The sequence below is a fragment of the Streptomyces sp. NPDC002754 genome, assembly GCF_053592315.1.
This window is the reverse complement of sequence record NZ_JBSFVM010000013.1, coordinates 55,350-110,376: the sequence shown is the minus strand read 5'-3', so window position 1 is coordinate 110,376 and position 55,027 is coordinate 55,350. Positions and strand designations below refer to the sequence as shown.

General features: G+C 70.7%; 57 protein-coding genes, 1 tRNA gene and 1 pseudogene (2 of these 59 only partly in view). 19 read left to right on the top strand and 40 right to left on the bottom strand.

All coding sequences use genetic code 11. The annotated features are described in order from the left end of the window. On the top strand, positions 1-547 hold the 3' portion of the coding sequence (locus tag ACWD2L_RS24915) for a M23 family metallopeptidase (RefSeq protein WP_351332127.1). Its footprint begins 500 nt before the window's first position; the window shows 547 of its 1,047 coding nt (coding positions 501-1,047); the start codon falls outside the window, past its left edge; the stop codon is at positions 545-547. Positions 548-558: 11 nt separating this feature from the next. Here ACWD2L_RS24915 and ACWD2L_RS24910 read toward each other — a convergent pair whose 3' ends face one another. From ACWD2L_RS24910 to ACWD2L_RS24890, 5 genes are all read right to left on the bottom strand, one after another. Beyond that, positions 559-1,458 carry an HAD-IIB family hydrolase gene (locus ACWD2L_RS24910; RefSeq protein WP_351332124.1) on the bottom strand — a complete coding sequence of 300 codons (900 nt, stop codon included), beginning with the start codon at positions 1,456-1,458 and terminating at the stop codon, positions 559-561. 89 nt (positions 1,459-1,547) lie between these two features. After that, complete coding sequence (locus ACWD2L_RS24905) at positions 1,548-2,501, bottom strand: LLM class flavin-dependent oxidoreductase (protein ID WP_351332121.1); 954 nt, start codon at positions 2,499-2,501, stop codon at positions 1,548-1,550. 210 nt (positions 2,502-2,711) lie between these two features. After that, positions 2,712-3,674 (bottom strand): MerR family transcriptional regulator, encoded by a 963-nt coding sequence (locus ACWD2L_RS24900; RefSeq protein ID WP_351332118.1) that lies wholly within the window; start codon positions 3,672-3,674, stop codon positions 2,712-2,714. After that, positions 3,671-5,449, bottom strand: coding sequence for an SDR family oxidoreductase (locus tag ACWD2L_RS24895; protein WP_351332286.1), 1,779 nt, complete (start codon positions 5,447-5,449; stop codon positions 3,671-3,673). Before ACWD2L_RS24895 ends, ACWD2L_RS24900 begins: the two co-directional genes overlap by 4 nt. A gap of 11 nt (positions 5,450-5,460) precedes the next feature. Beyond that, a complete protein-coding gene (locus ACWD2L_RS24890) occupies positions 5,461-6,303 on the bottom strand; it encodes a M24 family metallopeptidase (protein ID WP_351332116.1) in 843 nt (280 codons plus the stop codon). 244 nt (positions 6,304-6,547) lie between these two features. On the opposite strand from ACWD2L_RS24890, the gene ACWD2L_RS24885 reads away from it, so the two are divergent. From ACWD2L_RS24885 to ACWD2L_RS24870, 4 genes are read left to right on the top strand one after another with little or no spacing between them, the layout of a single operon-like run. After that, positions 6,548-7,573: an ABC transporter ATP-binding protein gene (locus tag ACWD2L_RS24885; protein ID WP_451191448.1), complete on the top strand. Its 1,026-nt coding sequence runs from the start codon at positions 6,548-6,550 to the stop codon at positions 7,571-7,573. After that, positions 7,570-8,472 (top strand): ABC transporter permease, encoded by a 903-nt coding sequence (locus ACWD2L_RS24880; protein WP_351332113.1) that lies wholly within the window; start codon positions 7,570-7,572, stop codon positions 8,470-8,472. Before ACWD2L_RS24885 ends, ACWD2L_RS24880 begins: the two co-directional genes overlap by 4 nt. After that, positions 8,469-9,380: an ABC transporter ATP-binding protein gene (locus tag ACWD2L_RS24875; RefSeq protein WP_351332110.1), complete on the top strand. Its 912-nt coding sequence runs from the start codon at positions 8,469-8,471 to the stop codon at positions 9,378-9,380. Before ACWD2L_RS24880 ends, ACWD2L_RS24875 begins: the two co-directional genes overlap by 4 nt. 9 nt (positions 9,381-9,389) lie before the next feature. Beyond that, entirely contained in the window at positions 9,390-10,109 is a 720-nt protein-coding gene (locus tag ACWD2L_RS24870; RefSeq protein WP_351332107.1) for an ABC transporter permease, read from the top strand. Between the two features lie 203 nt (positions 10,110-10,312). On the opposite strand, the gene ACWD2L_RS24865 is transcribed toward ACWD2L_RS24870, so the two are convergent. The 9 genes from ACWD2L_RS24865 to ACWD2L_RS24825 form a co-directional block, all read right to left on the bottom strand. Then, the gene (locus ACWD2L_RS24865) at positions 10,313-11,137 is read right to left on the bottom strand and encodes an HAD family hydrolase (RefSeq protein WP_351332105.1); all 825 of its coding nucleotides are present in this window, start codon (positions 11,135-11,137) and stop codon (positions 10,313-10,315) included. A 58-nt stretch (positions 11,138-11,195) separates the two neighbouring features. Then, entirely contained in the window at positions 11,196-12,467 is a 1,272-nt protein-coding gene (serS, locus tag ACWD2L_RS24860) for a serine--tRNA ligase (protein ID WP_351332102.1), read from the bottom strand. A gap of 652 nt (positions 12,468-13,119) precedes the next feature. Beyond that, the gene (gene pheA, locus ACWD2L_RS24855; protein ID WP_351332099.1) at positions 13,120-14,055 is read right to left on the bottom strand and encodes a prephenate dehydratase; all 936 of its coding nucleotides are present in this window, start codon (positions 14,053-14,055) and stop codon (positions 13,120-13,122) included. 130 nt (positions 14,056-14,185) lie between these two features. Then, positions 14,186-15,496: an iron uptake transporter deferrochelatase/peroxidase subunit gene (efeB, locus tag ACWD2L_RS24850; protein ID WP_351332096.1), complete on the bottom strand. Its 1,311-nt coding sequence runs from the start codon at positions 15,494-15,496 to the stop codon at positions 14,186-14,188. A gap of 8 nt (positions 15,497-15,504) precedes the next feature. Next, the gene (locus ACWD2L_RS24845; RefSeq protein WP_351332094.1) at positions 15,505-17,424 is read right to left on the bottom strand and encodes a copper resistance CopC/CopD family protein; all 1,920 of its coding nucleotides are present in this window, start codon (positions 17,422-17,424) and stop codon (positions 15,505-15,507) included. Positions 17,425-17,440: 16 nt separating this feature from the next. Next, positions 17,441-17,905: a copper chaperone PCu(A)C gene (locus ACWD2L_RS24840; protein ID WP_351332091.1), complete on the bottom strand. Its 465-nt coding sequence runs from the start codon at positions 17,903-17,905 to the stop codon at positions 17,441-17,443. Beyond that, positions 17,902-18,585 (bottom strand): SCO family protein, encoded by a 684-nt coding sequence (locus ACWD2L_RS24835; protein WP_351332088.1) that lies wholly within the window; start codon positions 18,583-18,585, stop codon positions 17,902-17,904. Before ACWD2L_RS24835 ends, ACWD2L_RS24840 begins: the two co-directional genes overlap by 4 nt. A 78-nt stretch (positions 18,586-18,663) precedes the next feature. After that, positions 18,664-19,404, bottom strand: a complete 741-nt coding sequence (locus ACWD2L_RS24830; RefSeq protein WP_351332086.1) for a YcnI family copper-binding membrane protein — start codon at positions 19,402-19,404, stop codon at positions 18,664-18,666. Between the two features lie 154 nt (positions 19,405-19,558). Beyond that, on the bottom strand, positions 19,559-20,341 hold the full coding sequence (locus ACWD2L_RS24825; RefSeq protein WP_351332084.1) for a hypothetical protein: 783 nt from the start codon (positions 20,339-20,341) through the stop codon (positions 19,559-19,561). A 191-nt stretch (positions 20,342-20,532) separates the two neighbouring features. On the opposite strand from ACWD2L_RS24825, the gene ACWD2L_RS24820 reads away from it, so the two are divergent. Further along, positions 20,533-20,991 carry an ATP-binding protein gene (locus ACWD2L_RS24820; protein WP_351332081.1) on the top strand — a complete coding sequence of 153 codons (459 nt, stop codon included), beginning with the start codon at positions 20,533-20,535 and terminating at the stop codon, positions 20,989-20,991. Between the two features lie 51 nt (positions 20,992-21,042). On the opposite strand, the gene ACWD2L_RS24815 is transcribed toward ACWD2L_RS24820, so the two are convergent. Both ACWD2L_RS24815 and ACWD2L_RS24810 read right to left on the bottom strand, forming a co-directional pair. Continuing rightward, positions 21,043-22,533, bottom strand: a complete 1,491-nt coding sequence (locus ACWD2L_RS24815; protein ID WP_351332078.1) for an aminopeptidase P family protein — start codon at positions 22,531-22,533, stop codon at positions 21,043-21,045. A gap of 125 nt (positions 22,534-22,658) precedes the next feature. After that, positions 22,659-24,167: a PP2C family protein-serine/threonine phosphatase gene (locus ACWD2L_RS24810; protein ID WP_351332075.1), complete on the bottom strand. Its 1,509-nt coding sequence runs from the start codon at positions 24,165-24,167 to the stop codon at positions 22,659-22,661. A 533-nt stretch (positions 24,168-24,700) separates the two neighbouring features. Here ACWD2L_RS24810 and ACWD2L_RS24805 point away from each other — a divergent pair. Then, positions 24,701-25,396, top strand: a complete 696-nt coding sequence (locus tag ACWD2L_RS24805; protein ID WP_351332072.1) for a bifunctional DNA primase/polymerase — start codon at positions 24,701-24,703, stop codon at positions 25,394-25,396. Between the two features lie 56 nt (positions 25,397-25,452). Further along, positions 25,453-26,118, top strand: a complete 666-nt coding sequence (locus ACWD2L_RS24800) for a hypothetical protein (RefSeq protein WP_351332069.1) — start codon at positions 25,453-25,455, stop codon at positions 26,116-26,118. Positions 26,119-26,374: 256 nt separating this feature from the next. Here ACWD2L_RS24800 and ACWD2L_RS24795 read toward each other — a convergent pair whose 3' ends face one another. The 3 genes from ACWD2L_RS24795 to ACWD2L_RS24785 all read right to left on the bottom strand — a co-directional run bounded on the left by ACWD2L_RS24795 (position 26,375) and on the right by ACWD2L_RS24785 (position 28,987). Continuing rightward, positions 26,375-27,361 carry a DUF5926 family protein gene (locus ACWD2L_RS24795; RefSeq protein ID WP_351332067.1) on the bottom strand — a complete coding sequence of 329 codons (987 nt, stop codon included), beginning with the start codon at positions 27,359-27,361 and terminating at the stop codon, positions 26,375-26,377. Between the two features lie 102 nt (positions 27,362-27,463). After that, positions 27,464-28,102 carry an ATP-binding protein gene (locus tag ACWD2L_RS24790; protein WP_351332065.1) on the bottom strand — a complete coding sequence of 213 codons (639 nt, stop codon included), beginning with the start codon at positions 28,100-28,102 and terminating at the stop codon, positions 27,464-27,466. A 72-nt stretch (positions 28,103-28,174) separates the two neighbouring features. After that, the gene (locus ACWD2L_RS24785; RefSeq protein ID WP_351332064.1) at positions 28,175-28,987 is read right to left on the bottom strand and encodes a glycerophosphodiester phosphodiesterase; all 813 of its coding nucleotides are present in this window, start codon (positions 28,985-28,987) and stop codon (positions 28,175-28,177) included. A 272-nt stretch (positions 28,988-29,259) separates the two neighbouring features. Here ACWD2L_RS24785 and ACWD2L_RS24780 point away from each other — a divergent pair, with 272 nt between their 5' ends. Together ACWD2L_RS24780 and ACWD2L_RS24775 are read left to right on the top strand one after the other, a co-directional pair. Then, positions 29,260-30,708 (top strand): S1C family serine protease, encoded by a 1,449-nt coding sequence (locus ACWD2L_RS24780; protein ID WP_351332061.1) that lies wholly within the window; start codon positions 29,260-29,262, stop codon positions 30,706-30,708. A gap of 69 nt (positions 30,709-30,777) precedes the next feature. Continuing rightward, positions 30,778-30,862, top strand: a tRNA-Ser gene (locus tag ACWD2L_RS24775). A 97-nt stretch (positions 30,863-30,959) separates the two neighbouring features. Here ACWD2L_RS24775 and ACWD2L_RS24770 read toward each other — a convergent pair. Next, positions 30,960-31,853: a bifunctional DNA primase/polymerase gene (locus ACWD2L_RS24770; protein ID WP_351332059.1), complete on the bottom strand. Its 894-nt coding sequence runs from the start codon at positions 31,851-31,853 to the stop codon at positions 30,960-30,962. Between the two features lie 372 nt (positions 31,854-32,225). Here ACWD2L_RS24770 and ACWD2L_RS24765 point away from each other — a divergent pair, with 372 nt between their 5' ends. From ACWD2L_RS24765 to ACWD2L_RS24730, 8 genes and pseudogenes are all read left to right on the top strand, one after another. Beyond that, entirely contained in the window at positions 32,226-32,531 is a 306-nt protein-coding gene (locus ACWD2L_RS24765; protein ID WP_351332056.1) for a hypothetical protein, read from the top strand. A gap of 187 nt (positions 32,532-32,718) precedes the next feature. Next, a complete protein-coding gene (locus tag ACWD2L_RS24760; RefSeq protein WP_351332053.1) occupies positions 32,719-33,918 on the top strand; it encodes an acyl-CoA dehydrogenase family protein in 1,200 nt (399 codons plus the stop codon). A 26-nt stretch (positions 33,919-33,944) separates the two neighbouring features. After that, entirely contained in the window at positions 33,945-34,883 is a 939-nt protein-coding gene (locus tag ACWD2L_RS24755; protein ID WP_351332280.1) for a bifunctional MaoC family dehydratase N-terminal/OB-fold nucleic acid binding domain-containing protein, read from the top strand. A gap of 1 nt (position 34,884) precedes the next feature. Next, positions 34,885-35,964 carry an acyl-CoA dehydrogenase family protein gene (locus tag ACWD2L_RS24750; protein ID WP_351332050.1) on the top strand — a complete coding sequence of 360 codons (1,080 nt, stop codon included), beginning with the start codon at positions 34,885-34,887 and terminating at the stop codon, positions 35,962-35,964. A 20-nt stretch (positions 35,965-35,984) separates the two neighbouring features. Then, positions 35,985-36,380, top strand: coding sequence for a MaoC family dehydratase (locus ACWD2L_RS24745; protein WP_351332277.1), 396 nt, complete (start codon positions 35,985-35,987; stop codon positions 36,378-36,380). After that, positions 36,377-37,543, top strand: a complete 1,167-nt coding sequence (locus ACWD2L_RS24740) for a lipid-transfer protein (RefSeq protein WP_351332048.1) — start codon at positions 36,377-36,379, stop codon at positions 37,541-37,543. Before ACWD2L_RS24745 ends, ACWD2L_RS24740 begins: the two co-directional genes overlap by 4 nt. A 222-nt stretch (positions 37,544-37,765) precedes the next feature. Then, complete coding sequence (locus ACWD2L_RS24735) at positions 37,766-38,353, top strand: SigE family RNA polymerase sigma factor (RefSeq protein ID WP_351332045.1); 588 nt, start codon at positions 37,766-37,768, stop codon at positions 38,351-38,353. A 121-nt stretch (positions 38,354-38,474) separates the two neighbouring features. Continuing rightward, positions 38,475-38,741: pseudogene (locus ACWD2L_RS24730) on the top strand (AMP-binding protein); the annotation flags it as partial. Between the two features lie 174 nt (positions 38,742-38,915). Here the strand turns inward: ACWD2L_RS24730 and ACWD2L_RS24725 are convergent. The 3 genes from ACWD2L_RS24725 to ACWD2L_RS24715 are packed head-to-tail and all read right to left on the bottom strand — an operon-like array spanning position 38,916 to position 40,146. Beyond that, entirely contained in the window at positions 38,916-39,230 is a 315-nt protein-coding gene (locus ACWD2L_RS24725; protein ID WP_451191431.1) for a hypothetical protein, read from the bottom strand. Then, positions 39,230-39,715, bottom strand: a complete 486-nt coding sequence (locus ACWD2L_RS24720) for a hypothetical protein (RefSeq protein ID WP_451191428.1) — start codon at positions 39,713-39,715, stop codon at positions 39,230-39,232. The genes ACWD2L_RS24725 and ACWD2L_RS24720 overlap by 1 nt, the downstream gene beginning before the upstream one ends. Then, positions 39,712-40,146 (bottom strand): ATP-binding protein, encoded by a 435-nt coding sequence (locus ACWD2L_RS24715; RefSeq protein WP_451191426.1) that lies wholly within the window; start codon positions 40,144-40,146, stop codon positions 39,712-39,714. Before ACWD2L_RS24715 ends, ACWD2L_RS24720 begins: the two co-directional genes overlap by 4 nt. Positions 40,147-40,284: 138 nt before the next feature. Here ACWD2L_RS24715 and ACWD2L_RS24710 point away from each other — a divergent pair, with 138 nt between their 5' ends. After that, positions 40,285-41,637 carry a transcriptional regulator gene (locus ACWD2L_RS24710; RefSeq protein ID WP_451191424.1) on the top strand — a complete coding sequence of 451 codons (1,353 nt, stop codon included), beginning with the start codon at positions 40,285-40,287 and terminating at the stop codon, positions 41,635-41,637. Positions 41,638-41,696: 59 nt separating this feature from the next. Here the strand turns inward: ACWD2L_RS24710 and ACWD2L_RS24705 are convergent, their stop codons facing one another. The 17 genes from ACWD2L_RS24705 to ACWD2L_RS24625 form a co-directional block, all read right to left on the bottom strand. Further along, positions 41,697-42,041 (bottom strand): hypothetical protein, encoded by a 345-nt coding sequence (locus tag ACWD2L_RS24705; RefSeq protein WP_451191421.1) that lies wholly within the window; start codon positions 42,039-42,041, stop codon positions 41,697-41,699. Further along, positions 42,038-42,301: a hypothetical protein gene (locus ACWD2L_RS24700; protein WP_451191419.1), complete on the bottom strand. Its 264-nt coding sequence runs from the start codon at positions 42,299-42,301 to the stop codon at positions 42,038-42,040. Before ACWD2L_RS24700 ends, ACWD2L_RS24705 begins: the two co-directional genes overlap by 4 nt. A 65-nt stretch (positions 42,302-42,366) precedes the next feature. Beyond that, on the bottom strand, positions 42,367-43,425 hold the full coding sequence (locus ACWD2L_RS24695; protein WP_451191417.1) for a peptidoglycan-binding protein: 1,059 nt from the start codon (positions 43,423-43,425) through the stop codon (positions 42,367-42,369). 64 nt (positions 43,426-43,489) lie between these two features. Beyond that, positions 43,490-45,295, bottom strand: coding sequence for a hypothetical protein (locus ACWD2L_RS24690; RefSeq protein WP_451191414.1), 1,806 nt, complete (start codon positions 45,293-45,295; stop codon positions 43,490-43,492). Then, positions 45,295-46,119, bottom strand: coding sequence for a hypothetical protein (locus ACWD2L_RS24685; RefSeq protein WP_451191412.1), 825 nt, complete (start codon positions 46,117-46,119; stop codon positions 45,295-45,297). Before ACWD2L_RS24685 ends, ACWD2L_RS24690 begins: the two co-directional genes overlap by 1 nt. Next, complete coding sequence (locus ACWD2L_RS24680; RefSeq protein WP_451191410.1) at positions 46,119-47,216, bottom strand: hypothetical protein; 1,098 nt, start codon at positions 47,214-47,216, stop codon at positions 46,119-46,121. Before ACWD2L_RS24680 ends, ACWD2L_RS24685 begins: the two co-directional genes overlap by 1 nt. 10 nt (positions 47,217-47,226) lie before the next feature. Then, positions 47,227-48,225, bottom strand: a complete 999-nt coding sequence (locus tag ACWD2L_RS24675; protein ID WP_451191408.1) for a hypothetical protein — start codon at positions 48,223-48,225, stop codon at positions 47,227-47,229. Positions 48,226-48,237: 12 nt separating this feature from the next. After that, a complete protein-coding gene (locus ACWD2L_RS24670; protein WP_451191406.1) occupies positions 48,238-49,572 on the bottom strand; it encodes a phage distal tail protein in 1,335 nt (444 codons plus the stop codon). Between the two features lie 2 nt (positions 49,573-49,574). After that, positions 49,575-51,623: a phage tail protein gene (locus ACWD2L_RS24665; RefSeq protein WP_451191403.1), complete on the bottom strand. Its 2,049-nt coding sequence runs from the start codon at positions 51,621-51,623 to the stop codon at positions 49,575-49,577. A 256-nt stretch (positions 51,624-51,879) separates the two neighbouring features. Continuing rightward, positions 51,880-52,350 carry a hypothetical protein gene (locus ACWD2L_RS24660; protein WP_451191402.1) on the bottom strand — a complete coding sequence of 157 codons (471 nt, stop codon included), beginning with the start codon at positions 52,348-52,350 and terminating at the stop codon, positions 51,880-51,882. Between the two features lie 2 nt (positions 52,351-52,352). After that, a complete protein-coding gene (locus tag ACWD2L_RS24655; protein ID WP_451191398.1) occupies positions 52,353-52,823 on the bottom strand; it encodes a phage tail tube protein in 471 nt (156 codons plus the stop codon). An 11-nt stretch (positions 52,824-52,834) separates the two neighbouring features. Next, positions 52,835-53,257 (bottom strand): minor capsid protein, encoded by a 423-nt coding sequence (locus tag ACWD2L_RS24650; RefSeq protein ID WP_451191396.1) that lies wholly within the window; start codon positions 53,255-53,257, stop codon positions 52,835-52,837. Further along, complete coding sequence (locus ACWD2L_RS24645; protein ID WP_114528225.1) at positions 53,250-53,603, bottom strand: minor capsid protein; 354 nt, start codon at positions 53,601-53,603, stop codon at positions 53,250-53,252. The genes ACWD2L_RS24650 and ACWD2L_RS24645 overlap by 8 nt, the downstream gene beginning before the upstream one ends. After that, complete coding sequence (locus tag ACWD2L_RS24640; RefSeq protein ID WP_257133630.1) at positions 53,600-53,893, bottom strand: hypothetical protein; 294 nt, start codon at positions 53,891-53,893, stop codon at positions 53,600-53,602. Before ACWD2L_RS24640 ends, ACWD2L_RS24645 begins: the two co-directional genes overlap by 4 nt. A gap of 17 nt (positions 53,894-53,910) precedes the next feature. Beyond that, the gene (locus tag ACWD2L_RS24635) at positions 53,911-54,300 is read right to left on the bottom strand and encodes a hypothetical protein (RefSeq protein ID WP_451191393.1); all 390 of its coding nucleotides are present in this window, start codon (positions 54,298-54,300) and stop codon (positions 53,911-53,913) included. A 4-nt stretch (positions 54,301-54,304) separates the two neighbouring features. Next, positions 54,305-54,493, bottom strand: a complete 189-nt coding sequence (locus ACWD2L_RS24630) for a hypothetical protein (protein WP_451191390.1) — start codon at positions 54,491-54,493, stop codon at positions 54,305-54,307. Between the two features lie 4 nt (positions 54,494-54,497). Beyond that, positions 54,498-55,027, bottom strand: partial view of a major capsid protein gene (locus ACWD2L_RS24625; protein ID WP_451191387.1) — the 3' portion only. The gene runs 478 nt beyond the window's last position; only the last 530 of its 1,008 coding nucleotides appear in the window; its start codon lies beyond the right edge, outside the window; the stop codon is at positions 54,498-54,500.

The following is a 55,027-nucleotide window of genomic DNA, read 5'->3' as shown; positions in this document are numbered from 1 at the left end:
GCGGCTCGCCATCCTTAAGAAGAGCATCGAAAGCAAGCTCGAAGCGGCGCGTTGGCAGCTCCAGGGCCAGGCGGACTCGTCGGTCGCCGCGGGGAAGTGCCGGGGCGCCGTGCGCCTCAAGGAGCCGAAAAACTCAACCACGCGTGCGTGGCTGCCTCCTGTGGAGAAGTACCAGCTGTCCGCGGGCTTCGACAGCGCGGGCGAGCGCTGGTCGCACCGGCACACCGGGCAGGACTTCGCGGTCGACATCGGGACGCCGGTACGGGCGGCGGGCGCGGGCCGCGTGGTGAGCGTGTCCTGCGGCGGCGCCTTCGGCATCGAGGTCATCGTGCGCCATCCCGGCGGCTACTGCACGCAGTACGCGCACCTCGCCGCGGTCACCGTCGACCAGGGGCAGAAGCTCCGCGCGGGGCAGTGGGTCGGCCAGTCGGGCACCACCGGCAACTCGACGGGGCCGCACCTCCACTTCGAGGTGCGGCTCACGCCGTATCTGGGCTCCGGGGTGGATCCGGTGAAGTGGTTCGCCGAGCGCCACGTGAAGCTGTAGGCGTCGTGGAGCTACCGGGCGGGGGCGTGCGCGGCCAGGATGTCCTCGATGACGCGGGCCACGCCGTCCTCGTTGTTGGTCGCGGTGCGGCCGGTCGCCGAGGCCAGCACCTCGGGGTGCGCGTTCCCCATCGCGTAGGACGTGCCCGCCCAGGCGAGCATCTCCATGTCGTTCGGCATGTCCCCTACGGCGACGACCTCGGTGGGCGCGATGCCGCGCTCCGCGCAGCACATGGCGAGCGTGCTCGCCTTGGAGACGCCGGGGCCGCTGATCTCCAGGAGCGCGCTCGGGCTAGACCGTGTGATGGCCGCCCGGTCGCCCACCCCCGCGCGGGCCAGCGACAGGAAGGCGTCGGGGTCGAGCTCGGGGTGGTACGCGAGGAGCTTGAGCACCGGCTGGTCCGCGACGTCGAAATCCGGGGCGAGGAGTTTCTCGGCGGGAGCCACGCATTCGCCGGGGTCCAGGTGCAGCGGCGGGTACCCCGGCTCGTGGTGCAGGCCGCCGGTGCGCTCGACGGCGAAGGTTGTGCCGGGGGCGGTCGCGCGCAGCATGTGGACGACGTCGAGCGTGTCCGTGACCGTCAGTTCGCGGATCTTGACGAAGCGGTGCTCGCCCGCCCCGCCGTGCAGGTCCACGACGGCGGCGCCGTTCCCGCAGATCGCCAGGCCGTGGCCGTGCACATGGTCGCTGACGACATCCATCCAGCGGGCCGGGCGGCCCGTCACGAAAAAGACCTCGATGCCGGCCTCCTCCGCGGCGGCGAGCGCGGCGACCGTACGCGGCGAAACGGTCTTGTCGTCGTGCAGCAACGTTCCGTCGAGGTCGGTGGCGATCAGCCGGGGCGTGGGGGCGGAGGGGGCCGGAGTCCGGGGCCCGGGAGTCGGTGAGGTCACCGACCCATGGTCGCGCATATGCGTGCACGGGCGTGCTGCGGGGCGCACAGATGAGTACGCGCCTGGCTCATGCGCCCCACCCGGATTCCGGCGTGACGGAGTGCGATTCAGTCGAGTTGGGCCAGGACCTGCGTGGCGATCGCTTCGAAGGTCTTCTGGTCGGCCGCGAAATCGGTGTCCGGGATCGGCCAGTGCAGGACGAGCTCGGTGAAGCCCAGCTCCCGGTGCCTGCCCGCGAAGTCCACGAAGGCGTCGACGGAGGTGAGGGGGCGGGACCGGTCCGGGGTGAATCCGGTGAGCAGGACCTTGTCCAGTTCGTCCGCGTCGCGGCCGATGGCCTCGCACGCGGAGGCCAGTTTCGATACCTGCCCGCGAATGGCCTGAATCGATTCCTCCGGGGTGCCCGTCGCGTACAGCTTCGGGTCGCCGGTGGTCACCCACGCCTGCCCGTGCCGCGCTGCGAGCTTCAGGCCGCGCGGGCCCGTCGCGGCCACGGCGAACGGCAGCCGGGGGCGCTGCACGCAGCCCGGGATGTTCTGGGCGCCGACGTCGCCGCCCGCCGAGTAGAACGTCCCGTCGTACGAGACCGTGTCCTCGGTGAGCAGCCGGTCGAGCAGCGGGACGAACTCCGCGAAACGGTCGGCGCGCTCCCGAGGCGTCCACGGCTCCTGCCCGCTGTGCGCGAGGGCGCTCGCGTCGAAGCCCGTGCCGCCCGCGCCGATACCGAGGGTGATCCGGCCACCGGAGATGTCGTCGAGCGAGAGCAGTTCCTTGGCGAGGGTGACGGGGTGCCGGAAGTTCGGCGAGGTCACGAGCGTGCCCAGGCGGATCCGCTCGGTGGCGGTGGCCGCGGCCGTCAGCGTCGGGACCGCCCCGAACCACGGCCCGTCCCGGAACGGCACGCGCCAGGACAGGTGGTCGTACGTGTACGCGGTGTGGAAGCCCAGCTCCTCGGCGCGCAGCCATGCCTCGCGAGCGCCCTCGTGCCAGCGGCGGTAGGGCAGGATCACGGTGCTCAGGCGCAGCGGACGAGCGGTCGTGGCGGGAGCGTTCTCGTTCATGCCTGTGAGCGTATGCGGATTTCCCTCACAACTCGCCCGGGGCTCTCCCGGTCTCCTTGCGACCGCCTCTCGGACTCTCGTGGTTTCCCTCAGGTTCTCTCGGATCCTCTTGGATTCTCTTGGAGTCAATCCAGAAATTTTGGCCCGGATGTTTGATCCACAGCCAAGTCGAGTTATCCACAGGCCAGTTGGCGATTCTGTGGACAACTCTCAAGCCAGGGAGTCCTTTTGGTCAACTATGGGAGTATTGCTGGGGTTTGATGTCAATGCATCCAATGTCCTTGTCTGTACCTCACGTTCGGCCGCCGCCGCGATGAACGCGGAAACGTCCTCCGGAGCAACAAGCCTGCGCACGACCCGCATTGTCTCCACGGGTATCGCCACAGTTTGCTGCTCATCCGCCACCTCGGCCGCCGGCCCTTCGGCGAGGTGGTGATGGAGGTGCCGGTTGGCGAACGTCCGCATTGCTCGGGCGAGTTCGGCGTCCACCGATTGTTGTGCGAGCGGGCGGAGCCGCCGCACGAGCGAGGCCGCTTCGGCCGCTTCCGCATCCGTCGGCGGTTGCGGACCGAGATAGCGGGCGAAGACATGCTCGGTGGTGAACTCCAGGAAGCGCGCCGCTATATGTTCGACCTGCCCCCTCAACTCCCGTAGATGACCGGAAATTGCGGACAGTGGGACGCCTGCCGCGTGCAACTCGACGGCGACCGCCAGCTCTTGAGGGCTCGGAACGAGGAACTCGTCCTCCGTCCCCGGCGCGCGCTCCAGTACGCCGAGTTCGAGCGCGTCCCGCACGGCGGCGTCGTCGGGTTCGCCGCCGAACCTCTCGTCCAGCTCCGCGCGCGTGATGCGCCCCGCCCGCTCGTCCGTCCACGGGCCGTCCACCTCCGCGACCAGACCCAGCACGCCGCCCAGGCCGCGCCCCGCGTCCCAGGCCTCAAGCAGTTCCTTGATGGACGCCAGGGTGTAGCCACGGTCCAGCAGGTCGGCGATCTGCCGCAGCCTGGACAGGTGCGTGTCCGTGTACACGTTGGCCCGCCCGCGGCGCTCGGGCCGGGGCAGCAGCCCGCGGTCCTGATAGGCGCGGATCGTGCGGACCGTGGCGCCGCTGTGGCGGGCCAGGTCCTCGATCCGGTACTCGGCGACCGGCTGCTCCGTGCCGCCGGTACTCACAGCGGTGGCTCCATCCGGGCGACCGCGCGCAGGGCCTTGGGGGTGAAGCGGGACATGAGGTGGGCGCCGCGGGCCTCCGGGGTGACCGGGACGACCGCCTTGTCGTGCACGACGGCGCCCAGGATCGCCGCGGCGACCTTCTCCGGCGGGTAGTTGCGCAGGCCGTACAGGCGCGAGGACTTCTTCTGGCGGCGCTTCTCCTCCTCGGCGTCCACCCCGGCGAAGCGGGCCGTCGCCGTGATGTTCGTGTTCACCAGGCCGGGGCAGATCGCGGAGACGCCGATGCCCTGCCCGGCCAGCTCGGCGCGCAGGCACTCGCTGAGCATCAGGACGGCGGCCTTGGAGGTCGAGTACGCGGGGAGCGCCTTCGAGGGCTGGTACGCCGCCGCGGACGCGGTGTTCACGATGTGGCCGCCCTGCCCGCGCTCGGCCATCTGCTTGCCGAACAGGCGGCAACCGTGGATGACGCCCCACAGATTGACGTCGAGGACCTTCTTCCAGTCCTCCGGAGTGGTGTCGAAGAACGAGCCGGACAGGCCGATCCCCGCGTTGTTCACCAGGACGTCGACCACGCCGTACTCGGCGGCGACCTTCTCGGCCAGCTTCTCCATGGCCTGCCCGTCGGTGACGTCCACGGTCTCGCCCCAAGCCTCGGGGGCGCCGATGAGCCGGGCGAGCTCGGCGGTCCGCGCGACGCTCTCGGCGTCCCGGTCGACGGCGACCACGCGCGCGCCGGCCTCCGCGAAGGCGAACGCGGTGGCCCGGCCGATGCCGCTGCCCGCACCGGTCACCAGGACGAGCTGACCGGCGAACCGGTCCGCGTGCTTCCCGTCGGCCGCCGGGCGGTGCGCGGGCACCCCCGCCTCCTGCCCCTCGTGCGTGGTGACGAACTCGGTGATCCAGGAGGCGAGTTGATCGGGGCGGGTGCGCGGAACCCAGTGCTTGGCGGGCAGCACGCGGCGCGTCAACTGGGGTGCCCACAGCTCCAGCTGGTCGTACAGCCTCGGCGACAGGAAGGCGTCCCCGAGCGGCGTGATGAGCTGCACGGGCGCGTGCGCGTACGCGTCCTCGCGCGGGCGGCGCAGCCGCGCCCTTACGTTGTCCCGGTACAGCCAGGCTCCGTGCGCGGCGTCCGAGGGCAGCGACGACGTCGGGTAGTCGCCCGCGGGAACCCGCTCGACGCGCTCCAGGATCTTCGGCCAGCGCTTGCCGAGCGGCCCGCGCCAGGCGAGCTCGGGCAGCACGGGCGTGTGCAGCATGTACACGTACCAGGACTTGGCGCCCTGGCCGAGCAACTGGCCCACCTTGGCCGGCGTGGGCTTCTTCACGCGCTGCTTGATCCAGTGCCCGAAGTGGTCGAGCGACGGGCCCGACATCGACGTGAAGGACGCGATGCGGCCCTGCGTGCGCGTGACCGTGGTGAACTCCCACGACTGCACCGAACCCCAGTCGTGCCCCACCAGGTGCACGGGCCGGTCCGGGCTCACCGCGTCGGCGACCGCCAGGAAGTCGTCGGTCAACTTCTCCAGGGTGAAGCCGCCGCGCAGCGGCTGCGGCGCCGTCGACCGGCCGTGTCCGCGTACGTCATAGAGCACTACGTGGAAGCGGTCCGCGAGGCGCACGGCGACCTCAGACCACACTTCCTTGGAGTCCGGATAGCCGTGCACGAGCACCACCGTCGGCCGCTCGGCTCCGCCGGGTTCCCCCAGCTCGACGACGCACAGCTCGATACCGCCCGTGCGCACCCGGCGCTCGCGCGCGCCGTCGATCTTCATCAGGTCCGTCATCAGATGCCCTCCGCCCAGCGCCGCACGTGCGGCAGATCGTCGTCCAGCCAATAGGCGCTCTCCTGCGGGTCTTTGGAGTCGGTGACCACGAGAATCTCCTCGAACTTGGCGCCCGTACCCCGGAATCCCAGGTGCGGCTCGACCGCCCACAGCCCCGGCCGCGGCGGGTGGTCGGAGAACTTGTACGGCGACCACAGTGGGGACCAGCCGTCCCGGTGCCCGTGCAGCGCGTCGCTCGCCAGGCCCTTCAGGGACTGGGTGCCGAAGCCGAACAGCGTGGGGTTGATCCGCCGCTCCTTGACCCGGTCGACCTTGTGCGCGATCACACCGAAGGGATACGCCCGGTGCCGATTGGCATAGCCCTGGCGGACCATCAACCGCTCCACGTCCTCGTAGATCTCCCGCAGGGAGCGCCGCTCGCGCACCTCGCGCAGGATCAGCTCGCGGTGCGGCCGAAGGTCCGAAAGCAGCTTGTCGTGCACGGGGTTGAGGCCGAGGCAGCCCGAGTAGCCGATGTCCGCGGTGTATCCCTGGTGGACCGGCGCCATGTCGAGGACGAAGGGCATTCCGGGCTCCAGCTGCCGGTTCGTCGGGAAGAACTGCAGCGGTACGCGGAAGTTCACGAACGCGGTGCGGTCCCCGAACCACGCGAAGGGCAGATGGAACCAGTCCCGCACCCCGCGCTCGCGCAGCCACTCCCGCTGCATCCGCGCCGCGTCGCGCTCGGTCACGCCCGGCTTGAGCTGCGCCGCGACCGATTCCGCGCAGGCGTACGCGAGCCTCTGTACTTCTCTGAACCCCCGTAGTTCCGCCGAGAGTTCACGTACCACCGCTTGGGTCATGCCACCGTCCGTCCCGGTCGCGGCCGCCCCGGTTCGTGACCGGGCCGTCGCCGTACGCGCTCGTAACTTGACACTGATGAATGTGACAATGCTTGGCGGCGGCGTCAAGGGGTCTGCACGGTCCACTGCGGCCTGCACGGTCTACTCAGGGTGGACCCCTAGGGATCCGTAATACTCAGGTCTTAGGCGAGGTCGACCCCACGGTCTGACGTATCCGTGTGGTCTGCGCCACTACGGTCGAACCGTGACTGTGATCGCGACCGAAAGCCTGAGCAAGCGGTTCCCCAAGGTGACCGCGCTTGACCGGCTGACCATGGACATCGAGCCCGGTGTGACCGGGCTCGTCGGAGCCAATGGAGCCGGCAAGTCCACCATGATCAAGATCCTGCTTGGTCTGTCCCCCGCGTCGGAGGGCCGCGCCGAAGTGCTCGGGCTCGACGTCGCGGACCCCTCGTCGGGGCCCAAGATCCGTGAGCTCGTCGGCTATATGCCGGAGCACGACTGCCTGCCGCCGGACGTCTCGGCGACCGAGTTCGTCGTCCACATGGCGCGCATGTCGGGCCTGCCGCCGACGGCCGCCCGCGAGCGCACCGCCGACACGCTGCGGCACGTGGGCCTGTACGAGGAGCGCTACCGCCCCATGGGCGGCTACTCGACGGGCATGAAGCAGCGCGTGAAGCTGGCCCAAGCGCTGGTGCACGACCCGCAGTTGGTGTTCCTGGACGAGCCGACGAACGGCCTGGACCCGGTCGGCCGTGACGACATGCTCGGCCTGATCCGGCGCGTGCACACCGACTTCGGCATCTCGGTCCTCGTCACCTCGCACCTGCTCGGCGAGCTCGAGCGCACCTGCGACCACGTCGTCATCATCGACGGCGGCAAGCTGCTGCGCTCCAGTTCCACCACGGACTTCACGCAGGCCACGGCGGTGCTGGCGATCGAGGTCACCGACAGCGACGAACACCCGGACGGGACAAAGGCGTTGCGCGAGGCGTTCGCGCAGCGCGGCATCGAGACCAGCGCCGGCGGTGAGCTGCCCGGCGCCGGACACACCGTCCTCCTCACGGCGCAGGGCGAGGAGACGTACGACATCGTGCGCGACGTCGTCGCGGACCTCGGCCTCGGCCTGGTCCGCATGGAGCAGCGCAGGCACCAGATCGCGGAGGTCTTCCGCCCCGAGGGCGAGGCGCAGCAGGAGCAGGGCTCCGAGCGCGCCGCGGCCTGGGCGGCCACCGCCGCATCGCAGCAGACGGGAGGCGCGGCGCGATGACCACCGAGCAAAGCCCTGTGGACCGCGCGTCCACCCAGATCCACAACATCGGCTACCGCCACTACGACGGCCAGCGCCTGGGCCGCGCGTACGCCCGCCGCTCGCTCTTCTCGCAGAGCCTGCGCGCTGCCTACGGACTCGGCCGCTCGGCCAAGTCCAAGGTGCTGCCGATGCTGCTCTTCATCGTCATGTGCGTCCCGGCGCTCATCATGGTCGCGGTGACCGTCGCCACGAAGGCGAACGACCTGCCCGTCGACTACACGCGCTACGCGGTCATCCTCCAGGCGGTGATCGGCCTCTACGTGGCGTCGGCGGCGCCGAACGCGGTCTCCCTCGACCTGCGCTTCAAGTCGATCCCGCTCTACTTCTCCCGCCCCATCGAGCGGGTCGACTACGTAGTCGCGAAATTCGCCGCGATGGCATCGGCCCTGTTCATCCTCACGGCCGCACCGCTGATCGTGCTCTACGTAGGCTCTCTGCTCACCAAGCTGGACTTCACGGAGCAGACCAAGGGATTCGCTCAAGGACTGGTATCCGTGGCGCTGTTGTCGCTGCTCTTCGCCGGGATCGGACTCGTCGTCTCCGCCGTCACCCCGCGCCGCGGATTCGGCATCGCCGCCGTCATTGCCGTCCTGACCATCTCCTACGGCGCGGTGTCCACGGTCCAGGCGATCGCCGACGTCCAGGACAACGGCGGGGCGGTGACCTGGCTCGGCCTCTTCTCACCGATCACGCTCATCGACGGAGTGCAGACCGCGTTCCTCGGAGCGGGCTCGTCCTTCCCCGGGGCCCACGGACCCTCGGCCGGCCAGGGCCTCGTCTATCTGCTCGTCGTCCTCGGGCTCATCGCCGGCTCCTACGGGCTGCTGATGCGCCGCTACCGGAAGGTCGGACTGTGACCACGATCAACATCGACCACGTCTCACGCTGGTTCGGCAACGTGGTCGCCGTCAACGACATCACCATGAACATCGGCCCCGGCGTCACCGGCCTGCTGGGTCCGAACGGCGCGGGGAAGTCCACGCTCATCAACATGATGGGCGGCTTCCTTGCCCCCTCGAACGGGTCGGTGACCCTCGACGGACAGCCGATCTGGCGCAACGAACAGATCTACCGGCACATCGGCATCGTCCCCGAGCGCGAGGGGATGTACGACTTCCTCACGGGCCGCGAATTCGTCGTCGCCAACGCCGAGTTGCACGGCCTCGGCAAGAAGGCGGCCGGGGAGGCGCTGGCCACGGTCGAGATGGAGTACGCGCAGGACCGCAAGATCTCGACGTACTCCAAGGGCATGCGGCAGCGCGTGAAAATGGCCTCCGCGCTCGTCCACACCCCATCGGTGCTGCTGCTCGACGAGCCGTTCAACGGTATGGACCCGCGTCAGCGCATGCAGCTCATGGACCTGCTGCGCAGCATGGGGGACGAGGGCCGCACGGTCTTGTTCTCCTCGCACATCCTCGAAGAGGTCGAGCAACTGGCCTCCCACATCGAGGTGGTCGTCGCGGGCCGGCACGCCGCGAGCGGTGACTTCCGCAAGATCCGCCGCCTGATGACCGACCGCCCGCACCGCTACCTGATCCGCTCCAGCGACGACCGGGCGCTGGCAGCCGTACTGATCGCGGACCCGTCGACGGCGGGCATCGAGGTCGACCTGAAGGACGGTGCGTTGAACGTCCAGGCCGTCGACTTCGGCCGGTTCACGACGCTGCTCCCGAAGGTCGCGCAGGCGCACGGCATCCGGCTGCTCACGGTCTCGCCGTCCGACGAATCCCTCGAGTCCGTGTTCTCGTATCTGGTCGCGGCGTAGGAGGCCCTGATGTACGACCCCACTGTCGCCCGACTCACCTACCGGGCCCTGCTCGGCAAGCGCCGGGCCCTCATCCTCTTCGCGCTGCCCGTACTGCTGATCGTGATCTCCGCGCTCGTGCGCGGGCTCACGGGGGCCGACGACCAGACCGCGTCCGACCTGCTCGGCGGCTTCGCGCTCGCCACGATGGTGCCGCTGATCGGCGTCATCGCGGGAACCGGAGCCATCGGCCCGGAGATCGATGACGGGTCCGTGGTCTACCTGTTGTCGAAGCCGCTCAAGCGGCCCACGATCATCTTCACCAAGCTGATCGTGGCGATCGGCGTGACCATGGTGTTCTCCGCCGTCCCGACGCTCATCGCGGGCTTCATCCTGAACGGCAACGGACAGCAGATCGCTGTTGCCTACACGGTCGCAGCCCTGGTGGCCTCGATCGCCTACGCGGCGATCTTCCTGCTGCTCGGCACGGTCACCCGGCACGCGGTCGTCTTCGGCCTCGTCTACGCCCTCGTATGGGAGGCCCTGTTCGGATCCATGGTCTCCGGGGCGCGCACGCTCAGCGTGCAGCAGTGGTCGCTCGCGGTCGCCCAGAAGGTGGCCGGCGGCGACCTCGTCACCTCGGACGTGGGGCTGCCGCTCGCGACGGTGCTCCTGGTGGTGGTGACGGTTCTGGCGACCTGGTACGCCGGGCAGAAGCTGCGGACCCTGAAGCTGGCTGGAGAGGAGTAGGTCCGGGTGACCGCCGCCGCCGATCATTCGGTGGCGGCGAACTCCACCGATCCGGAGTAGTCACTGCACTCCGTCGAGCCCCGCCTCAGGCGATGCCCGGGGACCGTCAAGCCCCGTCGGCGTTTGAGGCGCGGGGTCCGGGGCGGAGCCCCGTGGCGTGAGAACGGTCGGCCGTCACGCGCACGGCTCAGCCGAGCAACCGCTCAACCGAGCAACCGCTCAAGCACCACCGCGATGCCGTCCTCCTCGTTCGACGACGTCACCTCGCTGGCCACCGTCTTGAGCTCCTCGTGGGCATTGGACATGGCCACGCCGTAGGACGCCCAGCCGAACATCGGGATGTCGTTGGGCATGTCGCCGAAGGCGATCGTGTCGACGGCCTTCGCACCCAGCCGGCGGGCCGCCAGGGAGAGGCCCGTGGCCTTGGAGAGGCCGAGCGGGAGCAGCTCCACGATGCCCTCGCCCGCCATCGTGACCCCCACAAGCCCGCCGGCGACGGTGCGCGCGACCTCCGCCAGCTGGTCGTCGGTCAGGCCCGGATGCTGGACGTACACCTTGTTGAGCGGCTGCGCCCACAGCTCTGCGAGCTCCGTGAACGGGACGACCGGCAGCGGGCCCTCCTGCACCTCGTAGCCGGGGCCGACGATGACCTCGCCCTCGATACCGTCGCGGCTCGCGGCGAGCGCCAGCGGGCCGAGCTCGGCCTCGATCTTGGCGAGCGCGAGCCCCGCCAGCTGCCGGTCGAGCGTCACCGAGGTGAGCAGCCGGTGCTCCCCCGCGTGGTAGACCTGCGCGCCCTGGCCGCACACCGCGAGGCCCTCGTAGCCGAGGTCGTCGAGGATGTGCCGGGTCCAGGGCACCGCCCTGCCGGTCACGATGATGTGCGCGGCGCCCACCGCGGTGGCCGCGGTGAGCGCGTCACGCGTGCGCTCGGAGACCGTGTCGTCGGAACGCAGCAACGTTCCGTCGAGATCGGTCGCCACGAGCTTGTACGGAAAGGCAGGGGCGGGGGGAGCGGGGTGGCTCACTGGCGTTCGGCTCCAGGAGATACAGGCAGCACGGCTGCGCGGGCCGTTCGGGCTGCGATTACTTGGGGTCCAGGGTGGTGCGTCCCCCAAGGTAGGGCCGCAGCATCTCCGGAACCCGTACCGAGCCGTCGGCCTGCTGGTGATTCTCCAGGATCGCGACGATCGTGCGCGGGACGGCGCACAGCGTGCCGTTCAACGTCGCCAGCGGCTGCGTCTTCTTCCCGTCGCGCATCCGGATCGACAGGCGGCGCGCCTGGAACCCGTCGCAGTTCGAGGCCGAGGTCAGCTCGCGGTACTTGCCCTGCGTCGGGATCCACGCCTCGCAGTCGAACTTGCGCGAGGCAGAGGAGCCGAGGTCACCGGTGGCGACATCGATCACCTGGAAGGGCAGTTCGAGGCCGGTCAGCCACTGCTTCTCCCACTCCAGGAGGCGCTGGTGCTCGTTCTCCGCGTCCGCCGGGTCGACGTACGAGAACATCTCGACCTTGTCGAACTGGTGCACGCGGAAGATGCCGCGGGTGTCCTTGCCGTACGTGCCGGCCTCGCGGCGGAAGCACGGCGAGAAGCCGGCGTAGCGCAGCGGCAGCTGGTCCGCCTCGAGGATCTCGTCCATGTGGTAGCCGGCGAGTGCGACCTCGGAGGTGCCGACCAGGTAGTAGTCGTCCTTCTCCAGGTGGTACACGTTGTCGGCGGCCTGGCCGAGGAAGCCCGTGCCCTCCATGGCGCGCGGGCGCACCAGGGCCGGGGTCAGCATCGGCGTGAAGCCGGCCTCGGTGGCCTGCGCGATCGCCGCGTTGACGAGCGCGAGCTCCAGGAGCGCGCCGACACCGGTCAGGTAGTAGAAGCGCGAGCCGGAGACCTTCGCGCCGCGCTCGACGTCGATGGCGCCGAGCGCCTCGCCGAGCTCCAGGTGGTCCTTGGGCTCGAAGCCCTCGGCGCCGAAGTCGCGGATCGTGCCGTGCGTCTCCAGGACGACGAAGTCCTCCTCGCCGCCGCGCGGGACGTCGGCGTGCACGAGGTTGCCCAGCTGGAGCGCCAGGCGCTGCGTCTCCTCCTCGGCCTCGCGCTGCTCGACCTCTGCGGCCTTGACGGCGGCGGAGAGCTCGCCGGTCTTCTTCAGCAGCTCCTGGCGTTCCTCGGGAGAGGCCTTGGGGATCAGCTTGCCGAGCGACTTCTGCTCGGAACGGAGTTCGTCGAAGCGGAGCCCGGACGACCTGCGCCGCTCGTCGGCGGACAGGACGGAGTCGACAAGCGCGACGTCCTCTCCACGGGCGCGCTGGGAGGCGCGAACACGGTCGGGGTCCTCACGGAGCAGGCGAAGGTCAATCACCCCTCAAGGTTACCGTTGCCCGCTTCCGGCCCACGACCCGATATCCGTTGCACTCCCTTATGCCCTATTTGCCGGAATGTGAATTAAGGATGGAGTGCGGCCGGAAAAGATCCACTCGGGTCCCGCGAGGCGCGTCAAGGAAAACCCGACACCTTCCCTTGAAAGGGGCAGATGCGGCGCTTCACCTTGACCCGATCCCCTTGTCGCGGCCGGGACTTGGGGCCCCGCTGTCCACAGCGATGCGCGAACCCGAAAAGTTATCCACAGGCTGTGAGAAAGATCTGTGGATGCCGGAAGTGATCATTCCGAAAGCCACATGTGTAGCAAAGAATTCCCCACCCAAACCGCTTGCAAGCTCACTTTCGGGTGGAAATGCTTCACTCCAAAGAGTTGATCAAAGGAAATGTATGGACGAAGGGTGACCTGCCGGGCTGTGGATGCATCTGGGATCTGTGGGCCGATTTGTCGACCAACTGGCACCTTCCTGTCGACTTGTCCCCAGGTCGAGAAGGCGCCCTGTGGATAACTTCTGTGGATGAAGAAAATCCGCTGGTAGGACCGGCTGTACAGACAAAAAAGAGCCGGACCCGACGGTGGAAAACTTCGGCTCCGGCGGAAAACTACGGGGCGAGGCCCTAGGGGAAGACAGGCCCTAGAACCGGCCGTCCTGGCAGCGCGCCAGCCAGTCGGACGCCGCCACGAACTCGCCGTCCGAGGTTCCCGAGCGCGGCGTGCGCACATCCTCGACGGTGACCCCGGCCCGCGGGTAGGAGCCGAGGAAGCGCACCTCCGGGCACGCCCGCTTCAGCCCCATCAGTGCCTCCGCCACCCGGCGGTCCGCGATGTGCCCCTCCGCGTCGATCGCGAAGCAGTAGTCGCCGATGCCCGTTCCGGTGGGCCGGGACTGCAGCAGCACCAGGTTGACCCCGCGGATGGCGAACTCCTGGAGCAGTTCCATCAGCCCGCCGGGGTGGTCCTCGCGCTGCCAGATGACGACCGAGGTCTTGTCTGCGCCGGTGGGCGCCGCGGGCCGGGCCGGCCTGCCGACGAGGACGAAGCGGGTCTGCGCGTTCTCGGCGTCGTGGATCTCGGTGACCAGCGGCACGAGCCCGTACTTCTCGGCCGCGAACTCGCCGGCGAACGCGGCGTCGTAGCGGCCTTCCTGGACGAGGCGCGCGCCGTCGGCGTTCGACGCCGCGGACTCCCAGGTCACGTCCGCTGCCAGGTTGCCCTTCATCCAGTTGCGCACCTGCGGCTGGGCGGCCGGGTGCGCGGTGACCGTCTTGATGTCGGCGATCGCGGTGCCGGGGCGGACCAGCAGCGCGAAGGTGATGTCGAGCAGCACCTCGCGGTAGATCATCAGCGGCTCGCCTGCGACCAGCTCGTCGAGGGTCGTGGTGATGCCGCCCTCGACGGAGTTCTCGATCGGTACGAACGCGGCCTCGGCCTCGCCGCTGCGGACGGCGTCGAGCGCCGCGGGCACGGACACCACGGGGACGAGTTCCCGGGTGGCCGTCTCCGGGAGCGTGCGCAGGGCGACTTCGGTGAAGGTGCCCTCGGGGCCGAGATACGCGTAGCTGGCTGGCATGGGCTCACCCTAATGCGCCGTACGAGGCCGGGCTCACGGGTACGTGCAGGTGCTACCCCAACCGGCGACCGGGCCCCCGACCACTCAGCGACGGCCCAGCCCGCCCCCCGGCGACGGCCCCCGGCCCCGCCTACCCCTCCAGCAACGGCTGCCCCACATAACCGCCCTTCTCCGCACCGCCCGGCACCGCGAAGAGCCCGCTCGCCTCGTGCCGGATGAACTTCGACAGGGCGTCGCCGCGGTCGAGCTTGCGCTGTACCGGCACGAAGCCGCGCAGCGGGTCCGCCTGCCAGCAGATGAAGAGCAGCCCGGCGTCCGGGGAGCCGTCCTCGTCGTAGCCGTCGTGGTACGAGAAGGGGCGGCGCAGCAGCGCGGATCCGCCGTTCTGGTCGGGCCGGGTGATGCGGGAGTGCGCGTTGAGCGGGATGACGAGGTCACCGTTCGCGTCCGTCTTCTCCAGGTCCGGCTCGGTGGTCTCCTTGCCGCCGGTCAGCGGGGCGCCGCTCGACTTCTTGCGCCCGATGACGTGTTCCTGCGCCGCCGTGGAGAGCTTCTCCCAGTCGTCGAGGAGCATCCGGATCCGGCGTACGACGACGTACGAGCCGCCTCCCATCCATGCGGGGGACTGAGCGGAGCCCGAACCGGGCACGAAGATCCGCTTGTTGAAGTCCGCCTCGCCGGGCTTGGGGTTGTCCGTCCCGTCGACCTGGCCCATCAGATTGCGGACCGTCATCGGGTGGGCGGTGGCCCCCGGCGAGCGGTTGAAGCCGTTCATCTGCCAGCGCAGCTTGGCGGTGGATCCCGCGTCCTTCTGGATCGCACGCAACGCATGGAAGGCGACGAGTGGATCGTTGGCGCCGATCTGCACCCACAGGTCGCCGTTGCTGCGCGCCTTGTCGAGGTGGTCGGAGTAGAAGTCCGGCAGCGGGTCGAGGGCGGCGGGGCGCTGCTTCTCGAGTCCCGTACGGGAGAAGAAGCTGTGGCCGAAGCCGAAGGTGACCGTCAGCGAGGAGGGGCCCGCGTCCCGGGCCACGTCCGTGTCGTCCGAGGCCGAGGGCTTGCCCGCCATCAGCCGCTCGGCCGTCGCGGACCAGCGGCGCAGCAGGGCCGCGGCCTCCTTGCGCCCCGCGCCCGCCGCCAGGTCGAACGCGACGACGTGGCCGCGGGACTGCATCGCGGTGGTGATGCCGGGCTGATGTTTCCCGTGAAACATCACCTCGTCCGCCCCGATCGAGGTCAACGTGGCCTGCTGTTCGGGGGAGTTCGAGGAGCCGACGGCATACCCCGCGCCCGCACCGACGGCGCCGAGGGCGACGCCGGTGGCACCCGCCGTCCCGATCAGTCGGCGCCGCGAGATGCCCGCGGCCTGCGGGGAGGACGCGGCGCCGCTCTTGGTGTCAGCCGTTTCGGTCGTGTCAGCCGTGTCAGACGTGTCAGCCATGGGGCGGTTCAGCCGATCTTCGCGTTCTTGTTGATGGTGATCTGGTCGATGTCCGACGTGCGCACGGTCAGCGCGACCTTCCAGTCGCCCGCCGCGGGGATCTGCACGCCGCTCGCCGTCCAGTGGCCCGTGGCGATGTGGTCGGGCACGACGGGCAGCGGCCCGATCTTCCTCGCCTCTTGGGTGAGGGCGAGCTTCACCTCGGGGACGTCGAAGGCCTTGCCGTTCGGCCGCTCTATGTAGAGGTGCATTTCGTTGTTGCCGGTACGCCCGGGGTCCATCTCCAGGAGGGCGGTGCCCTTGCCGTCCGCGCCGCCGGTGTCGAACGGAATCTTCAGGGAGAGCGGCCCGGTCTGTGCCTGCGTGGCCGAGGTGGCGGACTTGGCCTCCTCCTCGGTACGGCCCGGCTCGGTGGACGTCAGCACGGTGGTGACGGCGAGCAGGACGACCGCGATGCCCGCCTCGACGAGCACCGAGCGGCGCAGCCCGAAGCGGTGCGGATCGGCGTCGCGCACCCGCTTCTCGCGCGCGCTCGCCATCGCGGCGCGCTGCCGGGCGAGTTGGGCCGCACGCTCGGGGCTCGCAGCCTTCCCTCCGACGGTCACGGAGACCGGCTCCTTCTCTTCGGAGACCTCGGACGCCTGCCCCGCCGCCGGGGCGGCGGTCGCGGTCTCGGTGAGCCGAGCCGTCCACTTCCGGGAGATCCAGGCGACGCCGACGAGTACGGCGACCAGCCCGACCTTCACCATCAGCAGCTGCCCGTACGCCGTCCCGGTCAGCGCCGACCAGGAGCCGACCTGGCGCCACGACTGGTAGAGCCCGGTCGCGACGAGGACGAGGACGCTGCAGAAGGCGACCCGTGAGAAGCGGCGCACCACGGAGCCCTCGATCGTGGGCACCCGGTACAGGGCGACGAGCAGCGTGGTCAGTCCGCCGAACCAGGTGGCGACGGCCAGCAGGTGCAGTACGTCGACGGGCATCGCGAGGCCCGCCTGGATGCCGGTCGAGGCGTGCTCGGCCATGGCCCAGGTGGCGGCGAGCCCGGCCGCGACGACGGTGCCGCCGACGGAGAGCCCGAAGGTGAGATCGTTGCGCTCCTTCGCCCCCGTGTCCTCGCCATCCGCGCTGCCCTGTGCGGTCTCCTCGTTCTTCTTCGCGTAGGCGCCGAAGAGCACGGCGATGAAGAGGGCCGCCGCCGCGAGCAGCAGCAGCCTGGACGTGAGCGCGGCGCCGGTCTTCGTCTGCAGGACCTGGCCGAGCAGCGACATGTCGAAGATGTCGCCGAGCTTCCCGGACCCGGTGTACGAGCCGCGCATCAGCAGCATGGCCATGGTGGCGGCGGTGAGCGCGGTCCAGGCGCCGACCACGACGCGCTGCACCGGCTTGCTGCCCGCGCCGCGCCGCCAGCATCCGAGCACGAACGCGGCGCCGCCCACCAGCAGTGCGAAGCCCGCGTACGAGACGTAGCGCGCGACGCCGTAGATCCCGCCGACGACTCCGCCGCCCGCGTTCTGGTCGGCGACCACCGCGGACGTCTTGGAGGGCGCGCCGATGGAGAACGTGTAGGCGCCGGCGACGGGGTGGCTGTCGGCGGAGACGACTTGGTAGGTGACGGTGAACGTGCCGTCTGGCAGGCCCGAGTGCAGTCCCACCGCGTAGGTCGTGCCGCCGGGGTGGGCGACCTTTCCGTCGTCGACACGCTTGCCCGCGGGGTCGAGGACACGGACCGCGCCGTCGGAGATCGCGACGCTTTCGGAGAAGGTGAGCGACACCTTCTTCGGCGCCGCGTCGACCACCGCTCCCTGCTTGGGGTCGCTTCCGGTCAGCGCGGCGTGCGCGGACGCGGGGGCGGCGCCGGCCAGGAGTGCGCCGGTGACGGCGATGAAGAGCAGCACCAGCTGCCAGGTGCGGGGAGCGATGGTCTTCACGTACGGGTCAGCCCCTTCAGTGCGAAGCGTGCGACGGGTTGTAGGTGGCGACCTTCACCGGGAAGGAGACCGTGACGGTCCCGGACTTGGCGAAGTGCAGCTGCACCGACACCTTGTCGCCCTCGGCGGGCTTGCGCTTCAGGTTCTCGAACATGAGGTGGTTGCCGCCGCGTTCGAAGTCGAGCTCGCCGTTCGCGGGCACGGCGAAGGACTTCTGTTCCTTCATCACACCGCCCTTGGTGCTGTGCAGGGTGACCTTCTGGGAGATGCCGCTGCTCACGGACGTGAGGGTGTCGGCGGCGCCCTTGTTGTGCACGGTGAAGAACCCGGCCGCCATGTCGCCTGAGGCCGGTTCGGGAATGAACGCGCCCTCGACCTTCACGTCGGGCTTGTCGGCGGCCTCGGAGCCGGATCCGCAGGCGGTCAGGGCGAGCCCCGCCGCGAGCGTGAGGGCGCCGAGGGCGAGGGGCGTGCGCCTCACGGCTTCTCCCCCTTGACGATCTTGGGGAGGTCCTTGGAGTAGTCGTCGACGGTGGCGTCCTCGCCGTACAGCACGTATCCGGCGTCGTTCTTCGGCGAGAAGGCGATGACCTGCGTGCCGTGCATCGACACGACCTTGCCGTTCTTGTCCTTCTGCGTCGGTTCGATGGAGATGCCGAGCGTGCGGGCGCTGCCCTGGATGGTGGCGAAGTCGCCGGTGAGGCCGATGAAGTCCTTGTCCTGCGCCTTGAGCCACTTGCCGAGGACGGACGGGGTGTCGCGGTCCGGGTCGGTGGTGACGAAGACGACCTGGAGCTTGTCCTGCTCGGCCTTGGGCAGCGACTTCTTGGCGACGGCGATGTTGCTCATCGTCAGCGGGCAGACGTCGGGGCAGTGCGTGTAGCCGAAGTAGATCAGCGTCGGCTTGTTCTTGGTCTGCTCGCGCAGGTCGAACTTCTTGCCGTGGGTGTCGGTGAGGACGAGATCCGGCTTCTTGAACGGCTTGTCGAGGACCGTCGCGGCCTTCTTCGCACCGCTGTCCGAGGACACCTCGGCGACGGGCTTGCCGCTGTCGTCGCCGCTGCCGCAGGCGGACAGGGCGAAGGTCGCGACGGTGACGAGCCCGACCGCGGCCAGCAGGCTCTTCCTGTTGAAATTCGTGTTCTTGCGGGGGTTGCGCATAGAAAAATGTCCCAGATGTGAGGTGGCCGGCGGGTGCCGGGGTCGCCCACCGCGACCCCGGCACCCGCCGAGGGTGGCTCAGCTGTTGGTACGCCGACGGCCCGCCATGACGCCGAACGCCACACCGGCGGCGCCGACGACGATGCCGACGATGCCGAGCGTGCGGGCGGTGGTGTCGCTGCCGGAACCGCCGGAGTCCGTGCTCGCGGCGGCGGTCTCCTTCTTGGCGCCGTCGTCGGAGGCGCCCGAGGCACCGTGCCCGTCGTCCGATGCGGCCGAGAGCTCAAGGGCGGGGGCCGGGAACTCCGGCTCCTCCTGGCCCTTCTGCTGCGGCTCGATCCAGCGCACGACCTCCTTGTTGTCGTACGTCTGGAGCGCCTTGAAGACGAGCTGGTCGGTGTCGGTCGGCAGCTGACCGACGGACACCGGGAACTTCTGGAAGTAGCCGGGCTGCACGCCCTTGTCCTTACCGGAACCGGTCGCGGTCCAGGTGACCTTGGAGACGGCCTCGGTGATCTTCTCGCCGTGCATCTCCATCGGCTTGTCGAGCTTCTTCTTGGTGACGTCGGCCTTCCAGCCGGGCACGGGCTCGGGCATAACCGAGGCGAGCGGGTGCTCGGTCGGGAAGTTGACCTCGACCTTGGTGGTCGCGGCGTCGTCGCGCTCGTTGGGAACCTTGAAGTCGACGACGGCGTAGTCGCCCTTGGCGGCCTCGCCCTCCGGCTGCACGCTCACGTGCGCGAAGGCGGGGGCGGACACGAGGACGACGGAGGAGACGGCGGCGGCGCCGACGAGAGCGGCGCGGGACATCTTCTTCATGACAGGGAGAACTCCACGTTCAGCGGGATCCAGCGACAGGTGAGAGGGGCGCGACCGCGAAACACCGCACTACGTATGCGGTGAAAGAGCGGGTACGCGCGCGTGCCCACGGCACGGCTCACCCCCGCAGTACGCGGTGGAGTACGCGTGCCGTTCAGGCAGCGAGAAGGAACGTGTCGGTCGCGGGTGGCCCGCGCCGGCTCACCGAGTGCTGAAGTACCGCTGCCCGCAGGGCCGGTGGTTCGGCGAACCCGGCACGCACGGCGGGCGCCGGGACGGGCGCATCCCGGAACCCGGCCTGGAGGAGGCGTACGAGGCGCAGGACGGCCCGCAGCGAACGGATGGGCGCCACGTCCATGACGGCGTACGCGGAGAGCCGCACGATGCGGCTCAGGGCGAGGTCGCCGTGGCGCAGCAGCCAGCCCGCGCCGGCCGCGGCGAGCAGGTGTCCGAGGAGCATCGGCAGGGACGGCAGCAGCGACATCGCCGAGCCGGCCGTGCCCGCCATGTGGTGTGCGTCGCCGGAGGGCACGCGCGCGTTGTCGAGGATCCGCTCGGCCTGCGCCGGGCTGAGTGTCGACGCGCCCGCCCCGCACATGAGCCGCGCGGCCCGCTCGACCGCTGAAGGTTCGCTCGTCCCGGCCGTCATGGTCATGGTGTGCTGCTGACCGAGGCCGAAGAGGCTGTGCAGCGCGATCTGTCCGGCGCCCAGCGTGGCGGCGATGCCCGGCAGCGACCGCTCGCGTCCCGCCAGGGGCAGGGCCACACAGAAGACGGCGAGGAAGCCGAGCGACAGCGTCCACAGCGGGACGGTGGCCGTCGAACCGAGGACGTGCCCCGCCGCGGACAGCGTGACGCAGACCGCGGCGAACACCGCGGCCCTGAGCAGCCGGAGATCGGCCGCGCTGCGCGCCTGGCGCTCGTGGGGGGCAGTCATGGCGGCCTCATCATCGCACTGGCTTCACACGCTCCATACAGCAGGTCCGCAAGGTCCCAAATCTCCCGTACACGGCCGACCCCCGTATGCGCATCGGCCGTATGGGCGTCATCACGTCAACTGCACGATTGCGCCGGGCCGGTGGCGGCAATACGTATCGGTATGTCGAGTCGCGGCCGGGAGGCGGGAGCATGAGCATCTGGTGGTCCCTCCATCTACGGCGCGATGCCGCGAGCGTGCCGCTCGCCCGGCGCCTCCTCATGGGCACCATGGAGACCGCGGGCGTCGACCCCGATGTCTCCTACGATCTGTCGGTCGCGCTCAGCGAGGCGTGTGCGAACGCCGTGGAGCACGGTGGGGCGGCGACGAGCGAGGCGACGGACGCGTTCCGGGTCACCGCGTACCTGGACGGCGAGATGTGCCGCATCGAAGTGGCCGACACCGGCCCCGGTTTCGCCGCCGCGGGTGGCCACGCGGCGGTGTCCGTCCGCCCGGCGCCCGACTACGCGGAGCACGGCCGCGGCCTGTGCCTGATCCAGGAACTCGCCGACCACGTGCACTTCGTGAACAGACCCGGCAGGGGCGGCGCCGTGGTCAGCTTCGACAAGATCCTCAAGTGGCGGGAGGACGCGCCGCTGATGGCGGTGTGAACGCGAAGAGGCCGCGCCTACGTAGGCGCGGCCTCTCCTTCATGCGAGGTGTCAGCCCTTCAGGCGAGCCATCCACGCCTCGACCTCGTCGGCCTTGCGGGGCAGCCCGGCCGACAGGTTCTTGTTGCCGTCCTCGGTGACGAGGATGTCGTCCTCGATACGGACACCGATGCCGCGGTACTCCTCCGGCACGGTCAGGTCGTCGGCCTGGAAGTACAGACCGGGCTCGACCGTGAGCACCGTGCCGGGCTCCAGCGTGCCGTTCACGTACGACTCGGTCCGCGCGACCGCGCAGTCGTGGACGTCCATGCCGAGCATGTGACCGGTGCCGTGCAGGGTCCAGCGGCGCTGCAGGCCCAGCTCCAGGACGCGCTCGACCGGGCCCTCGACCAGGCCCCACTCGACGAGCTTCGTGGCGAGCACACGCTGTGAGGCGTCGTGGAAGTCCCGGAACTTGCCGCCCGGCTTGACGGCCGCGATACCGGCTTCCTGGGCCTCGTACACGGCGTCGTAGATCTTGCGCTGGAGCTCGCTGTACGTGCCGTTGATCGGCAGCGTACGCGTGACGTCGGCGGTGTAGTACGTGTGCGTCTCCACGCCGGCGTCGAGCAGCAGCAGGTCGCCGGAGCGGACCGCGCCGTCGTTGCGGACCCAGTGCAGCGTGCAGGCGTGCGGGCCCGCGGCGCAGATGGAGCCGTAGCCGATGTCGTTGCCCTCCACGCGCGCGCGAAGGAAGAACGTGCCCTCGATGTAGCGCTCGGAGGTGGCCTCGGCCTTGTCGAGCACCTTCACGACGTCCTCGAAGCCGCGCACGGTCGAATCGACCGCCTTCTGCAGCTCGCCGATTTCAAACGCGTCCTTCACGACGCGCGCCTCGGAGAGGAAGACCTTCAGCTCGTCGTCGCGCTCGGCGGTGACCTTGTCGGTCAGGGCGGCCTCGACGCCGGCGTCGTAGCCGCGCACGACGCGCACCGGGCCGGTGGCCTCGGCCAGCTTGTCGGTCAGCTCGCGCACGTCGGAGGCGGGGATGCCGTAGCGCTTCTCGGCCTCGGTCAGGGAGTGGCGGCGGCCCACCCACAGCTCGCCCTGGCCGTCGAGCCAGAACTCGCCGTTCTCGCGGTTGGAGCGCGGCAGCAGGTAGAGCGTGGCGTCGTGGCCCCCGGCCTTGGGCTCCATGACGAGGACGCCGTCCTCCGTCTGGTTGCCCGTCAGGTACGCGTACTCGACGGAGGCGCGGAAGGCGTACTCCGTGTCGTTCGAGCGGGTCTTGAGGTTGCCCGCGGGCACCACGAGACGCTCGCCCGGGAAACGGGCGGACAGGGCGGCGCGGCGGGCGGCGGTCTCGGTGGCCTGCGGACACGGCTGCAGGTCGTGCAGCTCGGTGTCGGCCCAGCCGGACTTCATGTTCTCGGCGAGCTCGTCGGACACGCCCGGGTAGAGGCCGTTCTTGCGCTGCTTGATGGGCTCCTCGGCCTCGGCGGCCTCCGGCCCCGCCGCGGTAGCGGCATCTTCAACACAGCCCGGGTTGAGCTCCTCCGACACGGTTCCTCCTTGACGCGGCAGGTCCGGTGAAATGCCCTGGATACGGCAGTGGACCCCCTCCATCGTACGAGCGTACGGAAGGGGGTCCAGGGCCGGAGGGCCCGTTACACACAGCGTCCCTGAGGTCACTCGAAGCGGGCCGCGAGCAGGACCACGTCCTCCTCGCTCTCGGCCGTGTCGAGGCCGTCCGGGAGCATCGACCGCAGCACGTGGTCGGCGATCGCCCCGGGGTCGTCACGGACGGCCTTGGGCACGCTGGCGGCAGCCGCGTGCAGCCTGGCGAACGCGCGGTCCATGGGATCGCCGGTGCGGCGCAGAAGGCCGTCCGTGTAGAGCAGCACGGTCTCGCCCGGCGCCGGGGTGATCTCCACGCTCGGCGCCTCCCAGCAGGCGAGCATCCCGAGGGGCGCGGACAGCGTCGTCTCGGCGTACTCGGTGCGCCGTTCGCCGATCACCAGGGGCGGGCTGTGCCCGGCCCCGGCGAGGACGATCTTGCGTTGCGCGGGCTCGCAGTACGCGAACAGGGCGGTCGCGCTGCGCGCCGGCTCGGTCAGGCGCAACAGAAGCTCCAGGTCGGACAGGACCGCCACCGGGTCCTCCCCCTCCATGACCGCGTACGCCCGCAGAGAGGCGCGCAGCCGGCCCATCGCCGCGACCGCGCTCGCGCCGGAGCCGCTGACGGAACCGACCGCGAGCCCGAGCGCCCCCTCGGGCAGCGGCAGCGCGTCGTACCAGTCGCCGCCGCCGCGCGGTCCCGTGCGGTGCCGGGCGGCGAGCTGCACCCCGGCGACCCGGGGCAGGCGCGGTGGCAGCAGCTCGTCGGCGACGGTGCGTGACCACGCGCGTGTGCGCTCCAGTTCCAGGAGGCGGGCGACGTGTTCGGTGGCGTAGCGCGCGTACAGGCCGATGAGGTGGCGCTGGCGCTCGACGGGCTCGGCCGGCTCGTCGTAGAGCCAGACCGCGGCGCCGAGCCGGCCGGCCGCTTCGGTGGCGAGCGGCATCGTGTAACTCGCGGCGTAGCCCAGGCGCGCGGCGACCTCGCGGTGGCGCGGGTCGAGCCCGTCCTCGGCGAGCAGGTCGGCGCGTGCCTCGGGGTCGGCGGACAGCCCGTCGAGGATCCGCCCGTACGAGGTCGCGCCGCGCGGCACGGTCTCGATGTGCCCGAGGTCGGGCCGGGACAGGCCGAGGCCGATGGTGGTGTCGGGGCCGCGCCCGTCGCCCGGTTCCAGGATGACAAGTCCGCGCCGGGCGCCCACCAAGGCGGCTCCGGCGCGCAGCAGTTCGTGCAGTGCGTCCTCGAGTGCGGCCGTGCGGGCCAGCCGTTCCGTGAGTTCGTGCAGCGTCGTGAGATCGGAGACCCAGCCCGCGAGCCGGTCCTGGATCACGGCTCCGGGTGCCACGGCGGAGGGAGTGACCTGCGACACGGGGGGAGCGGGCGCGACGCTGGGGGCGGGAGAGGGAACCTGTCCAGGAGAGGAATCGATTCCAGCCACTTTCGGCAGGCGTGGGGTTGTCATGGCTTCCGGCTTTCCGACCGGTGCATATTGCTCATCAGCATCGCAAACCCCCATGTCATTCTGCGCCGCCGGCAATGCCTCCACATGTACACGGACTCGTTGGGGGATGTCCAGCATTGTCCCGTCGGGATTACCGGTGTCTGCCGTGGTCAAGCGGTATCGGCAGTAAAACGATCTCGGTTCTCATATGTGATCCGACCTTGATCCCAAGCCGATACCGATCGTTCGAAGATGGCCAAAAACCGCCTGGGGGAAGCGCTTATTGCGGTCGACTGGCATTGTTCAGCTGTGGTCGACAGAGCGTCATAGCGGCCGCGATGGGTACGTAGTCGGTGAAGACCAGGGGCAGTTGGGATCCGCCCGGAACCTGGTGACGGAACCGGGCGTCATAACCATCGGCGACCGTGTCCCATCCTCCCGTGGCGGAGGCGGCGAGAAATACGCGGGACGGCAAACGCCAGGCGCCGCCACCCCACGCCAGGCTTTTCAAGCACACAGCAGGCGCTCGGACTATAGGGGTTACCCCTGCTTCAGGCCGGCGGTTCGGGCTGAGGTGCGGCGCTGCAACACGTACACGCAGTGACTGATCGACACATGGTGTGATGTGGCCCATAGCGTTCTCTTCGGTCTACGGAAAGGAACGAGCGCTCATGCGCGAGATCCTCGGAAGGCGACGCAGGCTCCTGTCCAGGCGTGACAACGGGAAGTCTGACCTGCTCAGCGCGGCCCTCACGTTCGCGACAGCGTGGCAGTGGCCGGTCCTGCCGGGCATAGGGCTCGAAGCGGGAGGCCGTCGTGACGGCGTCCGCTGCGCCTGCCCCGACCCGGAGTGCACGGTGCCGGGCGCGCACCCCTTCGACCCGGGGCTGCTCGCGGCGACGACCGATGAGCGCATGGTCCGTTGGTGGTGGACCAACCGTCCCGACGCTCCGATCGTGCTCGCCACTGGTGCCCCTTCCGCGGTCTCAGGGGGGCACGCGCCCTGTGTCGTGAGCCTCCCCGCCGTCGCGGGCGCCCGCGCACTCGCGGCGCTCGACCGCAGGGACGTCCGGCTCGGCCCGGTGATCGCGACGCCGGAGCGGATCGCGATCCTCGTGGCGCCGTACTCGATGGAGCAGCTCGGCGAACTCCTGTACGCGCAGGACTTCGTGCCCGGCTCGCTGCGGTTCCACGGTGAGGGCGGATATCTCGCCCTGCCGCCGTCGATCTCGGGCGCGGGGCAGGTGCGTTGGGAGCGCGCGCCGCTCCCCGGTTCGGCGGCCCCGTGGACGCCGGATGTGGAAGCCGTGGTCGGCACGTTGGTCGACGCCCTCACCCGTACGGGTGTGAGCGCGCCCGAGTTGTAGCGGAATCCGGCGCGCGGCGGGCCGGTGAGCCAGGTGTGCGCCGATATCTTCGGCGCATGCCTGCCGCGCCACGCCTCCCCCAGCTCCCGGACGAGCAGTTCCTGGACGCGACCGAGCGGGAGCGACCGCACGCGCGACTCCGGCTCTTCGGTCTGCTCGCCGTGGTGGTCCTCACAGCGGCGCTGCCGCTGGCGGGCGCGTCCGCGGGGCCGGTGGACGACGGGCCCACGCGGCAGGCGGCCACCGAAGCCCACGCGACCGATGCGGATGCCGCCAAGGCGAACGACAACGGGGACGGCAAGGCGACCGGCAGCGGTGGCGGCACACCGGCTGAGCAGGAGACCGGCAAGCCCTCCCTGCTGACCGGTCTCGGCCTGTCCACCGAGGCCCACTGCGGCCCCCAACTGTCCGCCCCGGACGGCATCGAGGCGCAGACCTGCGTGCTCGTCCAGGGACGCGACACGTGGGCGCGTACCTATTACCGCAACGCGACGGGGGCGGGTCTGACGGCCGTACTGACCCTGATGGCGCCCGGCGGACGCACGGTGCAGCTGCATTGTTCCGTGGGTGCGGAGGACGAGCCGGGGATGTGCGAGACACCACGGGGACGTACGCGGGGAGAGCCGGACGAGTACACGGCGGTGGCGGAGTACGCGAGGGGCGGGGAAGGCCCGCTGCTGCTGCGTTCCGGAAGCAACTCGGCGCCGTCGCACGGGGGTTGAGACCGGCGGGCACCGAGTGCACATGGAAGCGCCCGGTTGCTGGCGACGGGGGATGCACCAGCAACCGGGCTACTTGAACGGTAACAAGAGATCGCCGGTTAGCAAATTCGATCTCTTCTATTCGGACATGGATTTACCTGCAACTACCGGGAGTTGTGACCCGGCTCACCTTGCGGTTCGGTGAAGCGGGTCCATCGGGTGTCCCCGTTCCGATGGGCTGACTGGTCGGTCAGCCCGCCCCATCTGAAGCTGTGACTCAGCTGAGCGTCACCTGTCGATTGGTGAGTCCCCCGCGTGCCCGTCGCTCGTCCGGGGTCAGCGGTGCGTCCGTGGCCAGTGCGTCGGCCAGTCGCTCGGCGAACTCGGCGGCCGGCTTCTCGACGTCCTGTGCCTGCATCGAGCTGGGCAGGTCCCAGACCGGAACGGTCAGGCCGTGCGCCCTGAAGGAGCCCACCAGACGGGTGCCGTCGCCGAGCGACGACGTGCCCGCCGCGTGCAGCCGCGCCAGCGCGTCGAGCAGCTTCTCCTCCGCGTGCGGCATGACCCACCGGAGGTGGTTCTTCTCCGGCGTCTCGCACCAGTAGGCGCTGTCCACGCCGGAGAGCTTCACCGTGGGGATCGCCGCGGCGTTGGCCCGCTCCAGGGAGGCGGCGACCTCACCCGTCGCGTTCTCCGAGTCCGGCACCCAGAATTCGAAACCCGTGTGGACGATGGGCTCGAAACCGCCCTCCGGGGCGAGTACGTCCTGGAGGCGCGGCCCGTCGGCCGGTGCGCGGCGGGTCTGCACCGGGTTGCCCGGCTCCGCGGCCAGCGCGCGCAGCAGCGTGTCGGCCAGGTCGCGGCTGATGTCCCCGGAAGGCGTGTCGTTCTGCAGGCCGAGCAGGACCGAGCCGTCGTCGCGGCGCAGGGCCGGCCAGGCCATGGGCAGCACGGTGGCGAGGGTCACCGAGGGGACGCCCTCGGGGAGGCCGTCCTTCAGGGTCAGCCCGGCCGTCGCGGCGGGCACCAGCTCGCGCAGCGCGACCCAGTCCTCCTCGCCGGGCAGGCCCTCGAAGGGGCGCTGCACCAGCTCGGTCGCGGCGTGCGCGGCCACCCGGCCGTGGCACGCCTTGTAGCGGCGACCGCTGCCGCAGGGGCAGGGTTCGCGGGCGCCGACGACCGGGAAGTCCCCCTCGGCGCCTCCGGCGCGGGCACCATCGGTGACGTGCTGCTTGCCCTTGGTCTGCGGGCGCTTCTTGGCCATCTTGGGTGTCTCCCGGATACGGCTCTCGTACGTACGGCGCGAGCCTAGCCGCTCGTACCGACAAGAGGGGGATGCGCCCAACTGGCCGCGCCCGAGCGGCTTTCAGCCCAGGTCGTCGAAGGCGTCCGGGAAGCCCAGGTCGGCCAGGTCCGCCACGGGCGGCGCGGCCACCCGCGAGGCGAAGTCGTCCCGGCGCTCGACCATGGCCTCCGCGTGGACGTCCTTGTGGACGGTCACCCAGACGGTGACCTCGCCGCGCATGCCGTCGCGTACGCCCCAGTCGTCGGCGAGCGCCGTGATGATGTTGAGCCCGCGGCCGCCGTGTGCCGTGATCGAGGGAGTGGCCGGAATCGGGCGGGTGGGCCCGCCGCCGTCCGTCACCTCGACCGCGAGACAGCCACGGTCGTCGACCCGCCATGCGGCGCGTACGTCACCGTCGCCGGCCAGATCGTCGCCGAGCGGCCGGCCGTGCCGGCACGCATTGCTGAGAAGTTCGGAAAGGATGAGAACCGCATCGTCGATGACCGTTTCCGGTACGCCACTGATGCGCAGCTGATCACGCATACGACGCCTTGCCGCGCCCACGCCCGCAGGGCCATGGGGTACGGCCATGCTCGACGACGCGGGCACCTCCTGTGCCACCACCAACGCCACCCCCGAGACCTCCTTTGCCCCACGCCACGGTGTGAATGCCCCAATGGACTGGACCGGAAACCGGCCATCCCGCTTCCGGTGACGCACTCGTGACGATCGAATACGGTCCGAACGCGCCGGTGCACACCCTGTGACGGCGTTGGGGAAAGGTGGCCGGATTCAGCCCCTGCCGAGTCGGCGCAGCACCGAAGCCGGGCGGTTGGTGATGATCGCGTCGACGTCCAGGCTCGCGCAGAGGTCGACGTCCTCGGGCTCGTCCACCGTCCACACATGGATCTGGTGACCCGCGCGCGCGAGTTTTTCGACGTACGCGGGGTGATTGCGCACGATCCGGATGCTGGGGGCCGCGATGTGCACGCCCTTGGGGAGGCGCCCTTCGCGGTGGCGGGGCGAGACGAACTGCATCAGGTAGACCGTCGGCAGCGTCGGAGAGGCCTCCTGGACACGCGACAGGGAGCGCGCGGAAAAGCTCATCACGCGCACGCGCGAGGGCTCGCCCGCGGCCGGAGCGTCCAGGCCGAACCGCTTGAGCAGGAGCAGCAGCCGCTCCTCCACCTGCCCCGCCCACCGTGTGGGGTGCTTGGTCTCGATCGCCAGCTCCACCCGGCGCCCCGCGTCGGTGACCAACTCCAGAAGACGTTCCAGTGTCAGCACGGAGGTGGCGGAGGTGTCGGACGCGCTGCCCGTCCAGTCGGGGACCTCGTCGTGGCCCTTCCAGGAGCCGAAGTCCAGGGCGGTGAGCTCCGAGAGCTCCAGTGTGGAGACGGCCCCACGGCCGTTCGACGTACGGTTGACGCGACGGTCGTGCACGCATACGAGATGTCCGTCGGCCGTCAGCCGCACATCGCATTCGAGGGCGTCCGCGCCGTCCTCGATGGCCTTCTTGTAGGCGGCCAATGTGTGCTCGGGGGCGTCCTGAGAGGCACCGCGGTGGGCGACGACCTGAATGCGTTGCTGTGGTGCGAGGGTCACCGCGTCATGGTGCCATCGCGCGGCAGGCGACCCGGAAAAGTTCGGCCCAGCGGATGCGTCCGTTTTGCCGGACGTAAAGGATGGCGGGGGACGCACAGGATCGCCTTACGGTGGCCTGACGTCCCGTGGGAAAGGCTGACGACGTACAACAGGACACGTGGCCCATGACAGGGCCATGCCGGGACGGCGACGGCACAAGTGGAAGTCGCCTGCCTTGAGCAGCCAGCCAGGATGGACCGGCGACGACAGCCGTGGATCGAGGAGAGAAAGCTGTGAGCACCGAGAACGAGGGCACTGAGGTTCCCCCGGCCCCGTCCGCACCTCCCGTGCCGGTGGACGCTCCCGCTGCTCCCGCGCCCGCTCCCCAGGGGGCCGGGGCCGACCCTGCGAGCCAGGATCCGAGGCCCGCTGGTCACGGCGGGCCCGGAGCGCCCGCCGCGTCCGCGGCGCCCTTCGGGGGAGCCGCGCCGGGCGCGGCAGGACCGGCCCATGGCGGCGACTGGCCGCCCCCGCCGCCCGCCACGCCCTCCTACGGGTCGGGTGGCGGCGGAGGAGGCTGGGGCGCCTCCTACCAGCCGCCGCCCCCCAAGCCGGGCGGCCGGCGCGGTGGCCTGGTCGCCGGGATCATCGCGGCGGCACTGGTCGCGGGCGCGGTCGGCGGCGGCGTGGGCTACTGGGCGGCCGAGCGGGGTGACGGCTCGGACACCGGCTCGACCACCGTCTCTGCCTCCAACCCGGCCGACCTCAAGCGCGACAAGGGCACTGTCGCGGGCATCGCCGCCAAGGCGCTGCCCAGCACGGTCACCATCGAGGCCGAGGGCAACAACGGCGAGGGCGGCACCGGCACGGGCTTCGTGTACGACAAGCAGGGCCACATCCTCACCAACAACCACGTGGTGGCGGAGGCCGCGGACGGCGGCAAGCTGTCGGCGACGTTCTCGAACGGCAAGAAGTACGACGCCGAAGTGGTCGGCAAGGCGCAGGGCTACGACGTCGCGGTCATCAAGCTCAAGAACGCGCCGGACAACCTGAAGCCGCTCACCCTCGGCAACTCCGACAAGGTCGCTGTCGGCGATTCGACCATCGCGATCGGCGCGCCCTTCGGCCTGTCGAACACGGTGACCACGGGCATCGTCTCCGCCAAGGACCGCCCGGTGGCCTCCAGCGACGGCTCCGGCACCAGCAAGGCCTCGTACATGAGCGCCCTGCAGACCGACGCGTCGATCAACCCGGGCAACTCCGGCGGCCCCCTGCTCGATGGCAACGGCAACGTGATCGGCATCAACTCCGCCATCCAGTCCGCCTCCAGCGGCGGCATGGGCGGCGGTTCGGGCCAGTCCGGCTCGATCGGTCTCGGCTTCGCCATCCCGATCAACCAGGCCAACATGGTCGCCCAGCAGCTCATCAAGACCGGGCAGCCGGTCTACCCGGTGATCGGGGCCTCCGTCTCCCTGGAGGAGGGCACCGGCGGCGCGAAGATCACCCAGCAGGGCGCGGGTGGCTCCGCGGCCGTCACGTCGAACGGCCCGGCGGACAAGGCGGGTCTCAAGCCCGGCGACGTCATCACGAAGCTCGACGACCAGCCCATCGACTCGGGACCGACCCTGATCGGCCAGATCTGGCAGCACAAGCCGGGCGACTCCGTGAAGCTCACCTACACGCGCGATGGCAAAGAGCACACGGCCGACGTGACCCTGGGCGAGCGCAAGGGCGACAGCTGACCGGGCCCGCGAACCGACCCGCTACGCTTGTCCCGCGCCTCGACGGTTTTCAAGACCGTCGAAGCGCGGGGTGGGTTGCCCGAGCGGCCTAAGGGAACGGTCTTGAAAACCGTCGAGGCGAGAGCCTCCGTGGGTTCAAATCCCACACCCACCGCGCAGTTGAGCGAGCCCCCGACCCGGGATCAGGGTCGGGGGCTCGCTCGCGTTCGGTAGGGCTCTCGTCCTTGGTTGGCCGACCCTTTCGGCAGGCCCTAGGGATCCGCCGTGAGGCGTTCTGCCGAGGCGATCGTGGAGCGGGCCTCGCGTTCCGTCAGGCCGGTGCGCACCGCCGCGTCGGTCAGGGCGTCGGAGAGGGTGTCGCCGACGCCGTTCTCGTACGCGCGGCAGGCCGCCCAGAAGAGGCGGGTGTTGCGCTGGCCCTCGTGGGCGCTGAGAACGAACTGGACGAGGCCCAGACCGTGTTGACCGGGACGCCCCGTCATGGGGTGGTGCGCGCGCGGCGGGGGCGTGAGCAGGCGCAGAAGCGCCGGTGGGCAGGGTGCGGGCGGCAGGTGGCCGGTGCCCGGGACCGTGCCGTAGACGCCGTGCTCGGTGCGGGAGCCGGGCCCCACGAGGTAGCCGCCGGCGCCCCGGATGTCGATGCCGGGGGCGAGGCGGCTCGCGGAATTGGGCACCACGGTGTCCGGCGGCCCGGAGAGCCACAGGTGCCGGCCGCCGCTCGGTGTGGCCACGACCACCGTGTCGGGGATCGTGAACAGATGCCGTAAGGCCAGCTCACGCAGGGAAGCGGAGGCATCTGTACCGGACTTGGTGTCCAGGTCGACGCCGATGAGGTGGTGCGGGGCCAGGCCGCAGGCGATGCCGTAGCCGGTCGCCCTGGGGGCGGCCGCGAAGAGCGCGCGGATGCGGCGGGGATCGGTCGAGGCGTCGTACACGCCGTGCCCCGGAAGGCCGCATTCGCCGTGGCAGCGCGGGGCCGAGGGCGGGTCGCTGCGGTGCGGCGAGGGCAGCGCCGGGAGCTTGGTCCTGGCCAGGGGGATGACGGCGAGCCCGCGTTCGGCGGCGGACAGGGCGTGCGCGAGGGCCAGGGTCGCGAGAGACGGGTGTGGTGGGCAGTGGGGCGGGTGCCGGTCCGTGGTGGCCATGCCCTCATTTTCGTACACACGTTCGAAGAAGGGAAGTGGGGGCGGTCATCCGAGGGAAGCATTTACCAAAAATGTGCTGAAACGCTTCGCCGGTAGGGCCGCCTGGGCCGGACTGGTCCCGAGGTGGCACGCTCCGGCCTGAGCTGGGGTTTTCCGGGTGTGAAGGGGGTTTATCGACATGTCCTCACGCTTGCGAGCGAATAGCGGCTTCCGGGGTGGTTCGCCGGGGTTCCGGTGGGCAATTCTGATCTCGCGACGTCGTGAACATCGCCGAGGCGGTCGGCCAACTGCCTTGGTACATCCCGTACTTAACGGGTGGCCGGACCCTGTCCGAGCGCCCGGAGCGTACTTCCTGTCCTGGAGGAAAAGATCATGGCTTCCATCCGTACCGCCCGCGTCATCGCCGCCGTCGCAGCTCTGCCCCTTGCGGCAGCACTCTTCTCCGGAGTGGCGATGGCAGACAACGGCTCCTTCGCGGACAGCGGATCGAACGCGGGGGTGGCGACGGTCAGCGGCAGCGGTGTCGGCGACGACAACTTCGGCAACTCGTCCACCACGCAGCAGCAGGCCGTCGGCAACGGCGCCTCGAACCAGAACAACGAGGCTCAGGTGAACGGATCCGGGTTCACGGCGATCGACCAGTCGAACGTCAACGTGAACTTCACCGAGCTCTGGTGATCCGCCGGCTCCTGCGCGGCGGGGGTCATTCGTGGGGTGCGTGACAGTCTGCGCGGCGGTGCTTCGGCGCCGCCGCGCAGGCGTGTGTGCCGAAGTGGCGGCGTGTTGATCTCTTGACACCCATCGGTATCTGACGGACAGTCAGAAACCCTTGTCGGTACGAGGCCAGTCCTGGAGGGCAGCCGCCGTGCACCTCGCCCCCACCGAGCGCCAGCGCGAGCTGCGCGCCCAACTGCGAAAGAGATTCCGTACGTTGATGCCGGACGGCCCACCGGCGGCCGACGACCCTGTTGGCCAGCGCCGACTGCTGCGCCGCATCGGTGACGAGGGCCTCCTGGGCCTCGGCTGGCCCGTGGAGTACGGCGGGCAGGGGCGCGGCGCGGACGAGCAGTTCGTGTTCTTCGACGAGGCGTACCGGGCCGGCGCGCCGGTCTCCATGGTCACGCTCAACACGGTGGGCCCGACGCTCATGAAGTACGGGACCGAGGAGCAGAAGGCCTACTTCCTGCCCCGGATCCTCAAGGGCGACCTGGTCTTCGCGATCGGCTACAGCGAACCGTCGGCGGGCACGGACCTCGCGTCCCTGCGCACGCGCGCGGTGCGCGACGAAGCGAGTGGCGACTGGGCGATCGACGGGCAGAAGGTGTTCACGTCGAACGCGCAGAACGCCGACTGGATCTGGCTCGCCTGCCGGACCGATCCCGAGGCGCCCAAGCACAAGGGGATCTCGATCATCCTCGTGCCGACCGACGCACCCGGCTTCTCGTGGACCCCGATCGACACCGTCGGCGGACTGACCACGACGGCCACGTATTACGACGGGATCCGGGTCCCCGGTTCGAATCTCGTCGGCGAGGAGAACGCGGGCTGGGGACTGATCACGAACCAGCTCAATCACGAGCGGGTCGCCCTCGCCGCGATCGGGATGCAGGCCGAGGACTTCTACGAGCGGGTGGCCGAGGCCGCCCGGATCCCCGATCCGGTGACCGGCGAGCGCCGTGTTGACGCGCCCTGGATCCGATCTCAACTGGCCGAAGCGCATGCCCGGCTGGCGGCAACGCGCCTGCTCAACTGGCGTTTGGTGGGGGATGTCGGGGCGGGTCGACTGGCCCCCGGAGACGCCAGCGGCGTGAAGTTCGCGGGAACGGAATCGGCGGTCGAGACGTATCGAATATGTCAGCAGATCGCGGGCGACGCCGGGTGGGTGCGGACCGGTTCGCCCGGAGCGTTCGGTGATACGGGGGGCGGTGAAGCGGGCGTGGGTGACGGTGGGTTGGAGCGGATGAACCGCGCGGCGCAGATCAACACCTTCGGTGGCGGGGTGAGTGAGGTGCAGCGCGAGATCGTGGCGACGATGCGGCTCGGTATGCGGAGGGGGAAGCGGTGAGCGCGGGAGTTGCGGGGCAGGAGTTCATGGAGCACGAGCCCTTGGCGTACGAGAAGCTGAAGACCTTCGAGGGGCGGGCGGCGGCGACCGAGGCCGAGGGCCTGGACCCGGTGAACGCGCCGATGATCCGGCACTGGTGCGAGGCCATGGGCGACACGAACCCCGCCTACAAGGGGCCGGAAGCGATCGCGCCGCCGACCATGCTGCAGGCCTGGACGATGGCGGGTCTGACCAGCTACGAGGGGCGCTCGCCGGCCCACGACGAGCTGTTCGCGTTGCTCGACGGCGCGGGGTACACGTCGGTCGTCGCTACCGACTGCGAGCAGGAGTATCTGCGGCCGCTGCGGCCCGGAGACGCGATCACGTACGACTCGGTGATCGAGTCGGTCTCGCCGCTGAAGACGACGAAGCTGGGCACGGGGCACTTCATTACGACGCGGATGAACGTCCGGGTGGGCAAGGAGCTCGCCGGGACGCACCGGTTCCGCATCCTGAAGTACACGCCCGCCAAGCGGAGTTCGGGCGACGGGGCCGCGAAGAAGGACAGGCCCCGGCGGCCGAGGCCCGTCGTCAACCGGGACAACGCGGGCTTCTGGGAGGGCGTCGCCGGCCACCGGCTGCTCATTCAGCGGTGCCGCGCGTGCGGGACGCTGCGGTTCCCCTGGCTGCCGGGGTGCAACACGTGCGGCGGGCAGGAGTGGGACACCGTCGAGGCGAGCGGCGAGGGCACCGTCTACAGCTACGTGGTCATGCACCACCCACCCTTCCCCGCCTTCGACCCGCCCTACGCGGTCGGGCTCATCGAGCTGGCGGAGGGCGTGCGCATGGTGAGCAATGTCGTGGGGGTGCCGAGCGAGAAGGTGCGGATCGGGATGCCCGTACGGCTCGAATTCCTCGCTGCGGACGACGAGTTGGAGCTGCCCGTCTTCCGGGTCGTCGACGCCGGCCAGGGCGGGGAGGTCTGACATGGACTTCACCCCTACTCCGGAGCAGGAGGCGGCGCGGGACCTCGCCGCGCGGATCTTCGGGGATCTGTCCACACCGGAGCGGCTCGCGGGCCTCGGCGGCAGTACGGACGGCGAGCTCTGGAAGGAGCTGGGAGCGGCGGGCCTCGTGGGCGCGGTGGAGGAGACCGGGCTGCTCGGGCTCGTCCTGATGCTGGAGGAGCAGGGCAGGACGACGGCGCAGGTGCCGTTCGCCGGGAGCTGTGTGTACGGCCTGCTGGCGGTGGCGGCGCACGGTACGGACGATCAGCGGGAGCGGCTGCTGCCGGGTCTGCGGGACGGTTCGGCCGTGGCTGCGGGGGCGTTTCCCGCGCGCGGTGGGATCGTGGTGGACGCCCTGCCGGAGGGGCGGGCGCGGCTGAGCGGGGTCGTGCCGTGGGTGCCGTGGCTGCGGGACGCGACGCACGTACTGGTGGCGGTGCGGGGCGAAAGAGAAAAAGATGTCCACAGCCTGTGGACGGTCCGGGCGGAGGAGGCCGGGCGCGAGCCGGTCGAGCTGACCGCGCCCTGGTCCGCAGGGCGGCTCGTGCTCGACGGCGCGCAGGCCGAGCGGATCGGCGGACCAGGGGCCTACGGGGACGTGCTCGCGGCCGCGCGGACCGCCTTCGCCGGGCTGCAGGCCGGGGTCTGTGCGGGATCGCTGGCCCGAGCCGTGGACTACACGAACGAGCGGGAGCAGTTCGGCAGGCCGCTCGCCGCCAAGCAGGGCGTCCAACTCCGCGCAGCGGAGGCGTACATGGACACCGAGGCGATTCGGGTCACCGCGTACGAGGCGGCCTGGCGGCGCGACGCCGGGCTCGACCACGAGAGCCACGCGCTGACCGCGGCCTGGTGGGCTTCGGAGGCCGGCAAGCGGGTCGTGCACACGGGCCAGCATCTGCACGGCGGCATGGGCGCCGACCTGGACCACCCGGTGCACCGGCACTTCCTGTGGGGCCGGCAGCTGGACGGATATCTGGGGTGCGGCGCCGAACTCCTGGAGGAGCTGGGCGAAGTGATCGCGTCGGGAGCGGGCGCGGCCGACGGAGGGGAGGCCGCATGAAGGCCGGAGAAGAGCTCGGGATGAAAGCCGGGGACGAGCTGGAGCCCTTGACGATCCCGATCACCCGGACGCTGATCGTCTCCGGGGCGATCGCGTCCCGTGACTACCAGGACGTGCACCACGACGCGGAGTTGGCGCACCAGAAGGGTTCCCCCGACATCTTCATGAACATCCTCACGACGAACGGCCTGGTGGGGCGCTACATCACCGACCGCTTCGGCCCCGACGCCGTCCTACGTAAGGTCGCGATACGGCTCGGGGCGCCCAACTACCCGGGCGACACGATGGTGTTGAGCGGCACGATCACCGAGGTGGCGGGTGACACGGCGCAGGTGAAGATCGTCGGCAGGAACGGGATCGGCAGTCACGTCACCGGCACCGTCACGGTCGTCGTACCCGAGGGGAGCGCGACATGAGTGTGCACGGCAAGGATCGGCTCGGCGGGAAGGCCGCGATCGTCGGCATCGGTGCCACGGAGTTCTCCAAGGACTCCGGCCGCAGCGAACTGAAGCTCGCGGTGGAGGCGGTGCACGCGGCGCTCGACGACGCTGGCCTGTCCCCGTCCGATGTCGACGGCCTGGTCACCTTCACCATGGACACCAGCCCGGAGATCACCGTGGCGCAGGCCGCGGGCATGGGAGAGCTCTCCTTCTTCTCGCGGGTGCACTACGGAGGCGGCGCGGCCTGCGGCACCGTGCAGCAGGCGGCCCTCGCGGTGGCGAGCGGCGTGGCCGACGTGGTGGTCTGCTACCGGGCGTTCAACGAGCGCTCGGGTAGGCGCTTCGGCTCGGGCGTGCAGCACAGGGAGCCTTCGGCGGAGGGCGCGGCGCTCGGCTGGAACCTGCCGTTCGGGCTGCTCACCCCCGCGTCCTGGGTGGCGATGGCGGCGCAGCGCTATCTGCACACGTACGGGCTGACGCCCGAGGCGTTCGGCCATGTCGCGGTCACGGACCGCAAGTACGCGGCGACGAACCCGGCGGCGTACTTCTACGAGAAGCCGATCACGCTCGCCGACCACGCGGCGTCGCGCTGGATCGTCGACCCGCTGCGGCTGCTCGACTGCTGTCAGGAGACGGACGGCGGGCAGGCGATCGTCGTCACCAGCGCGGAGCGGGCCCGCGATCTGCCGAACCCGCCCGCGGTGATCCGGGCGGCGGCGCAGGGCGCGGGCCGCGCGCAGGAGCAGATGACGAGCTTCTACCGGGACGAGCTGACGGGCCTGCCCGAGATGAGCGTCGTGGCGCGGCAGTTGTGGCGTACCGCCGGGATCGGCCCCGACGACATCGACGTGGGGATCCTCTACGACCACTTCACTCCGTTCGTGCTCATGCAGCTGGAGGAGTTCGGTTTCTGCCCGCCGGGCGAGGCGGCCGGCTTCGTGGCGGAGGAGCGGCTGCCGCTCAACACTCATGGGGGGCAGCTGGGCGAGGCGTATCTGCACGGGATGAACGGGATAGCGGAAGGCGTGCGGCAGGTGCGCGGCACGGCCGTGAACCAGATACCCGGCGCGGCCACCGCTCTGGTCACGGCCGGCACCGGGGTCCCCACCTCGGGTCTGATCCTGGGGTCGGACGGCTGAAGCGGGTGAGCGGACCCGTACGCTGGGGAGGCGCCGGGGTCGTCCGCGTGCCCTCCGCGTGCCCTCCGCGTACAGGGGAGTCAGGGCCGTCCCCCAGGGGACATCGCCTCCGACTCCACCTTCAGGAGGTGGGGCCAGCACCCCTCGTACAACCTGAGGCGGACGCCGTTTCGGGACCTCCGGCCGATCCCCGGAAGTAGGGGGCGCTCATAGCGTGGAGCCATGACCGCAACCCTGGTGCCTGTCCGCTCCAGCGCTTCCGAGACCGCTCCGCGCACCCACGCGGGGCCGCGCCCGGCAACCACCGCGTACTCGGCGTATCCGTCGTTCGCGTCGTACGTCAGGGCGCGCCAGCCGGTGCTGCTTCGCACCGCCCGGTCGTTGACGTCGAACCCGTGCGACGCCGAGGACCTGCTGCAGACCGCGCTCGCGAAGACGTACGTCGCGTGGGACCGGATCGAGGACCATCGGGCGCTCGACGGCTATGTGCGCAGGGCCCTGCTGAACACCCGGACCTCGCAGTGGCGCAAGCGCAAGGTGGACGAGTTCGTCTGCGACGAGCTGCCGGAGCACCGGGAGGCGCCGACCGGGGACCCCGCCGAGCAGCAGGCGCTGCACGACGCGATGTGGCGCGCCATCACGAAACTGCCCGCGCGGCAGCGGGCGATGGTCGTCCTGCGCTACTACGAGGACCTGAGCGAGGCCCAGACGGCCCAGGTGCTCGGTGTCTCCATCGGCACCGTGAAGAGCGCGGTGTCGCGCGCGCTCGGCAAGCTCCGCGAGGACCCGGAACTGCGGCACACGGCGTGACCAGCGGCGCATCCTGGGTGATTCGCTGATCGATCATCCCGGGAACTAGTGACATACCGCCTGGTATGCAGTGAGAATCAGCGGACCCTTACTGCTCCGTAGCGCCCACCGGGAGGACGCCGTGCTGAGCACGATGCAGGACGTACCGCTGACCGTGACCCGCATTCTCCAACACGGCGCGCGGGTGCACGGATCGTCCCAGATCACCACGTGGACCGGCGAGGCCGAGCCGCACCGCCGCAGCTTCCGCGAGGCCGCCGAACGCGCGCACCGACTCGCGAACGCGCTGCGCGACGGACTCGGCGTGCGCGAGGACGACCGGGTCGCGACGCTGATGTGGAACAGAGTGCCCAAAACATCCGGTGGGTCATCACCCCCTGACCAGGGGGAACAGCGAACGGCCCCGGTACCTGTCTGATCAGGTACCGGGGCCGTTCTGTGTGACCTACCGCGCCGCACGGGGGATGACGGCGGCGGCGGGCCCTTCCCTCCCCTGCCGGTGTCGTGGCGGAGGAGAGGCGGCGAGGGCGCACGCGTCGGCGCGGGCGTGCGCCCCAGTGGTCTACAACAGGCGGGCGATTCCGGGCGGCATGAACAGGTCCCGGGTCCGGTGCTCCGCCCACACCCCGCCCGGATCGTCGGCGTCGTGGCGAGCGTACGACGGGCATAGCTCGCAGTCATCGAGGTGCGGCGGGGGAACCTCTTCGGGGTGCGTCTCGGCTATGTGGCGGGCGACCTGTAGTTGTTCCCAGAGGCACCCCTCGGGGGCGGCCCACATTTCGGCGAGCCGCCGCAACCGCATGGTGCACTCAGCACACGCCCACATGAAGGACGGGGGAAGGGGCCGTTCGCCGACCTCGCCGGGGTCCTCGACCATCACCGGACGCGGCGGGTCGTGGCGCCCATGTAGGCGCGATTTGTGGCGGAGACGCGGTCGAGGTACGCCCCGATGGCATCGGGGCCCGCGCCGGGCGGTAGAGGGTCGAGGCCGATCGTCACGCAGACGGGACCGCCGGCGAGGACGTGCCGACGCCAGTCGGCGCCGGGCGCGGGGAGCCGCATAACGAATGTGGGGTGTCCGTAGTCGAGGGCGGCGAAGCGCTCGCGGATCAGCAGCCGCGCGCCGACGATCGGTACGCGGTCGGCGGCCGGCTGTAAGCGCATCGCGTCGACCATGCCCATCAGGCCGGCCTCGATCGACTCGGCCGATTCCCTCGGGCGCCACGGGGGCGCGTGGCCGATCAGGACGTAGCCGACCGGGGCCGAGAGGCCGCCTACGTCGAGCCACGTCGACACGGTGCACCCGGCGGCGAAACCGGGGCCGGGCACGGCCCGGAAGGACAGGGCGGGTTCTGTTGTCATCGCTTCACCTCTGCCCATACGGCTTTGCCGAATGGCCGGTCGTCGGTTCCCCATCGGGCCGCGAGGCTGTCGACGATGTGCAGGCCGCGCCCGCGGGCGCGCTCCCCAGACTCGTTGCGCATGTGAGGGCGGGTGCGTCGTGGGTCGTGCACCTCGACGCGCACGCGCTCGGGCGTCGTCAGGACGGCGACGAGAACGGAGTCTTCGGGTTCGGTGCCGTACCTGTAGGCGTTCGTGACCAGCTCCGAGACGATCAGTAAGACGTCGTCGAGGCGGTCGTCGTCGAGCGGTGCATCGTCGTGCGTCAGGAGGTCGCGCACGTACGCGCGAGCCTGTGCGGGTGCCTCCATGCTCTTGGGGAACATGGCCTGTGCTGGGGGCCCGGAGGGCGGCGCACAGCAGGGCGCCGGGGCCTGCCGTCGTTCGTTCATGCCAACCCCTTTGGAGCTGCGGTCACGAGCGGATGAGTTTCGTCGTACAGGCAACACCCGTGACGAAAGGGCGGGTACCGTCGAGGGGGGTGTCGAAGGGTGTCGCTTTCGTCGCCCACGGTCGCGGAGGGTGCGGGGATGAATTCACCGAATGAGCAACTGGGCTACTGGCTGGGGCGTTCCGGAATCAGCCGCAAGGAACTCGCCCGACGCGTGCAATCGAAGGCGCAGCAGTGGGGGCAACCGAATGTTGCGCCCAACGCGACGCGTGTGCGGCGGTGGTTGGAAGGCGAAACGCCCCGTGCGCCGGTCCCTGACATTCTCGCGGGAGTGTTCTCGGATCACTTCGGGTGGCGCATCACGACGTACGACCTCGGCCTCGGCGAGGGCAATTCGACCGAGGCAGCGCTCACGTATGACCCCTCTTTCGCGGCTACGGTGGAAGTCGTAGCCGACCTGGGGAGAGCTGACGTGGATCGTCGTAAGTTCCTTGCAGCCGCGCCGTTTGCGGCCGTTGCCGGTGTCGGTCCCTCGCGGGACTGGCTGTTGGCCACCCTCGACCAAGAGCCGGAACCGGGCCCGCGGGTGCGCCTCGAAGATGTGCTCTCGGTGAAGAACATGTTCGCGTCGTTCCAACGGATGGACGTGCTCCAGGGCGGCGGGTCCGGGCGCCTGGTCCTCGCGGAGTACATGAATTTCCACGTCTACCCGCTGTTGCGGCGGTCGCATGACGACACGGTGCGGCGTGCGTTGTGCGAGGCCGCGGCCGAGCAGACCTATCTACTCGGCTGGATGGCGTACGACAACGGCGAGCACAGCACCGCGCAGCGGTACTTGATTCAGTCGCTACGCCTCGCCGAGGAATCACAGAACGCCCCGTTGGGTGCGCACGTCCTCGCGGGCATGGCCGATCAGGCGACGCTACTCGGCGACCCGGCCGAGGGTCGGCGCCTGGCACAGGCCGGCCGTCACGGACTGGCGAGGGCGGACTCGCCGGCCTGCCTCGCGGACCTGTGGTGTCTGGAGGCTCGGGCGCTCGCCCTGCTCGACGACAAGGTCGCGGCGGCCCGTGCGGTGGTGCAGTCGGAACGGGCGTACGCGCGGGCCGACCTCGCCACCGAACCGGACTGGGCAGAGTTCATCGACCCGGCGTACCTGCACGGCGAGCACGCGAACACCATGCGGGACATGGGCGACGCCAAGGCGGCCGAGGAACACGCGAACCGGTCGATCGAACACGCCAAGATGCAGAACCGGGCCCGCCGTGGCGCCATGTCGCACGCTGCCCTTGCCGTGTCCCACCTGCAACGGCGGGACCTCGACGCGGCGTACTCGGCCGGTATGCGGACACTGAAACTGTCGGGACAGGTGAAGTCCTCGCGCGCGGTCGAGGCCGTACAGGATCTACAGCGGCGCATGGAGCCCTTCGGCAGCGACCGCCTGGTCGCCGACTTCAACGAGCACGCGCGCGAGTTGGTCGCCGCGGCGTAGGCCCGGAACGACAGAACGCCCCCCGCGACGGCCGTACGTGGCCGTGCGGGGGGCGTTTCTCATGATCGGTTGGCGAGCTGCCAGAGAGACAGCAGCAGGCCGCACAGGGCGACCAGGGCGGCCACCGACGGGAGCGGCCAGCGGGCCCGTTCGAGGGCGTCGAGGCGGGTGTCGTTGCGCTTCTGGCGTTCGGTCTCTCCTCGTTCGAGGACGTCGAGGCGGGCGTCGTGGTCGTCGATCTGGCGGGCGTGGGCCTTGAGTGCTTCGTCCGTCTGGTCGTGGCGCTGAACGAGCAGTGCGAGGGCGCCGTCGGTGCGGGTAAACCCGACCTCGATCGTCCGCCGGATGCGCTCCAATTCCAGTGCGACCGCGGCCGGATCGGACGGCGAGGGCTGGGTCGTCACGGCGCGGTGGGCTCCTTGTCGTCGTCGACCAGGCCGAGGCCGAACCGGTCGAGCAGGGCCTCGACGGTCGGGTGTGCCATGGCGCGGGCGACGACGCCGGCGACCGCGGCGGCCGTGGCTGCGGCGCCGACCAGCCACGGGGCCGCGGCGGCGAGTTCGCCAGAGTCGGCGACGACCGCGGCGAGGGCGGGCACGACTGCGACGACCGCGGCGAACGTCTGGATCGCGGTACGGACGGCGCGGGTGTTCTTCGGGTTCATGGGGACCTCTCGGGGTGTTGGGCGGGGGCCCGCCCGGCGCGGTGCCGGGCGGGCGTGGGGGGTGGTCAGGCGACCAGGCGGCGCCACGTCTCCGGGCCGGGGTAGCCGTCGGCGTCGCTGCCGGTCCACCCCTGGGCGCGCTGGAAGGCGCGTACGGCGTTGCGGTCGGCGTCGGACCAGGACGGCCCGGGGCCGACCTTGTAGAAGCGGCCGTATCCCTTGGCGACCAGGGCCTCGCCGAGGCGCGTCACGTACGTGTTGCGCTTGCCGGGGCCGAACTTGTCGCGGCCGGGGAACGCCGGCGGCTTGGGCTTCGGCTTGGCCGTGGTCTTGCCGGGGAGGGTGCCGAGCAGGGAGCGCAGCGAGGATTCCCCCGGCACTCCGTCGGCGTCGGCGCCGCTGAAACCGAGACTGCGCTGATAGGCCGCGTACGCCTCGGTGTCGGCGTCGGTCCACTTGGGCCCGGGGCCGACCTCGTAGGCGTCGCCGTGTCCCTTGGCGACCAGGGCCTCGCCGACGCGGGTCACGTGGCTGCCCTCGGCGCCGTAGCCGTAGGACAGTCCGTTGATGGTCACCTGATAGCGGGCGACGCCCGGCGCGGTGCCACCCGTGGGCGGCTTGTAGCCCTTGGCGGGCATGCCGGCCTGTACCCACGCGTAGAGCTTGGTACCGGGGCACTGGGTGGCGATGCCGTCGCGGTGGCCTCGCTTGGCGAGGGTGCGGCCGGCACGCTGGCACGCCTCGTCGTACAGGGCGCGGCACGCGGCGAGGGCGGCCTCGCTCGGCTCCTGGTCGCCACCGACGGCGATCTGTACGCCGAGGCCCGACACGTTGTGGCCGGGGCAGTGCGCACCCTGGCGCGTCCACCCTCGGCCCTCGTAGACGTTGCCGGCCTGGTCGACGACGAAGTGATACCCGACGCCGGCCCACCCCTGGGCGAGGTGCTGCGCCTCGATGGCGCGCGGGATGGCGTAGCCGGTCGCGGTGATGTGGTGCGCGCCGTCGTAGTGGACGAAGAACTCAGTACGCCGGGCCATGCTGACGTACGCGGGGCCGTCGCTGCGCGGGTCGTTGTCCCACGGCTTGGCGCCCCACGCGGAACGGCTGACGATCTTCACGGACATGGGGTGTCTCCAGACATGAAAAAACGCCCGGCGCGGTGCGCGGGGCGTGCGGGTCGAGCAGGGGTCAGACGTTGGCGAGCGCCATGATCGGGATGTCATGGTCGGCGAGGACGCCGGCGGCGGTCTGGCTCACGGTGGCCGGTAGTGCTGCGTTGGTCTGCCCTTCCGTGTACCAGGCACGCGCGAACGCGCTGCCGGGCATCCAGAAGTTCGCCGTTGCGATGGGCGACTCGTTCTGCACGTGGAAGAACGCGAAATCGGCCGTACCGCCGGTCACGAGCGACCAGGCGACCCAATACCGGCCGGGGGCGAGCGAGGTCGAGGCGATCGTGAGCGGCACGGCCCCGACGTGGTTGGTCTCCATAGCGGGCAGGCTTCCGGCCTCTTGGCCGGCCATGGTGAGGGCGACGCCGGCCGACTCGACGACCTTCGCGCCCGTGTCCCGGTAGATCGCCCCGCGGTACCGGTTCGTCGTCACTCCGCCGTACCCGCGGGCGAACATCACGATCCTGTTGACCGTGGTGGTCTCCGTGATGTTGAAGCCGACGAAGAACAGGCGTTGCGGTTTCAGGTACTTGGGGACGGGGTTCGCCACGGTGTACGGGTCGCACGACCAGGCGGCGAATCCCAGCGCTTGCGGGGTCCACATGTTCCGGCCGGCGGCGGCCGGGAGCTGGGCGATCGGGACGCGGGTCGACGCGTCGAGGCTGGCGACACCGTTCGCCGCGGCGCGGGCGGTGGTGGCGAGGGCGCCGACGGCGGCGGCCGTGTGCGTGTGCGCGGCCGTCGCTGCTCCGACGTCGGCCGGGACCAGGGCGACGTCTCCGTTCGCGTCTGGGCTCTTGCCCGCGACGGTCTGCACGGTCCCTCCGCCACTGAGCGCGGGGAGCTGAGCGGCGGGGACCTTGCCGGTCCCGTCGAGCTGGGCGACGCCGTTCGCCGCGCCCGGCGCGGTGGCCGGTACGGCGCCCACGTCGTCCGCGTCGAGGACGACCGCGGCGGCGCTGATGCCGTTGACGCTCTGGACGACGCCGGGCGCTCCGGCTGTACCGGCCGCGCCCTGGTCGCCCTTGTCTCCCTTGGGGCCCTTGAGGTTGCCGACGGCCGTCCCCCACCCGCCGGCCGTGCGCTGCCACACGTCGCCCGTGTCGACCCTGAGCAGCATGTCGCCCGGCTTTGTGAGGGTGCTCGCCGTGGTGCCGGTGTTCACGTACCAGGCGGCGCCGCGCACGTTCGGCGCCTGCTGCGCCCACGCCCCGGCGGCCTTCTGCCACACGGTCACGGTCTCGCTCGTGACGCCGAGGAACGTCGTCGACTCGCGCTGTACGTACAGGTCGTTGTCGAGGCCGAGGGCGGCCGTCGGCGCGGCGGTGCCGGTGTGGATGCGGCTCCCGACGGGCCCCGTGTCGCCCTTGACGCCCTGGGGGCCGATCAGGGACGCGAGCCACTGCTCGACGGTGCCGACGAATCCGGCCTCGACGGCGACCTCGTACGCGCTGTCGCCGCGTACGGCGACGTAGTTCGGCGTGGTGGGGTCGGTCGGGGCGATGTCGGCGAGGTCGACGGCCGGGGTCTCGGCGGGCAAGAGCACCTGATAGGTGCGGTTCATGGGCACGCCGGCGAGCTGTTCGGCGACGGAGTACGACCAGCCGGTCGGGATCATGTCGGGCGCGTCGGTGGCCGGTAGCACGACGTCGAAACCGCCGGTCGAGTCGAGCGGCGCGGCGACGGGCCCGCCGAGGATCACGTCGGAATCGGGGAAGGTGACCATGCCGGGGGCGCGGAAGATGACTTGCCCGGCGAGGGGCTTGCCCTCGGGGGTGAGGAATCGCCCGGTGACTCGGACGGTCGGGATTCCTTCGGGCAGCACTACGCCTCCTGATCGGGCTTGTTGGGGTCGCCGGGCACGGCGCGCGCCTCGGCGGTCGCTGCGGCGGCGAGGCTGGCGGGCGGGTCGGGGACCTCGCCGGCGTTGAAGGTGTTGCGGGTGTAGCTGGCGAACACGCGCGTCTCGATCGCGCCCGCGGTGCTGTTGCGGTGCTCGATCTGAATCGTGACTTCCTCGCCGAAGTCGGCGCCGTCGAGCGGCTGCACGATCGTCCGGTCGACCCACGTCGAGCCGCTGGGGATCGTCCACGTGCCGAGGGTCCGCGAGTCACTGCCGCGTACGTAGTTCACGCGGACCTGTCCGCCGTTCGAGCTGATCGTCGAGAACTTGAGGACCAGGACGGCGTTTTGTGCCGGGCCTCGGCCGACCCACGCGAAACCCCACCCGGTCCCGCCCTCGTAGCCCTGTATGGCGGTGGGGTTCATCGGGAAGGGCATCCATGGGCGGCCGAGCATCCAGTCGCACCATGCGTCGTCCATCATGATCACTTCGCCGGACCGTGACCATGTGCGGATCATCTGGCCAGCGCCGCTGCCGTTGTACTCGTCGCCGACGGTGAGGGCGGCCGTACCCGACACCGACCTCGCCATGCCGACGGCCCAATCGCCCTCGGGGTCCTGGCCGGTCATGAAGACGCGGTTACCGTTCGCGGCCTCGGCGATCAGCCGGCCACCCTCGCCGATCCGTACGTCGCCGTTCAGGATCTCGTTAAGGGCAGGGCGCATCTGCGCCCGACCGCGGAGGGTGCGCACCTCGCGTTCGAGGGCGGCGACGCGGTCGAGCAGGTCTTGCGGGACGTACGCCATTACTCGGCTACCTCCAAGTAGAGCCGGGCCGTTTCGGGGCGGCCTCGTTCGGGCGGGTTGATGGAGAGGCCGACGACGCGGTATCGGGCGTCGAGGACGTCGGGGTGCCACAGGTCCCGGATGCGGACGCGGACGGTCGCGCCGAGCAGGGCGGGCGACACGTTGTCGCCGAGCAACACCTCGACCTCGGGGATCTGGACGGGCCGGCGGGCGGCGGTCCAGTCGGCGCGCGCGTGCGCGTCGAGGGTGCTCTGTTGCTCGACCGTGGTGTGATCGGACGATCCGTCGAGGCGCGGCCACCCGGCGGTTATGTCGTCGTCGGCGACCAGGCGCTCGGACATGAGCGGCACACTGTCGGCGGCCTGGTTGGTGTTGATGCTGGCGCCGCGGGACTGCCACCCGTTGGCGAGGGTCGACGCGTCGTGCGGCCACGTGTACGTGAGGATGCGGCCGGGGTGGTCGAGCACGATCTCGGCCGTTCCCGCCCGGATGATCGGGTGTCCCAACATCAGGCGCTTGACGCGCCGGCCGTTGCTGTCGCGGTAGCTGGCGACGCGCCACTCGAAACCGCGCTCGACGGCGGCGAGCTGGTCGATCAGGTCGCCGATCGTGGGGAGGTCGTAGCGGGAGAACTCTCGGTCGCGGGTGACCCCGGACGGCTCGCCGTCGTAGGTGATCCCGACGTCGCCCCCGGGCGTCGACTGCGCGTAGTCGACCAGGCCGCGCACGATGTCGAACTGGTCGACGTCGTCGGCGACCTGTGTGTCGAGCAACAGGCGCCGGTACAGGTAGCTTTCCCACCCCCCGCACTGAATCTGTGCGGTGAGAAATCCGCGGGCGCTGGACGCGAGTTGCAGCGTCCACAGGATGCCGCCCCACCAAATCTCGGTCCCGCGCTCGACCCATACGCCCGTCCGGCCGGGCTGCAACGCCCTGCGGGCGCGCTCGGCGATCTGCCGGTTCGGGATGGGCACGTTGCCCGTGAGCCGGCCGGTTTTGCCTATGAAGTCGTCGAGGCTGACGCCCTGCACGGGCAGGGTGTCGAGCACCTGGTCGGACCGTAGGTCGGTGAACACGAACCGGTAAGGGGACTGCACGCGGCGCCCCCTACTGCACGAACGTCGCGGCGATCCGCACGTTCGTACTCTTCTCGATGCCGTCGGTGTTCTGGCCACCCGCCCATGAACGGAGGGTCATCTTTCCGTCGCTTCCGATGGCGACGGCGCCGAGGCCGTAGCCGTTGCTGGCGAGGGCTTCGAGCAGGACGATCGGGCGCCATCCGGCGGGGAGGGTGGCGACCAGGGTGTCGCCGATGTTCGGGTTGGCGGGGAGGTTCGCGCCGGTCCGCACGAAGTAGCCGAGGAACTGCACGACGCCCGAACGGCGGCGGGCGTCGAAGCTGCTCAGGGACCAGCCGGACGCGACGGACAGGCCGCCGCTGATGGTCTCGACGGGGCGCTCGGGCGGCCGGTAGGTCTCCCACTGCCCGTCGGTGGCGTTCCAGCGTTCGAGGACGCCCCCGGTGTCGCGGTACTGCCCGTCGTACGCGCCGTCGAAGCTGAGTCCCCACCCGCGCGGGATGATCCCGCCCACGGCGGCCGTGTACCGGCGGCGGTCGGCGAGGGCGCTGTTCCAGTCGATACCGCCCACGCCCGCGGACGCGCCCGCGGGTACGGTGACGTCCCACAAGCGCAGCGAGCAGGGCGGGAGGTTCGGCGCGGTGGGCGTGGCGTTGGCCTCGCCCTCGACGACCTCGATCCGGGCGAGGGTGCTCTCGTTCTCGTCGAACAGGCCGTCGTATACGCGCAAGATCACGGCGTCGATCCGGGTGAACTGTGCGTTCCCGTCGGTGAACGTGACGACCTCGGGGGCGTCGACGGCGACGGGGTACGCCCCCTGTGCCGTGGTGCCCTGCACGGCGGCGCGGCCGACGCCGATCTGTAGGGACATGGCGCCGGCGCCGGTCGCGGCGAACGGGGCGCCGCCGGGAATCACTCCGTCGCGGGTCCGTATCTCGCCCTCGGGCGACCATGTGCCGACGGGGGCGAGGCGGGTGTCTTCTCTCGTCTGCCCCAAGGGCAGTAGCCATGCGGGGCGCACGGTCACGGCGGGAACTCCTTACCAGTAGGCGGCGCGGTAGCGCACGGCGACGGACGCGGCCGGGTCGCTGCTGCCGGGCGCGGCGCGGAACATCAGGGGGGAGGTGCCGGGGGCGATCGTGAACGTCTGCTCGGGCACCGACCGGGACGTCGCGGCGTAGAGCCGCGAGGCGGTGCCGTTGAGCGTCACGGTTCCGGCGTGGGTGTCGACGACCAGGACGTCGCCGGCGGCGAGCGGTAGGTCGTATTCGATGGCGTCGCCCGTCGCGGTGTTGATCAGGCTCGGCGCGGTGACCGGGCCCCGGAACTCGACGACGGGGTGCGTCTCGGCGCTGCCCGGGTTGACGACGGACAGGCGGCCGGTGCTGCCCGGCTCGCCGAAGTTGAGCGGCCACGCGAGGACGTCGGCGCCCGTGCTGATCCGGAGCGAGGACGCGCCCACGGGCACGGGGGCGGGGAGCGCTGCGGGGAACAGGACGACCGGTTGCACGGTGACGGCGCCGGCCGGCGCGGTCCCGGTGAGCGACGCGGCGCCCGGGGTGCTCGCCTCGTCGGCGAGGTGCTGGCCGGCCGCGCCCCACCACCGAAGAGTGATGATCGCGCCCTGTGCGTCGGCGACGTCCGATGCGAACGTGACGGTCTGCCCGGCGGTGGCGGGCCACCCGTAGTCGTTTCCGTCGGCGGCCCAGACCAGTTCGACGGCCTCGGCGAGCGGCTGCACGGACACGGGGCCGACGTTGTCGCCCGTGATGACCGGGTCGCCGGCGCTCCACCAACGCCAGACCTCGCCGACGCCCGCGGCCTGGTCGGCGGGCAACACCTCGGCCTCGGCCGACTCCCACGACAGGCCCGACTCGGACACGGGGAGCGTCGCCGTGGCGACCTGCTCGGCGAGGGCGTATCGGCGCGGGTCGGTGGCGACGAACTCGATCGCCCCGCCCACGATCGTGCCGAGGCGGTAGCCGGTCGTCGTGGGTACGGCGCGGCGCACGGCACGAGCGAAGGACACAAGGGGCCCGCGCTCGTCGAGCCACGCAACGAGAGGGATCTCGTCGACGCGCGGCGCGGTCGCGGATTCGAGCCGGCCGACGACCTCGCCGATCTGCGCGCGGGGGGCGCGCACGACCAGGCCGTCGACGCCGATCGTCCGCGACTGCGCGAGCAACTGGCCGGGGTAGGCGCCGTGCGCGTCCGCGCGCTGCACGCTGCCGGAATCCAGCGGCGGTAGGTCGCCCCACCCGGTGAGCGTGCGCCACCGGTACGGGGTGTCGGGGCCGAGCAGTAGGTCGCCGTACTGGACGTGTCCCGGCCGGGTGACCAGGGCGCCGGCGGCGCCCATCGTGGCGACGGTCATCGCTACCCCCTTGCCTTGGCGAGCCATGCGAGGGACCTCGCGTTGTCGTCGGGGGTGCCGTTCTCGGCGGCGTGCCAATGCTCGATCTGGACGGTCGCGCCCCCGCCGGACGGGGCGAACGGCGAGCCGTAGGCGCCGACGGTGGCGCCCGCGGTGGCGAGCTGGGGAACGTCGGGCGTGGTGACCAGCGACCGCATGGCGCGGTCGACGGCGCCCTGTCCGCCCCGGATGCCTCGAACGACGCCGGCGGGAATCCAGCGGCCGACGTCGCGCGCCATGACGCGCGAGGGACTGGCGATACCGAGAGCCTTCGCAATCGGGCCCGGAATCAAGTCCTTGGCCCAAGAGGTCAAGGTCGACTTGAGCCAACTACCCATGCCCTTGATGCCGTTCCACAGGCCGCGCACGACGTCGCGCCCCTTGTCGACCAGCAGCGAGCCGAGAGATCCGATCGCCGAGGAGATCCGGCCGGGCAGTCCGCGGACCCACGCAATCGCTTCGCCGGCCTTGTTGATCACGGACGTTTTGAAGGACGACAGGGCGGAGCGCGCCCGCTCGGCGAGCTGTCCGGCGAGCGGCGACAGGGCGTTGTACGCCTTGCCGGGGAGTCCCTTGATCCAGTCGACGGCGGCGCCGATGCCCTTACCGACCCACTCGGCGAGCTTCCCGGCGGCCTCGCCGACCAGCTTCGCCGCGTTCTGTACGGCGGTCTTGGCGAGCTGCCACGCCTTGTCGAAGTCGCCTTGCAGCAGCGCGACGACGGCTTGCAGGATCGGCAGGACGACGGACGTGATCACCTGCGCGAGGCCGCCGGCCAGGATCTCGGCGAGCTTGCCGACCAGGCCGATCAACGGCGTAATGATCGGCATGAGCGCGTCGAGCGCGGCCATCAGTAGTTCGCCGATGACCGGGACCAGCGGTTCGACCGCGGTCATGACCTGCGCGAGCGCGCCGCCGAGGGTGACGAGTAGCGGCTGTAGCGCGGTCAGCAGCTCCGCGAAAACGGGCAGGATCGCCCCGATCAACTGCCCCAGTATGGGCAGTATGGGCGAAACGCCCTCCAGGACCAGGCCGAACGTTTCTGCAACGGCGGCCAGGACCGGGCCCAGCTCGCCGACGATCGGCATCAGCGCTTCGCCGAGCGCGCCGATCAGCGTTTGAAGCGGCGGGCCGAGGGCGGCGAGCGCGGGGCCCAGCGCGTCGGCCAGACCCTTGACGACCGGTACCAGGGCCTTGGCGAGCGCGGCGAGGACGGGCCCGCCGGCCTCGGCGAGCGTGCCGATCAGGCCGCCCAGCGCGGGCAGGATCTCGCCTACCGCGCCGAGCAGGCCGCCCAGTCCCTCGGCGGCGCCACCGGCCCCCGTGGCGATGCCCTCGAACAGGCCGCCGACGCCCTCGCCGACCGCGCCGAGGCCGGTCGACAGGGCGTCGATCACAGGGCCCGCGGCCTCGACCGCGGCCACCAGGCCGGGCATGGCGCCCTTGGCCAGGCCGCCGATTCCCTCGACTAGCGGCTCGACCAGCGGGGCGACGCCCTCGAACAGGGCGCCGATCTGCGGGGCGAGGTCGTCAAAGATCCCCTTGAGCTGCCCGGCCGCGCCGACGAACGGCTCGACCAGCGGCTCGGCAAGGGACTGCATCTGTCCCTTGACGTGCTCGCCGAGGTCGCTAAAAGCGCCCTTGACCTGCTCGTTTTCGGCGAGCACCTTCGCGCCGAGGCCGATTACGGCGAGCGGGACGGCGGCGAGCGCGCCCGCGGCGCCGAGGGCGCCCGCGGACAGTAGCTTGGTGCTCGTCGCCGCGGCGCCGAGCAGGGGGCCGACGCCAGCGAGGCCGCGCCCCGCTTCCTCGGCGCCCCCGCCGATGCCGTCGCCGAGGGCGCCCCCCATCTCGGAGCCAGCCGCGACGAACCGGCCGCGGAGATCCCGCAACCGGCCGTCGGCGTCCCGCTGGAGACCCGCCATTGCGGCCTCGGTCCGGGCGACTCCCTCGTCGGCCCCGGACGCGTCGAGGTCGATATAGCCCACCAGTTCGCCGATGGTGAGGGCCATTGGTTCACCCCCACATCGGCGCCGGTCAGGCGCCCGCTATTGAGTTGTCGTGCTGCTCACCCGCTGGTGAGTCGTGCGATCTCGTCCGGGTCGGTCACGACGCGAGGCGTCGCGCGCCACATCCGGGCGAATCTTGAGTCGGAGGACAGGCCGCCGAGGCAGACCAGGAACTCGCGCACGGTGAGCCGTGCGACGTCGGCGGCGGTGAGCTTGTACTCGCGGCGTAGGTCGGCCTCGACCGCGCCCCAGTGGCGGACTACCGCCGTCCAGAGTTGGGCCGCTTCTTCTTCGGGCGGTTCTTCGGCCTCGCCGTCGCCGGCCTCTGTGCTTTTCCCGCCTTGGCGGCCTCGCGGCGGTCGTACTCCGCGGCGGCCTGCTCCATGGACATGGCGCCCGGCTTGGCGACGTTGGCGGTAGACCACATCAGGACGATGCCGAGCTGTCGGTCGTCCATGCCGTTCTCTGCCCAGTGGTTCAGGGCATCCGGGCCGAACAGGGCGGCGAGCAGGCGCGAAACGTCCTCCGCGTTCGCCGAGTGCATCACGCGGTGAAGCTGGAGCACGTAGAGCGCGGGGAGGGACGGCGGGAGGGTGTACGTACGGCCGAACAGACGGAGCGGCAGGCCGCGGCGCGTGCTGGTCTGCTCGGCGAAAAACTGGTCAAAGTCGGTGACGTCGTCGAGCGCCTGGTCGTCGTCGTCGAGGGCCTGGTCGTGCTGCTCGATCATGGTCACGCCTCCGGGTCGGGTGCGACGTCTGCGGTCGTCGGGAGTCCGCAGCGAGTGAAGGTGGCGCCCCAACCCACCTTGGCGTTGTGCTCGCCCCCCTGTTCGCCGGGCGTGACGGTGGCCTCCCAAATGGTCCATTTGGTCTGGGACTTGTGGCGGTAGCGGACGCGGTTACGCGACTCGCTGCCGAGGCGGTACGCCCACACGTCGTCGATGTACTCCTGTCCGGGGTCGCGGACGGTGCCGGTCTGCGACCACAGGCCGGTGACTTCGAGCGTGGCGCCACGCTGCATGACGTCCTGTTCGTACGCGCCTTCGCTGTCGTTGGTGGTGGTGTCGGCGGTCTCTTCGTTCTCCGACGGGCTGTACGACCAGGAGTTGACGTTGCCGATGCGGTGCCATACGGGCGTGGCCGGGGTCGTTATGTCCTCGACCTCAAATGCCCACCCGCGGGCGTCAATGGGGCGTCCCATGCTGGGGCCTCCTATTCGGTGCGGTGAGTGCTGGGGGACGACACGTCAAGATCGAAATTCACGACGTGCTCGTGACGGCCGAGGGCGTCGGCGCCCATCGGCCCGGGGGTGCCGCGGGCGGCGGCGAGGATGAGCCACGTTCCGTCGGGGAGGTCGGCGCCGGCGAGGCCGTGCAAGGCGCTGTAGATCGCCCACGCGCGGTCGCGGGACACGCGGGGGTCCGGTCCCCCGCGCACGCGCACCTGTAGCCGTACGGCGTCGTACGCGTTGCGGGCGTCGGGGGCGCCGCCGTCGTACAGCGACAGGCATACGGCGGCGTCCGGGGCCGCGGGCATGCGCTCGACGAACGTGTCGCCGGTCTTCCCGGCGGGGTCGTAGTCGAGCAGGCCGAGGCCGTCGAGGTACCGGGCGGCGCCGTCGGTGACGTCAGCCACGGAGCGACCTCCGCACGGCGGCGGCGACGATCTCGGCGACGACGGGCGCCTCGGTCGTCAGGGGCTTTTCGAGGTACTTCGCCGACCTGCCGGCGTCATGCCGATAGGTCATCTCCTCGTGTTGCCTGATCGCGTACGGGGTGTCGTAGCTGACGGCGGCCGTCAGGGACGACTCGTCGACGGTCGCCACTCCGGAGCGTTCGAGGGTGGCCTCTTCAATGGGGACGATCCGGCGGGACTCGGCGAGCACGTGCTCGGCGGCGAGGCGTAGGCCGCGGGCGGCGCCGCTCTTGGTACCGCGGAGCGCTGCGCCACCGTTCCAACGGAGCCGGGTTCGCTGCGTCACTCGCACATCACCTCCGTGGACTGCGGCACCGGCAGGCCGGGCGCGGTGTGGTTGGCGACGCTGAGCGCCTTCGTGATCCGGCCCGACGGGAGCGTGAGGCGGGACTCGGCCGGACAGTCGAGGTCGGGCTCGGTGATGACCTGAGCGGTCGACGTGACCTCGACGCCCTCGCGGTTGCGGGTGAGCTTGGTCGCCTCGGCGACCAGAGCCCGCACCTCGAACGGCGGCCGGTAGGTCGGGCCGTACGCGCTGTCGCCGTCGTACGGCTCGACGACGACGCGGTGTCGCAACAGGAATCGGGGGACTCTCAGAAGATCACCCCCGGGAGCAGGCCGGCCAACATGAGGGCGCGGTGTGCGCGGGGGGCGAGGTCGACGTCGCCCGGGGCGCGCGGGTTGTCTCGGCGGTCGCCGAGGGACACGGGGCCGATAGCGACGCTGCCCCACGTCCCCGATGCGCCGGTTCCGTCGTCGCCCGTCGCTTCCTGGTACTCGACCTGTGCGCACACGGCGTCGGCGAGGGCCTGCACGACGTGCGGCTCGGTCGGTAGGCCGGCGCTGTTGGTGTCGTAGAACGCGCACAACAGGGCGGCGTCGACGTCGCTCGACGCGCGGGCGAGCCGGCGCTCGGCGTCGGCCGGGGCCGGTTCCCCGGTCCACGCGGCCAGTTGCTCGGGCGTCGCGTAGATCCGGGGCACCGGCCTACTCCTTCGGCGTCTCGGGCTTCGCCGCGGGCTTCCGCTTCGGCGCGGTGTCCTCGACGTCGTAGCCGTGCCGACGGGCGTAGGCGATCACGCCCTCGTCGTCGGTCTCGGCGCGGCCGTCGACGAACATCAGGCCGGCCACGCCGGGCCCGCTGAATCCCTTCACAGGGGTGTGGATAACTGCCATGGGTTCAGCCCACCTTGACGTTGCGGAAGACAGACGCGGCCTTGGTGCTCTTGAGCGCGACGCCCACGGGGCCGAGTTCGACCTCGCCGAACTTGACGGCGCCCGGCGACGTGAAGTCCGGGAGCCACTGACGGACGACGGTCCCGCCCATGCACGCCACGCCGTGGAAACCGTCCAGACCGACGCGGTACGCGTACAGGTCGGTAAGGCCGGTCACGTCGGCCTGTGCGCCGACGGTGCGGGTCTCGACCGGGATGATCGGGTCGTTCGAGCCGGCCTTGTCGCCCGGGTCGGCGAAAACAATGTCGCCGTACTGCTCGCGGACGATCGGGCGACCGTTCGGGCCGAGCAGGCCGTCGAGGGGGTTCTGTGTGTACATGCCGGCGCGGCGCGCGGCGGCCCGCACGCGGGCAAGCGCACGCTTGTTGCCGAGGATGATCGTCGGCGATCCGTCGAGCAGCGACAGCCACTCGTCGATGGCGTCGAGCGCCTTGTGTTCGGCGCGGGCGTTCGCGTCGAAATCCGACCAGTCGG

What these genes read in the sequence shown, in the direction of transcription:
- ACWD2L_RS24830 (WP_351332086.1), bottom strand. Translation starts at nt 19,404, where the DNA reads ATGAAGAAGATGTCCCGCGCCGCTCTCGTCGGCGCCGCCGCCGTCTCC.
- ACWD2L_RS24745 (WP_351332277.1), top strand. Translation starts at nt 35,985, where the DNA reads ATGAAAGCCGGGGACGAGCTGGAGCCCTTGACGATCCCGATCACCCGG.
- ACWD2L_RS24825 (WP_351332084.1), bottom strand. Translation starts at nt 20,341, where the DNA reads ATGACTGCCCCCCACGAGCGCCAGGCGCGCAGCGCGGCCGATCTCCGG.
- ACWD2L_RS24890 (WP_351332116.1), bottom strand. Translation starts at nt 6,303, where the DNA reads ATGACCCAAGCGGTGGTACGTGAACTCTCGGCGGAACTACGGGGGTTC.
- ACWD2L_RS24750 (WP_351332050.1), top strand. Translation starts at nt 34,885, where the DNA reads ATGGACTTCACCCCTACTCCGGAGCAGGAGGCGGCGCGGGACCTCGCC.
- ACWD2L_RS24820 (WP_351332081.1), top strand. Translation starts at nt 20,533, where the DNA reads ATGAGCATCTGGTGGTCCCTCCATCTACGGCGCGATGCCGCGAGCGTG.
- ACWD2L_RS24735 (WP_351332045.1), top strand. Translation starts at nt 37,766, where the DNA reads ATGACCGCAACCCTGGTGCCTGTCCGCTCCAGCGCTTCCGAGACCGCT.
- ACWD2L_RS24835 (WP_351332088.1), bottom strand. Translation starts at nt 18,585, where the DNA reads ATGCGCAACCCCCGCAAGAACACGAATTTCAACAGGAAGAGCCTGCTG.
- ACWD2L_RS24895 (WP_351332286.1), bottom strand. Translation starts at nt 5,449, where the DNA reads ATGAAGATCGACGGCGCGCGCGAGCGCCGGGTGCGCACGGGCGGTATC.
- ACWD2L_RS24765 (WP_351332056.1), top strand. Translation starts at nt 32,226, where the DNA reads ATGGCTTCCATCCGTACCGCCCGCGTCATCGCCGCCGTCGCAGCTCTG.
- ACWD2L_RS24905 (WP_351332121.1), bottom strand. Translation starts at nt 2,501, where the DNA reads ATGAACGAGAACGCTCCCGCCACGACCGCTCGTCCGCTGCGCCTGAGC.
- ACWD2L_RS24870 (WP_351332107.1), top strand. Translation starts at nt 9,390, where the DNA reads ATGTACGACCCCACTGTCGCCCGACTCACCTACCGGGCCCTGCTCGGC.
- ACWD2L_RS24805 (WP_351332072.1), top strand. Translation starts at nt 24,701, where the DNA reads ATGCGCGAGATCCTCGGAAGGCGACGCAGGCTCCTGTCCAGGCGTGAC.
- ACWD2L_RS24770 (WP_351332059.1), bottom strand. Translation starts at nt 31,853, where the DNA reads ATGGCCACCACGGACCGGCACCCGCCCCACTGCCCACCACACCCGTCT.
- ACWD2L_RS24880 (WP_351332113.1), top strand. Translation starts at nt 7,570, where the DNA reads ATGACCACCGAGCAAAGCCCTGTGGACCGCGCGTCCACCCAGATCCAC.
- ACWD2L_RS24710 (WP_451191424.1), top strand. Translation starts at nt 40,285, where the DNA reads ATGAATTCACCGAATGAGCAACTGGGCTACTGGCTGGGGCGTTCCGGA.
- ACWD2L_RS24700 (WP_451191419.1), bottom strand. Translation starts at nt 42,301, where the DNA reads ATGAACCCGAAGAACACCCGCGCCGTCCGTACCGCGATCCAGACGTTC.
- ACWD2L_RS24810 (WP_351332075.1), bottom strand. Translation starts at nt 24,167, where the DNA reads ATGCTGGACATCCCCCAACGAGTCCGTGTACATGTGGAGGCATTGCCG.
- ACWD2L_RS24715 (WP_451191426.1), bottom strand. Translation starts at nt 40,146, where the DNA reads ATGAACGAACGACGGCAGGCCCCGGCGCCCTGCTGTGCGCCGCCCTCC.
- ACWD2L_RS24670 (WP_451191406.1), bottom strand. Translation starts at nt 49,572, where the DNA reads ATGACCGTCGCCACGATGGGCGCCGCCGGCGCCCTGGTCACCCGGCCG.
- ACWD2L_RS24660 (WP_451191402.1), bottom strand. Translation starts at nt 52,350, where the DNA reads ATGATCGAGCAGCACGACCAGGCCCTCGACGACGACGACCAGGCGCTC.
- ACWD2L_RS24695 (WP_451191417.1), bottom strand. Translation starts at nt 43,425, where the DNA reads ATGTCCGTGAAGATCGTCAGCCGTTCCGCGTGGGGCGCCAAGCCGTGG.
- ACWD2L_RS24630 (WP_451191390.1), bottom strand. Translation starts at nt 54,493, where the DNA reads ATGGCAGTTATCCACACCCCTGTGAAGGGATTCAGCGGGCCCGGCGTG.
- ACWD2L_RS24720 (WP_451191428.1), bottom strand. Translation starts at nt 39,715, where the DNA reads ATGACAACAGAACCCGCCCTGTCCTTCCGGGCCGTGCCCGGCCCCGGT.
- ACWD2L_RS24740 (WP_351332048.1), top strand. Translation starts at nt 36,377, where the DNA reads ATGAGTGTGCACGGCAAGGATCGGCTCGGCGGGAAGGCCGCGATCGTC.
- ACWD2L_RS24685 (WP_451191412.1), bottom strand. Translation starts at nt 46,119, where the DNA reads ATGGCGTACGTCCCGCAAGACCTGCTCGACCGCGTCGCCGCCCTCGAA.
- ACWD2L_RS24800 (WP_351332069.1), top strand. Translation starts at nt 25,453, where the DNA reads ATGCCTGCCGCGCCACGCCTCCCCCAGCTCCCGGACGAGCAGTTCCTG.
- ACWD2L_RS24755 (WP_351332280.1), top strand. Translation starts at nt 33,945, where the DNA reads ATGGAGCACGAGCCCTTGGCGTACGAGAAGCTGAAGACCTTCGAGGGG.
- ACWD2L_RS24795 (WP_351332067.1), bottom strand. Translation starts at nt 27,361, where the DNA reads ATGGCCAAGAAGCGCCCGCAGACCAAGGGCAAGCAGCACGTCACCGAT.
- ACWD2L_RS24665 (WP_451191403.1), bottom strand. Translation starts at nt 51,623, where the DNA reads ATGGCCCTCACCATCGGCGAACTGGTGGGCTATATCGACCTCGACGCG.
- ACWD2L_RS24655 (WP_451191398.1), bottom strand. Translation starts at nt 52,823, where the DNA reads ATGGGACGCCCCATTGACGCCCGCGGGTGGGCATTTGAGGTCGAGGAC.
- ACWD2L_RS24725 (WP_451191431.1), bottom strand. Translation starts at nt 39,230, where the DNA reads ATGGTCGAGGACCCCGGCGAGGTCGGCGAACGGCCCCTTCCCCCGTCC.
- efeB (WP_351332096.1), bottom strand. Translation starts at nt 15,496, where the DNA reads ATGGCTGACACGTCTGACACGGCTGACACGACCGAAACGGCTGACACC.
- pheA (WP_351332099.1), bottom strand. Translation starts at nt 14,055, where the DNA reads ATGCCAGCCAGCTACGCGTATCTCGGCCCCGAGGGCACCTTCACCGAA.
- ACWD2L_RS24910 (WP_351332124.1), bottom strand. Translation starts at nt 1,458, where the DNA reads ATGCGCGACCATGGGTCGGTGACCTCACCGACTCCCGGGCCCCGGACT.